Below are 57,098 nucleotides of genomic sequence, written 5' to 3' on the forward strand. Positions count from 1 at the left end.
GACCTCGCTCGCCATCAGCAGCTGGAAGGTTACGTACACCGGCCGTACGGCGCACGCGGCGGCGATGCCGCACCGCGGGGTGAACGCCGCCGACGCGATGATGATCGCGCAGGTCGCGATCAGCGCCTACCGGCAGCAGATGACGCCCGGCGCGGTCGTCTCCGGCATCGTCACCTCCGGCGGCGAGGCACCCAACGTCATCCCCGGCCGTACGACGGCGGACTACGACTGCCGCGCCGAGACGATCGAGGAACTGCGGGAGCTCCAGGCCCGGGTGCGTGCCTGTTTCGAGGCGGGGGCACTGGCGGCGGGCGCCGAGCTGGCGCTCGAAACGGTCGGCAACGACTACGCCGATCTGCGGCAGGACCTGGACATGTGCGCGCTGTACCGCGAGGCGGCGGGCGACCTCGGCCGCACCGTGCCGCCGCGCGATCCCCGGCTGCGCGGCGGGTCGACGGACATGGGCAACGTCTCGCAGACCGTGCCGTCCATCCACCCCATGATCGGTTACGACTGCGGCGACGCGATCATGCACAACCCCGATTTCACGCGATACGGCACGACCGCGAGCGCGGACCTCGCCGTCCTGGACGGCGGGCTCGCCATGGCATGGACGGCGCTGGGCCTCGCGACCGACGAGGGGCAGCGGAGCCGGTTGCTGAAGCGGCTTGCGGAGCGCGGCCGTCGCTAGTTTCCGTGGGTATTTCCCTGGCCCGGCGTCAGCCTTTCAGCCCTTCAGGTTCTCAGCCCCTCGGGTCTTCAGGTCTTCAGGCCTTGAGGCGGGGATCGGGCTGCTTCGTGACGGGTGTCGGTGAGGGGACCTGCCGGTAGAAGATGTCGATGTCCACCTCTTCGCCGCCGACGGTCAGGGTGTCCCAGGCACCGCTCGCGAGCAGGGTGCGGACGGTTTCGGGCTTCAGTTTCCGGAGGTGGTCGCGGAGGGCCGCGTCGTCCGGCATGCCCGGGACCCGCGGTGAGAGACGGTCGCGGATCTCCCGCAGCCGTTCCATGAACGCGTCGATGTCCGCCTCGTTCGTCTTGTCCGCCCCGCCGTCCGGAGCCGTGGGTACGGCCGCCTCGATGCTCTGCGCGATCGTGTCCTTGATCGCACAGGTGTCGCCGTGTTCGTCGGTGGTCACCATCGCGTTCCACGCACGGCTCTTGTGCCGGTACTGGAGCATCGACATCGCCGCCTCGTGACGGACGAAGTCGGCGTCGCGGAAGGCCTTCCCCCGCCAGGCGTTGCTGAGGGAGCGCGCGAGCGAAATGGCCGACGCGAGCCCGCTGTTGAGCCCGCGTCCCGGCCAGAAGTGGATCGCGTTGGCGGCGTCCCCGAGCAGGAAGCCGTACGTCCCCGGGGTGGTGGGCGTCGCGGAGTGGAGCCGGGCGGTGAAGCGTGGCCGCTGCACCATGTCCAGGCGGAACCCGGTGACGGCGCTCAGGTTCCCCTCGGTGACGCCGAAGAGGACGAGGCCCTCCAGCACGCGCTTCCACAGGGCCGAACCCTTGACCAGGGCGGGCAGGAACAGCGTGCCGTGCGTCGAGCAGCGGAAGTCCCCTTCCTCGTTGCGGCCCATGAGACAGGGCCGCGAGGCGACACACTGCTCGAACACGTGCCGGACGGGGTCGACCCCGATCACCTCCTGGGCCTCGGCGTCGGTGAGGCGCATGTTCAGGAAGCCCTCGCCGCGCAGGGAGTTCAGAAGGAAGCGGTTCTGCGCCACCGTCAGCAGGACGGCCATGGGGTCCGGCAGGTCGGACTTCACCCGCAGCCCCAGCACGACGTCCTGGACGTGCTGCCCCTTCAGGGAGTAGATCGACGCGTCGGGAGCGCCGAACTTGTCGCTGAGGTGATCCCGGGTCCGTGAGCGGCCGCCCTCGCAGATGGCGAGCACGTGGTCCTTGACCACCGTCTCACGCTGCTCGGTCGCGTCGAAGCGGGTGGGAACGAGCCGGATCCGGTCGGACTTCTCGTTCGCCATCTCCAGGAGTATGTCCTCGACGTAGGCGATCCGGACGTTCCGCGGGCCGTAGCCCTGGACGGAGTCCGGCCCGGCCGGCCACATCTCGGTGTACGCACCGGCGCCGAACAAGCGCTCCTGGACCTTCTCGGGGAGGTTCAGGTACTGGCGGCTCTGGACGGTCACGACCTGCTGCCGCCGGACGTTGCCCTGTGTCTCGTTCTTCCAGACGACCCGCGAGCCGTCCTGGATCCAGCGGCCGTCGTAGACGGTGATGGCCACGCGCCGCCCCATCAGATGCTCCAGCAGCAGGGCGAAGCTCAGCCCCACGGGACCGCCGCCCGAGACGGTGACGTTCAGGACCGGGCCCGGCGCGGCGGCCGCGAGCGGGTTCGGGACATCCGTGATCGTCTCCATCGCCTCGGGGATCTCGAAGCAGAAGACCTCGTCGCCGATCGTGATCTCGTCCCCTGAGGTGAGGACGTGGGACGTCACCTGCCTCCCGTTGACCAGCGTCCCGTTCCGGCTTCCCCGGTCGTACAGGACGTACCGGTCGGCCTCCCGCAGTACTTCCGCGTGCAGACGCGAGGCCCGCCCACTGGCGATCACGACACTGCTGTCACCGCTGCGGCCGAAAGTGACCGGAGCGACGCCGACAGAGAACCGCCGCCCGGCCAGAGGCCCCACACGCCCGGTGATCGAAGCCGGCATGGCCACTCCCCCTTGGATCTGTCCGTACTGGCCGTAAGCCGGTCGTGGCCAGGACACCGACCGACTCGAATCAACAGCTCGGCACAGACAGGCGTGTTCCCCCCAGGCCCGTTGCCCCAGCCCCCCAACAGGTGGGTTCCAGGTTCGCGCCACGGTCGCCCCCGCGCAAGGCCGTAGGACGGGAAGTTGCAGATCAGGTGTGGTGTGGCGGGAGGGGCGCGGGGGACTCAGGGGGCAGATTGGAAGAGGAAGAGGCCGCGCCGCGTGGGCGAGGCCCTGACGGCCTCGGCTCGGTTCGGCGACTGCCGGCCCCGAGCGGCCGGGCAGCCGACCGAGGGCAGGCGGGGGTGCCCGGTCCGTTGCGCCGTTACGTCTGCCTCACGGCGTCCGGAGCGGGCTCCGCGTCGCAGTCGGCCGGCGGGTTCAGCAGTTGGGCGATGTCGCGGGCGGCGGCGACGACCTGCTCATTGCTCGCCTCCAGGCCCTGGGCCGCGAAGAAGGCGAGGTTGACGCTGAACAGGGCCATGCGGATGCGCAGTGCCTCCTCCACGGAGGCGTTAGGGCCGGTGAGGGCGTCGAAAAGGGCGGTCAGCCGCTCGAAGACGTTCTCCCGGCCGGGATGCAGTTCCTTGACGACGTGCTGGTTGGCGAAGGCGAACCGCACAGCCTGCAGGCCCTGCCGAGAGACCAGGTCGATCATCCGGTCGATGGTCTGCGCGCGCAGTCGCGGGCCGGGAGGCTGCGTACGGGCCCAGTCGACGAGTTCGTCCAGGGCCTCCAGATGCTCGGTGAACAGCGAGCGGACGATGTCTTCCTTGCCCTTGAAGTGGTAGTACAGGGCTGCCTTGGTGATGCCCAGGCGCTCGGCGATCTCTCGCAGGGAGGTGGCTTCGTAGCCTTGTGCGGCGAACAGTTCCAGGGCGACCTTGCGGATCTCGGCCTTGGTGTCGCTGCCTCGCCGGTGTCCTGCGCCCGCCATTTTCATCCGCCTTCTTCCGGTGGTGCCGCGTCCGACCGATCTTCGTCGCCGGGGGTCTCGCTTGCAAGCTTACCGCCCGGCAAGTAAGTTACTTGACGGCCGGTAGGTGACGCGTGACGTCGAAGCAGGCTTCTCCCCGTGCACCGTCCGTCCCGCGCAGGCGCTGCGGGGCGGACGTGCCACGTGCGGTCCGCCACCCGCCAGCACTCCCGTTCCCAAGAAAGGCACCGCCATGGCGTCGACCGCAGCCAATCCCGACCAGGGGTCACCGCCCCGCTTCACCCACCGCGAGATCATGGTGACGATGAGCGGCCTGGTCATCGCGCTGCTGCTGGCCATGCTCGACAACATGATCGTGGCTCCCGCCCTGCCCACGATCGTGGGCGATCTGGGCGGGCTCAATCACCTGGCATGGGTGACCACCGGGTACGTTCTGGCCTCCACCGTCGCCACCCCGATCTGGGGCAAGCTCGGCGACCTGCTCGGCCGGAGGATCACCTTCCTCTCCTCCATCGTGATCTTCCTGCTCGGCTCGGTGCTGTGCGGCATGTCGCAGAACATGGGCGAGCTGGTCGGCTTCCGCGCTCTGCAGGGCCTCGGTGCCGGCGGCCTGATGGTGGGCGTCATGGCGGTGGTGGCCGAGATCGTGCCACCGCGTGAACGCGGCAAGTACCAGGGCGTGATGATGGCCGTGATGCCGGTCGCCATGATCGGCGGGCCGCTGGCCGGCGGCTTCATCACCGACCACCTGAGCTGGCGCTGGGCCTTCTACGTCAACCTGCCGCTGGGCGTCGTCGCCCTGCTGGTGTGCTGGTTCACCCTGGCCAGGCTGCCGCGCGGCACCGGCCGGGTGCGCATCGACTGGACCGGGGCGGCCCTGCTCACCGTCTGGATCACGGCGCTGGTCCTGATCACCAGCTGGGGCGGCAACGAGTACGACTGGTCCTCGGCGATGATCATCGGCCTGGCGGTGGTGACCGTGGCGGCCTTCGTCGCCTTCGTGTTCGTCGAACGCCGCGCCGCCGAGCCGATCATGCCGCTGGCGGTTTTCGGCAACCGCGACTTCTCCCTGGCCGGGGCGCTCAGCTTCATCGTCGGCTTCGCCCTCTTCGGCGGGGTGACCTTCCTGCCGCAGTTCCAGCAGTTCGTCCAGGGCTCCTCCGCCACCAACAGCGGCCTGCTGCTGATGCCGATGATGCTCGCCTCGATGGTGACCTCGCTGGCCGGCGGCCAGATGATCAGCCGCACCGGCCGCTACCGCCTCTGGCCCATCGCCGGCACCGTCCTGATGGCCGCCGGACTGGCCCTGTTCGCCACCATGGACACCGGCACCTCCCGCACCGTCACCTCGCTGTACATGGTCGTCCTCGGCGCCGGCATGGGCTGCCTGATGCAGACCACCATGCTGATCGCCCAGAACAACGCCCCGCTGAAGGACATGGGCGCCGCCACCGGTGCCGCGACCTTCCTCCGCAACATGGGAGGCTCCCTGGGCGTCTCCCTGCTGGGCTCGGTCTACGCCTCCACCCTGACCGACTCCGTCGTCTCCCACGGCGGTATGGCGACCGGCTCCGGCGGCTCGGCCTCGGTGTCGCAGATGACGCCGGAGATCCTCAAGAGCCTGCCCGCGGCGGCCCGCCAGGTGTTCCAGCAGGCCGTCACCGACGGCGTCAGCTCCGTCTTCACCTGGGGCGCGGTGGTGGCCGGCGCGGGCCTGCTGATCGCCCTGCTCATCCGCCAGGTGCCGCTGCGGGGCTTCGAGGCACCGGCCCCCGCCGACGCCTCCGGCACGTCCGGAGCAGCCCAGGACGACCAGGCCACCGAGAAAGCCCCAGCCGGCAGCTGACGACCCACCGCCTCCTCTCTCCGCTCGGGGACGGGCAGGAGAGGGGACTGCCCCTCCCCGTCAGGGGACGGCCGGGGAGGGGGCACCGCCGGGGCCGGTCCGTTACGGACCGGCCCCGGCCCGCCAGCCGTGGCGACGCGATTTCGTCGCATGTCTCCAGCACGAGACTCATCTCCGTGCACGCTCCATCGACTTCCCCGGCATCGAGGAGTGCACGTTCCAGGCTCGCGTGGACAAGGTTGCCGACCTGCGGGTACTGATCGCCGGCCGCCGCGTGTTGGCCGTACGCATCGACTCCGACCTCTTGGACCGGCGCAAGGACTGCAGCGCGCTCACATACAGCGTGGTGGACCTGCCGGGTCGCCTGGAGAAGGCCCTGCTTGACGCGGACGTCTGCGGGGTGAGCGTCGGACCACGCGGGTTGCAGGTCAAAGGCCCACGGACCACCCTCGGCTCACCGCGTGCGTGAAGGCGCGCCACGCCGGGGAGGCGATGGTCGCGACGGAAGTGCCGCCGAGCTTTGTGTCACGTACGAGTACCTGCCCACCGTCGTGAGCGCATTCGACGCATTCGCCACCGGCGCCATTGCTGTAGGACGACTTGACCCACGGGCCCGGAGCCTCTGTGCCGCCGAGGTCGACGTTCACCGTGCGTACTCCTTCACAACGCTTCTGATCAATTGGGTCGTTCGTCGTGGGCTCAAGGCCGCCGCCCTCAACTCGTCGAACGCTCGCGTGTACTCGCGGACATGAGGTTCCCCTTCCAAGTACATCGCATCCGTGATGCCGTCCCGGTACACGATGTCCGGGTCTTCCGGGTCGGGGAAGCCCAACATGGTGAACGGTCCCGTGGTCGGGCAGGTGCCGGCGTCGAAGGGGAGTACCTGCAAGGTCACACTTGGCTGCTCCGCCGCCTCCAGTACGCGTTCCAATTGTGCCCGCATCAACTCCCGCTCGCCGACGACTCTGCGCACGGCACCCTCGTTCACGATGAACCAGCAGTCGGGAGCACCGGGGGGGCTGAGCATGGACTGGCGCTCCAGCCGTACCCGCACCGCCCGATCGATGTCCTTGGGAGGCATGTACGAACCGCACGTGTGCAGTTCCCGGGCGTAGGCCTCGGTCTGCACGAGGCCGGGCAGGACTTCCGACTGGTACTGGCGCAGCGTGGACGCATCCTGTTCGAGGCCGATGTAGATCGAGAACCATTCGGGCACTCCCGACCCGTGGACCTGCCACCAGCCGCGCGTCTTGGCCTGCCGCGCCAAGGACTTGAGAAACTCGCGAAGCTCGTCGCCGGTGTCGTAGAACCGGCACAACGCGTCGATGTCGGAGGGCTGGACCCGCCCGCTGCCGGTCTCCATCCGGTTGACCTTGGAGCCGCTCCAGTCCAGGGCCGCCCCGACCTGGGCGCAGGTCAAAGCGTTCTTCTCCCGGAGCTTCTTCAGCTCGATGGACAGGCGACGGCGGCGCGCCGTCGGTGATCCGGCCATCTGGACCCCTTCATGTCGAAACAGCGTTCAGTCTCTGCGCCAAGGGTGCGGACCGCCAATCACCCGATGGTGGGATTCTCTCCGTGCACATTGCACGACGGGATTCGCGCCGGCCATCCTGGCGATGAGAACGACCTGTGTGGGGCCGGCCCGGAGCTCCGGCGTCCGCACGGACCCGCGAGCGACGAAGGGTTGGCTCGGAAGTGATCCCAGGCGCATGCATGGTGAGAACGCCGTGGACCGTGGAGTTCACGGCTCTGGAGGAAGAGGTGGCGGTCCTGCGTCGCAGAGTGCGCGAGCACCTCGGCAGCTGGGGACTGCGGGACCTCGTGGACGAGGCGCAGCTCTGCGTGAGCGAGCTCGTGGCCAACGTCATCACCCACGTCGGCGTCGGAACGCCGACCACCCTCGCCGTCCTGATGAACGGTGCGTTTCTGCGCATCGAGGTCCACGACCCCGACACCCGTGCACTGCCCGCACTGATGACCGCCGACGTCGAGTCGGAAGGGGGTCGCGGCATGACACTCGTCGAGGCGATCACGGATCGCTGGGGCGTCCAACTCGTCGCCGACCGAAAGGTGACCTGGTGCGAACTGGCGACGGGGCTGCCGTCGCCGGGAGACCAGGACGAAGGCCCCCGGGTGACGCGGGCGGAGGCGGTGCTCGACCTCTACGGCGCGGCAGGACCCAAGCTCGGTTCGCGGCTCGGCAGATTGAGCATCACCGAGGGGGAGGAGGCGGCGATCTTCCTCATCACCGACCTCCTCCACTGGCTCAGGGCACACGGCCGCGACGCGGACGACGTGCTGGACCGTGCCCAGACGCGGTTCGAGACCCAGGTGTCCGAAGTCGGCTCGTGACCCGGGTCGACGAACGTCAGGGAGCGAGGACGGCCCCGAAGAATCCCAGAGTGGGCTCTTCGGGCGTTCCCACCAGCAGCGCGCGGTCCAACAGAATGTTGTTGTGCTCGCAGCTCGTCTCCGGGAGCATCACGCAGGCGTGGCAGGCGGCGAGGTTGGTGCCGCCGGTACCGGACGCCTCGGTCTCCATGCAGAGCGGGTCGGAAGAACACCACTCGGCGCGGTGGACGGCCGAACGGACCGTGCGATCGAGAAGCTCCGGTTCGCCTTGAGCGACGAGACCACCGAGACTGCCTGCCGAGTCGCTCGTAGCCGTGTAGATGAGTACTCCGGCCATGTCGTCGGCGGCATACAGGCGCTCACGCAGGGCAGCGGCCGGGTAGCCCGCCTCCAGACTCCACTCGTTGATGAGGACGTGCGCCAAAGTGTGCAGCAGCACCATGCGCGGAGTGGCCGGGGAGGGTACGACCAGGCTCGGGTCGCCGGCCCGTTCCTCCAGCACCCGCTGGTGAGCGGTGCGCATCCGCTCAGTCCGGGCCGCCACTGCCGCGGCCTTCTCCCAGGTGCCGAGTCGGTCCTCGTCCAGGCGGAGGAAGACCCCCTCGCCGCGCACTTCCATGGCTGGGAGCCAGTGCATGGGAGAGCCGGAGAGAGGCATCTCTTTCGCATCGGTCGTCGACTCGGGGTCGGCGAGCCGGGTGAACGCCTTCAGGGCGCGTACCTCGCGGAGCTTCTTGACCAGCATCGGGCCGGTGACGCCGAGCGGAGCGAGCACGCTTTGGTCGCCCAACGGGGTTTCGCAGACGAACTGTTCGTCGCGAGAGTGCTCGCTCTCGTCGTTGCCCGAGCGGAGACGCTCGTACTCCTTGTTGCGCAGGGCGCGATAGCGGTGGTCGAAGGAGGGCCCCGCCTCGCCGTCGGGATCCTCCTCGCGTTCCGCGTCGAGCAGCGTCATCACCTCATCCAGAGAAATGGGCCACTCATCGTCGAAAATCGCATCGAGATACCCCTCGACGGCCGTGCGATCCTTGTGCTTTCGGAGTTTCTCCCAGTGCTCGGCGAGTGGATCCGCTCGGCCGTCGCTCCACGGCGGGATGGAGAGGGCCGACTTCAGGACCGGCTGCCACACGGCGGAGGAACCACGCTGAAGCGTGCGCAGCGGGAGGCCACACTCCACAGCAGGAGCGGACGTGCCGAGCCACGGACGGGTGCCCTGACACCTGAGTCCGAGATCCTTCAGCGCGTTCTTGCGGAAGGAGCCCTCCATCGATACCTCGGGCGCCTGCTCACAGGTGCAGGAGACGAGGATCGAGCGGAGCGAGGACGTACGCCCGGACGAGCGAAGCCTGAGTTTGCCGTCGCATTGAACGGTGGCCGCGGCTCCACGCTCGGTCGAGCGGTGGACCCAGTGCCAGTAAGGGAACTCTCCGAGGTGCCCGGCCGCGCACGCGACAACGAAGCGGGAGGGTACGAGTTCGACTTCGCACGTTCCGCACACGCTTCGTCCCTGCGGCGGGTTGAAGTCGCGGTGGCGCTGGAGCTCGGTGCACTCCGGGCAGGAGTGCATCAAGGGGAAGCGTCGGCCTCGCATGCCGTCCTTGCTGTCGTCGTCGGACGCGGGCGGCAGTCGAAAGTAACTGACGTCGAGCAGGCGGGCCAGACGCCGTTCATGGATTCGTGGGGCCTCGCCGGCCCGCCAGCTGTCCTCGGCGTGGTCCAGGCCCGAAACGATGAAGGACTCGTGGTCGACGGCGATGAGCGATCCGACGCCGTACGTGGTGATGGCCTGGGCGCGGCGGACAGCACCCCGCCGGGGCAGATTGTGGGCGGGCGTTCCGCCCTCGGCCGCGCGGCGTCGACGGGCGGGAGGCGGGGTCATCGGGTTCCCTCCATGAACAGGGCGGACTCGGCGTCGACGTCGCGCAGGCTCCACAACGTGGGCCACGCCTCGGCGTCCTCGGACTCGTCGTCGTACGCCTTCAAAAGCGAAGGGGTACGACGACCCTTTTTGGGTTCGAAGAGCAGGCCGCTGTGGATGTCGGCCTCATCGCACCACCAGTCGACGAACTCGTCGAAGGCGTGCGACACGGCGTCGCTCTCCTCCGGGGTGACCGCTCGGACGCGACGCAGAAGGATGTCCTTGACCTCGTTCCGGAGGATGTCCTCGTACGACTCGACCTTGCCGGCGCTCTCGTTCGGGCGGGCGGCCGGAATCATGATGCGGGCGAGGGCGACGATCACCGCATGCAGGCCCCTTTCACGGGCGCGGGCGGAGAACGGCGTGACGGACGTGGACTCGACCTCGCGGTAGAGGGCCGAGTGGAAGTGCTGGAAGCCCTCGTAGTGGGAACGATCGCGGGATCGAGCGGAGTTGAGCATGACCGTGACCAGGCCCGGGTGTGCGCGGCCAACCCGGCTGGTGGCCTGGATGTACTCGGCCGTCGTCTGCGGCTGACCCATCACAGCCATGAGTCCGAGGCGATCCACATCAACGCCCACCGCGATCATGTTGGTGGCCAGAAGGACGTCCACGGTGTCCTCGTCGGGCAGCTTCTTCTCGATGCCCTTGAGGCGGGCCGGAATCTCACTGGCGTCGACACGGCTCGTCAGTTCCGAGTAGTTGGTGACCGAGCGGACCGCTACCCCCTCGCGCTCGGCAAGCAGTTCCAGATAGGCCACCACGTCGTCGTGCACCTGGAGCTCGGCCGCGGAGAGCAGTCGGAGGCTGTTGAAGTAGCCGACCAGGCTCCAATACGCGTCACGCACCTCGTCCTTGGTATCCGCGTGCTTGGCTCGGTGCAACAGGGTGGCGTACGTGCGGATCAGCAGGGTGGACTGGCTGGTGCCAGGGGCCAGGAGGCCGACGTACCGGCGGCTCGCCTTCTCCTCGCGCGGTGTTTCCACGGCGAACCACGAGTCGCGGGCGTCCAGGCCGGCGGGCGGGAACTGTCGCACCCCGCGTGCGAAGAGATGGCGGCCCTGGTCGGCGGCACGACGGATGGTCGCCGTGGAGGCGATCACCTTGGGTCGGTCGGCGAGAGCGTCCACAGCGGTCTCGTAGAGACCGGTGAGGGTACCCAAAGGTCCCGAGATCAGGTGTAGTTCGTCTTGGACGATCAGTTCCGGGGGCGGGGTGCGGTCGTGCGGGTCGTCGCGATTGAACAGCGCGGATGTCGCTGGGCGCCATGGCATCGAAGCGAACTTGTCGACGGTGGCGATCACCAGCGTCGGTCGGGCGTCGTACACGGCCTCGTCGATCAGGTGGACGGGCAGGCCGTCGGCGAAGTCGCAGTCCGTGCCGGGACAGCGGACGTACATCCTCTTGGCGTCCTCGTCGGCCTTGTAGTCACGGGCGTCGAGGCGGGTACCGCACCAGGGGCAGGCATGCAGCTGGACCGGGTTCTCCTTGGCGAGGCGCTTGTCGAGGTCTTTGCGTAGCTCGTCGAGCTTCTTGTCTGCCTCGGCCAGTGTGTTGGGAGTTGCGGAACGCCCCACCCACATGCCGACGGAGAACTCCTCGGTGCCCAGTTCAGGTGTGCGGAGCCGTAGCTGCTCCATGGCGCAGAGCAGGATCGCCGCACGCTCGAACTGCTGAAGGGTGAGCAGTCGCAGTGTGTAACGCATGAGGACGGTGACACCACCGCCGTCCGTGCCCTTGCGGATGCGACGCAGGAACGACGTGAGCGCGATCAGCCCGAGGTAGGCCTCCGTCTTGCCACCACCGGTGGGGAACCACAGCAGATCGGAGATCTCCCGGTCGCGGTGTTCGGGATCGTCGATGCCGGCCAGGCAGAGCAGCATGAACGCGATCTGGAAAGGGCGCCAGCGGCCGGCGGTCGGGTTCGGGTCGCCGACGCATCCGTCCTTGACCCACACGCTGCGGGCGCGCTGGTCGGCCATGGCGCGGTTGGCGAGGCGGAACGCCCGCATCAGGTCGGGCTTGGCTCGCAGCAGGTCGATGCCCTCACGGATCCGGCTGAGCGCCTCACGGCAGGCCGTCACCTGCTCGCGTGCGGCCTTCTTGTGTTTGTCGCCCGTCAAGCCCTCCGCCTCGGCCGCCTTGCGGTCGATCCAGCGTTCATAGCCCGTGGCAAGTTCCTCCAGAGCGGTCAGGACCTCGGCGTCGGGCTTCTCCGCCAGTCCAAGCATGGACAGCGCCGAGCTGTCGATCTCCGGGTTGGAGTCGGTGAGCAGTACCTCCACGGACGGCACGAACTGGCTGCGGACCTCGGCGACGGCTGCCTGAACGGTGTCGGTCATACCGATCGGCGGCGGGGTCCAGTCCCACTCGGCGGAACAGCCGTGCCCGACGGCGAAGGTCGGTGCGTGGCGGTGCAGCAACCGGCTCGTGGCGATCTCCGGGTCGTGGGCGGTGGACGGGGCGGGGCGCTCGACGAACACCGTGGAGCCGTTGGCGGCCCGTACCGTCAGACCGCACTGGAACAGGGAGAAGGCGTCCTGGAGGTCCCACTTGCCGACCCTGTGCTCGTTGACCAGCGTCACCGTGATCGTGACTGTGCCGGTAGTCGGGTCGAGGCGCCGAACGTTGACGCGCAGATCGACCCCTTCGTGCAGGTTCTCCCGTTTGTCACTGTCAGGCGTGGAGACGTCGACCGGGTAGTCCGGGAGTGCGAGTTCCACGCGCTGCCAACGTTCCTGCTGGTCGGAAGTAGTGCGGGCCTCGGCGCGGCGAGGCTCGACCGGGTTGCCGTCCGCGTCGGTGGGTTTGTATACGGCGGCGCGAGCCGAGATCACGATCGTGTCGCTTATGGCCGGGTCGACCGCGAAGGTCAGACCCATCGAGGACGGGCGGCGATCGCCCGCCCTGCCGAGATCCTGCTCGGTGCCGGACTCCTCGACGTCATCGCGGGTCAACAGTGGTGCGGCGTCCAGGCCGTCCTGTTCGGCGATCTCCTCCTTCTTCCGTTCCTCCGCGGCCTTGTCCACCGCCCGCGGATACAGCACGCCCGTCAGGTAACGGTCGATCGGCGCGTCCTGGGTGAGCACCTCGGCCCGGTCGTCCGGCGCGGCGTCCTCGGGGGGACCGAGGAGTTCACGGCGAAGACCTACCAGGAGTTCCTCGTCCCGGACCCGGTAGTGCTCGGAGTGCCGGCCTGCCACATGTGTCATGCGCCCTGCTCCTCATGGTTGTCGGCTCGCCGGAACTTCCCGACGCCGGTGATTCTGGGGACGATCCACACACCCCGATCTCCCAGCCCGGCGTTGGTCCCGGCGGCGGTGCTGCCCGTCACGGTCTCCAGGGTGTCGATCCGCAGGCCGTGGATCTCGTCAGGCCACCAGGGGTCCCACGTCCTGTTCACCTTCTGCACCTGGTACAGCTGCTCGCGGAACCGCCGTGATGCCTCACCGACCTCCCGTCCGTCGTGCACCAGGGCGTACGGCGGGCTCTGCGACTCGCCCATCGGCAGGTCGTGGCGCTTGCGCAGAACCACCGGCTGCCCGGCGCCGACTCGTTCCAGGAGGTACGCCTGGGTGGCGACGGCGTCGCCGTCACGGCCGGGCGGGTCGTCCCGGCACACGTCGCCTGCCTCGGCGACGATGCCGAACCGGTCGTACGACCGCCAGCCGCCGATGTAGCGCCGGCCGGCGCCCCGCTTCTCCGCTCGCCTGAACTGCGGAAGTTCGGGAGACGCAACGTGGTACAGGTCGCGACGGGCACGCGTCATTGCCACGTACAAGGCACGCGCCTCAGCTGGGAGGTCCAACTCGTCCTTGTGCCGCTTGTGCAGTTCCGCGACGGTCGGAGGGGCCAATGTGATCACCCGGTCGAACTCCAAGCCCTTGGCGCGGTGCACGGTCGAGACGACGATCCGGGCGGTCTCCGGGTCGGCCGCCTCGTCGGGGAACCTGCTGTCGGCGATCGCGCGACGCAACCGGTCCAGATCGATCACGCCTCGCCCGGGCCCGCGAGCCACCCGACGCAGCGAGGTCCACAAGGCGGTCACGTTCGGCTCGAACGGCAGGGGGATCTCAGAGAGCAGCGAGCGGAACCGGTCCTCGGCGAGGCCGGTCGCTTCCGTGCGGCGCAGCAGCTCGGCGACCCAGTAAGGCACCGGGCGCTCTTCGAGAGGGCGCCGCAGCCGGTGCTCGACACCGTGGGCGTGCAGCAACTCGGAGACCACGAGAGCCTCCCTGTTGTCGCGGGTGAGCACCGCGCAGGTGTCGGTGGAGTCCCGCAGACCGGCCAGGGTGAACTCGTCGCTGAGGTCGCCCATGGCGTTCACCGGGTCCAGGAGCAGCTCACGAAGCTCCTCGTAGAGCATGCCCGCATCGTCCGGATCGTTGAGCTGCTGGAGGCGCGGACCATGCGCCAGCGCCACCCGTGCCTCCGGCGTGACGGCCCGGAAGTTCTCGGTCAGCCGCAGCTCCACCAGGTCGTCGGGGTACGAGCAGCGCAGCCAGTCGAAGAACCGGCCGATCTCGTCGGCGCGTTCGCGCGGGTCCGTGATCTGAAAGCCGTAGACGGACTGGGCGGCGTCTCCGACTACGGTGAAGCCACAGCTGTCCTGGTAACGGTCGAGAAGCGTCTCCACCAGCTCGCGGCGCGCGCCCAGCAGGTCCTGCACCTCGTCGATCACGACATGGGCGGGCGGGACGGCGTCACCGATCTCCAGCGCCCCCTTCTCGACCGCGTTGGCAGCGGCGGTGATCCGCTCGTCGAAGCCGACCCCCCTCCAGTCGCCGTCCGGATGCGCCCGGCTGAGCACGCTGTACGCCCAGGCGTCGAAGGTCTGGGCGCGTACCCGGCGAGCCCGTTCCCCGTGCCGGGCGATGCGCTCGCGCAGCTCCCGGGCGGCGGCCCGGGAGAAGGTGAGCACCAGTATCTCGGCGGCCTCCAGCGCCTCGTCCGGGTCCTCGTGGCCGCAGAGTGCGTCGAGCCGGCGCACGAGGGTGTGTGTCTTCCCCGCCCCTGCCCCGGCGGTGACCAGGACACGGGCGCCCCAGGGCTGCTCGACCACGGCCCGCTGCTCCTCGGTGAGCGAGGGGCTGTCGAGGTAGGCGTCGGTCACTTACGGCTCCAGAGGTGCTCGAACTGGGTGAAGGCCAGCTGGGTGTCGAAGTTGGCGATGTTGTCGCTGACGTTGAGGATCAGGCAGGTGGGCTTGCCGCCGTTCTTCGGGCCGCGCAGGCCTCGACCGATCATCTGCTGGTAGACGTTGGTGCTGTAGACCGGGCGGGCCACCACGACGACGCGTGTGGCGGGGGCGTCGAACCCCTGGGTCAGGACGCCGTAATTGGTGAGGACACGGATGCGTTCCGACCGGAAGTCCTCGATGCGCCGCCGCCGGTCCTGGGCGCTGGTGGTCGAGTCCACGGCGGCGGCGGGAACTCCCCGGTCGTTCAGCAGCGCGGCCAGGGAGTTGGCGTGGTCCACGGAGGTGGCGAAGAGCAGGGTCGGCCAGTCGTCGGGAAGGCCGGCCACCTCTTCGACGATACGGCGGCTGCGCGCGTGGTCCTCCGCGAGGCGCTGCTCGGCGGAGCGCGAGAGCATGGCCATGCGATCGGCCTGGGCCTTCTCATCGCTGGTCAGCACGATGTTGCCGCCTTCCAACGTGCGGTGTTCCACCTGGGCGAGCATCCCCCAGTCCTGGAGGTCCCGGTACGGGTCGCCGGAAGGAAAGACCCCTTCGTCGAGGCGCCGTCGGCCGAAGCGGCCGGCCAGCCGATTGGTCTCCTCCTCATTGCTGTTGCGGTACGGGGTGGCGGTCAGACCGAGCAGATGACGTCGGGTTTCGTACTGGGTAAGGCCCAACTTGCTCAGAATGTCGGTGTACCGGGGGGAGACCGCGGTGTGCGCCTCGTCCACGATCACGAGGGAGGCCTTCCGCAGCCACTCGTACTGGTCGGTACCCAGGCACCGTTCCAGCTTGGCGTCCGTGGCCACCACCAGGTGCGGGTGCCCCTCGACGTTCCCGACCTCGTTCCCGCTCCACAGTCGACTGATGGTGAGAGACCTTTCCGCCCCCACCTTGCTCCACACGAACTTCCAGCTCTGTACGGCCTGTTCGCACAGCTCCTCGGTCTGCGCGATCCACAGCAACGGTCCCTCCAGCTCACCCACCCGCTTCACCCAGCGGATCACGGCCTCGGCGGTGACGCGTGTCTTGCCGGCGCCGGTGGGCAGGGACAGCATGGCCCTCTGCGGGGCCAGCCGGTCGAGCAGCGTGGTGATGTTGCGGACCAAGTCCTCCTGGTAGTCATGGAGCCGTGGGAAGTCCCGCGGTCCGTCGATCGTCTCGAAGACGGGTGGTGACGGAGTCCGGGAGCCGGCGAAGGTCACCGGCAGGCCGAGACTCGACACGAAGGCGATAGCGGCTGAGGAACCTCCGTAGCCCACGGGTGCGTTGAGGAACTTGGCTTGGATGTCCCGGGCGTGGTGATGGAGCACCCTGTCTCCGCGCGCGTTGAAGGCCATTTGCGCGATTCGGTGCCCGGACGGCTCCGCGCCGCCGGTCGCCTCCAGTTCGGCCTCCATCAATCCGTCGGGGAGACCGGACCGCAGAGCTTCCGGGCCGATCAGCAGCTCGACCTTGGTGACAACGTCGTCCGCGTCACGTACGGCCTTCAGAGCCGCCTTGGTCTTGCTGTCCCGTGCCATCCGCTCCTGGTGCTCCAACACCGCCCGGCAGCCGGCCGCGCCCAGTCCGAGCTCCAGCTCACGGTCGATGAGGCGGAGCATCGGCTCGGGTTCCAGGGGGATACGGACCTTGACCGTGGCGCCTTGGCGCACTGCGTCCAAGGGGCGGGGCTTCGCGGCGTTCGCCGTCCGGGTCACCTCTTCGAGCTCCGTGCACCGCTGCACCACGCTGTTCCGGTTGCTGCTGTTCAGACGCTGACGCAGGGCCGGGTACAGCTCCACGAGCGGGATCGGGTCGCCGTCCGGGACCTCACGGGTCTCCCGGGTGATGGCGTCGGCGTACCGCTTCATGCCCCACTTCTCGACCATCAACTCGGCGTCGTCAGCGGTCGCCACGAGCAGGGCGGGAAGCTGCTCCGCGCGCAATGCCCGATACTCGGTCTCGCCGACCGCGACGGTGATCTCCTCGTCGGGGCGGGTGTCCCAGCTGTTGCCGATCCGGCAGCGGGTCAACGAGTCCTCGGGGAAGTCCGCGCCGTATCGGGTGAGCATCACATAGGTGTTGCCGACGAAGGCGTCGTCCTCGCTCCGAGTCACCTCCGAGAGGAGCTTCTTCCAGTGTTCGGCGGGAACGTCGTCGACCGTGGTGGGCAGACGCAGCTTGCGGGCTTTCTCGGGGGAGATGTCGGCAACCGGCAACACGTCGCGATAGGCGGCGAGCTGGGGTCCGACCGCCTCACCCAGCGACGTGATTCCCTGAGAGGTGGAGACGGCTCCGTACTTCCTGAGCATCCAGCGGATCGGGGACATTACGGCCTGTCGGGTGCTCGACTGCACGCCGATCTGACGCGTCCAGTTGTCGACCACTGCGTCGTCCGGCAGCGCTTTCAGGAAGGCCGCGCGGGACTCCTCCGAGAGCGAACGGAAGAGGTGCAGCGGGCCACCGATCGCGGACCCCTCCACCTTCATACGGCTGAGGGACGGACGGGGAGCACGCTGATCCAGGCCTCGCAGATAGGACGCGTGGACGGCTTCCCGATACTCCTCGAACCAGGCCTCGCCCTCAGGACGCACCGAACTCGAAGGACGTTCGCGCAAGCCGATCTCGCGGAAGAAGGCGAGGTCGTCGGAGTGGAACCCGGTGTCGACGGCGATGCCCGGGTCGCGTCCCGCGTCGACCACCGCACCTGGCAGCATGCAGTCGCGCACCGGATGGAACTTCCCGTCAGCCGTCCGCACGCGCAGGGTCTCGCGGGCGTTCGGCACGTGCCGGAGCACAGCGTGGGTCAGCCGGCGGCCACCAGCCTGACGGAACAGGTCCCAGAAGCGCTCCCATTCGGCGCTTCCGTAGCCCTCGAAGCCTTGGTCGAGCACGCTGATGAACCGGCCTTCGACGTCCGCCTCGCGGATGCCGAGGAGGTTGAGCGCGGAAGCGAGCTTCGGGTCCCGGGCGATCTCACCGACCACGTACACCAGGGACTCCCGCAGCCCACCCTCGTCCGCGCGGCGGAACACCTGACCCGGGACAGCGGGCACGAGACCGTGCTCCTCGGTGAGTACGACCTTCGCCTTGCGGGCCTCTTCCGCGTGGGGCGACCCGACCCGGACCATGTCGGCCAGGATGTGGATCGCCGCTGCTGACGCCTCGGCGGTGCCGCACTCGACCAGTGCCTCCAACCATTCGCGCACATCGGCCCGCTTGTGACCAGCCGTACCGAGGATGTGCTCGACCTTGCCCGAACGCAGCGTGTCGGCCTCGGCGTTCGGGTGCAGCCAGTTCGACGGGCGGCCGGGGGCCTCGTGCCACATCCGCAGCCAGCCGGCGTGACGTTCCTTGTCGAGACGCGGAGGAACGCGCAGCACGGTAGGGACACGCAGCACGCCCTCCTGGTCGGGCAGCGACGGACGGGCCGCCGCCCGCTCCCAGATCTCCCTGGTCAGGAACTCGTCGGCCCAGCTGATCGACTCCTTCACACGACCGGGCAGCAGCGGAAGGTACGCGGCGGGGTCCTCGGCGGGAGCCAGGCGGGGCAGGGAATCGACCACCAACGCCGCCGACACCTTGATCATCTCCTCGTTGAACGCCGAGGAATCGAGCAGGTTCTGACGGTCCTCGTTGGTCTTCCACGCGCCGTTGAGGATGCCGCTGAGGGACATCTCGTACTTGGTCGGGAAGAAGGACCAGAAGCGACCCCGCCCCCGGGACTGCGGACTGACGTGGAGCCCGCTCTTGTCGTCCTTCTCCAGTGCCGGCACAGCCCAGGCAAGGTCCAGGGTGAGGCGGTCGTGCAGTTCGCCGGCGTCGGCCCGGGCAGCCGGACCGGGTTCGTGCGTGGTGGAGAAGACCCGCCAGCAGGCGCTGACCGTCGGCCTCCCCGTCCGCTCCTCCACCACGGTGTGCAGGTCCCCGGACTGCTCGGCGGTGAGCACGCGACGGACGGCCGGACGGGGCCGACGGTCCTCAAGGACGACCTTCCCCACGTGAGGGGAGAGGAGCTGGAACCCGAGCGGGAACTCCTCGCGGGCCGCTCCGGCGGCTGTCCGTCCGCCGTGCATGTCCAGCGCCAACCGGCCGGCGGCGCCGGCGAGCAGTGGCAGGCGGACGACAGTCGTGGCCCAGTTCAGCAGCTCGTCCAGGACGGGGTCCTGAGCACGCTCGGTGGCCACGTCGAGAGGACGCGCCATGCGAAGCACCGGTGCCTCGAACCGCTCGCCCAGGCGCTCCCGCACGCCGGGGACCGATCGGATCTCCTCGAATGCCCATTCGCGGTCGAATCCGAAGGCCCCGGTACTGCTGAAGAACTGCGGAGTGTCGGTGACGACAAGAACGGATTTCACCCCCACACCGAAACGGCCGATCTGACCACCTCGCTTGCGCGACATGCTCATTCGAAGAATGGTTTCCGCGCCTTCGGGGGTCATCGGGTCGCCCTCGTTGGCACAGTAGAGGTGCGTATTGGTGAGGACGACCTGGACGCATCCCCCGGGTTCGTCGGCGATCTCGTCGGCCGCGTTCTGTACGAGTTCGAACAGTTGACGGTCGCCGTATCCGCCCTGCGTGATGCGGCGCTCTCCGTTGGCGTGTTCCGGTACGAGGCCGGGATCGACCTCGTAGGTCTGCAGGACGCGAGCGGACTGTTCAAGAACAGTGGGGATGGTCGAAGGTGGCAATGAGGACACTGCTTCTTCACGACTCCTGCGATGGGCGGGATGACGGAAAACGGACGAGTGGGTCGGGTGAAAGGTGACACCAGGCTGTTTGACCTGCGGAGACTCGACTCGGTGGACCTGTTTGCTAATGACCGAACGTTGAGGAGGTGCCAGCTTTCGCGGGATCAGTCGCTGTCGGGATCGGCAAATCCATCACTGTGACCGAAGAGCTCGTCGAACTCCTCGATCGTCATTCCGAACGAGTGGAGGATCTGCTTTCTTTCCACGTGGGAGTTGGCTAACGAAATCATCAGTGACACGGAGTGAAGTTCACGCAGTGAGTGAGGGGAGGGGTGCGGAGGTTCCGTCTCCTCGGGAGGGTCTTCCATGGAAATCTCGCATTCTCCGGTTCTGGTCGAGGGCCCCCGTACCATGAGCACGTGCGGGGCAGTTCAAATGCAAGTGGATACAACTCACCCAGTGTCACGCGGGAGTTCCCGAGTGAGGCGGCAGCTGCCGTTGCCGATGATCCTAGGGGGCGTCACTCGTTCGTGCTACCCCAAAGCCCTTACCAGTTTCCGGAGTTGACGCCTCCGATTGCTGCGAGCGTTTGCGTTCAGGATTTCCTGGTCGGCCCTCGCAGCCTCGCCGTCCGGACGCGTTGTCGGACAAGGGGCCCTGGATTGGTCATATTGGTCGAACTGGACAGGGGGCCTCGGTAGGGTGAACCGTGCTCGCGTCAAACATCAGTTGACGTGTGTCTGGGCGTCAAATTAGCCTGTCCGTCACCGGGGGCACAACGACATACAGCGAAGAGTGGGAGGCCACATGGAGGTCGGTGAGGAGTTCGGGCCCTGGCTGTCCCGTCAGCTCAAACTCGCGGGCAAGACGCAGGCGGAGCTGGCCGACGAGCTGGGGCTGACCAGGGCCGCGGTCTCGGCGTGGATCACCAAGCGCTCGGTCCCGCGTCCGACCGTCATGGGGGAGATCGCCAAGGCGCTCGGCACGGACCTGGGCACGGTGCACACCCGCACCACCGACACGCAAGCCGGTCTCCCCATCACCTGGTACCACCGGCCCGGCTACCAGGACGGCGGGCGTGACGGCGGGAATGCCGCGGCCTTTGCCTTCGACGCGGACGTTCAGGTGCTCGCACGCGAGACCTGCCAGAACAGTCTCGACGAACGGCTTGTGGAGAACGGTCGTCCGGTCCGGGTTCGGTACACGATCCACGAGTTGACCGGCGAGAAGCTGGACGCTTTTCGTGCCGCCGTACTCTGGGACGACCTCCAGCCCCACTACTCGGCAGTCTCCGAGTCCGCCGCCGATCAGAAGGTCGGACGCGTCGTGGACGCCGGTGTGCGCGACATGTTCGAGATGGGTCGGCTGATCCTTCTGCGGATCGACGACTACAACGCCTCCGGTCTCACCGGTGACGACTACGGCGACGGCAAGTTCGCGGCGGTCGTCCGCCGGCAACTGGAGAGTCTCAAGTCCGGCCGGGGGGCGGGTGGTTCCTACGGGCTCGGCAAGGCCACCCTCTGGGCGACCAGCGCGCTCGGCATGGTGCTGATCAACTCCACGCTTTCCGTCCCTCACGAGGGCCGCACCGAGCGCCGTGTCATCGGTCGACTGGAGCTGCCGTGGCGCTCCGTCGACGGCAACTCGTACGCGGGACCCGCCTGGCTGGGCCGCCCCGACCCCGAGACACCTGGGGCGGAAGTGGTCCGTTCCTGGTGGGCGGACGAGGAGACGCTCAAGCGTCTCCACCTCACCCGCGACGGCGATGAGCCGGGCACGTCCTTCCTCATTGTCGGCGCCCATGATGTGGCGAGCCTCGAACAAGGCAAAGCAGACTCGCTCGACGAGGACGAGAACGGGAGCAATGACGGGACCCGCGACATCCGCGCCATGCACCGACGCCTGGTCGAGGCGCTGGGTCGGGACTTCTGGGCGGCCATGACGGGAGGCGGCAACAGGCTCCCACTGTTGGAGACCACGGTCTGCGCAATGCGCAATGACGAAGTTGTCATCGACGAGGTGAAGGTCGACCCTCTGGACAAACAGCCCGCGCGCGCGCGTGCGCTGCGCGCCTTCTACGAAGGGACGACCGTGGACCGGCTCACCGAGGCCGGTCAGGTGGCTCTCCGCACAGTCCCGCTTCGGCTGCCCGTGTCCGGAGGGCGGCGTGGCACGCTCGGCACACACCCGGGAGTGCTCCTGGTCACGGACGCGGAGGGCGACGACGTGCCGAACCAGGTCCATTCGCTGCGCGGCAACCGGATGACCATCAAGAAGTCGGGCGTCGCAGGCCTGCCGCTGGGTGTCAATCCTTTCCAAGCGGTCCTCCTGGTCGGGCACGCGGCCGGGGAGTCGGCGCCCTTCGCCGAGGAGGCCGAGGAGTTCCTGCGCGCCGCAGAACCGCCCGAGCACGATCGCTGGGGGCAGTCCGAGGAGCTGACGCTCCGTTGGTCGCACACTGCGCACCACCGCATTGCCAGGTTGACCACCGAGGTCAACGCGGCTGTGAAGGACCTGGTCGTACGGCCGAGGGGCGCCCGGTCGCAGGAGAGTGCCAAGCTGCGCAAGAAGCTCACCGTCCCGCAAAAGAGTGCCGCGCCCAAGCGTGCCTCCGGGAGGACCGTGCCCGAACTGGACGGGCTGGACGCCGAGATCGGCGCCGGCGGGGAGTGGCGGATCACGGCCGAAGTGAAGCTGCCACGTGCCGAGGAACTACCCGCCATGACACCGGTGGTGCTCCTCGACGTCCGGTCGGGCAGCCGACCCAGGCTCGATTGGGCGGAACTTGTCGCCGTGGAGGGCTGTGAGGTCGAGGGCGGCGTGCTCCGCTTCACGCCGGGTGTGCGCCGAGCCGTCTTCCAGGGTTCCACCGATGCCACGAGCCATCCGGTCCGCACCGAACTCACGCGACTGGTTCTCGAACTCCGTGCCGGTACAGGGAGTGAGGCGTGAAGTTCTACCCGTACAAGCGACTCAACCGTCCGATCACCCTGAGGGTGACCTCGGCCTCCCTCAGGCTGCCCGACGGCAGTCGCGATCACCTGGACATCTCGGCGTTCTCCATCCCTCAGCGGACCGTGGCCCTGGGTGTGGCACAGCACGAGGACTGGGTGTCGGCCAGGATCGGCCTGTCTGCCACCCTGCCTCCAGGCGCCACCGATGTCGACGCCCCGTGGAGCGATCTGCGGGTCCTGGCGGTGCTCATCGAGGGCGCCAGCAATGTGCGCACCTCCGCCGAACTCCGGCAGGACGCCCCGGGCAGCAAGGAGTGGTCCGGTGAGATGGAGTTGTTCCGCGACGATCACGTGAGTCGTGCCTCGTTGTCCGCCCACGCGGTCGCCACGGTCGGCGAGGTGCCGGGGCGGGCGATCACGGAGACGGACGGCGACTGGACCGTCGACGTCACGGCCGAGGAGCCTCTCGGAGGTCTGCGCCTGGACGTGAAACAGGCGAGTTTCTCCAAGAGCGCGCGGGAATGGTTGCGCCCCTACGCGGACGTGCCCTGGGTGATCGACGCCTCGGGCCGGCTGCCCGTGGTGATGGTCAACACCGACATCGAGGGCTTCTCCGACCTCCTGGGCGGCGAGAGCGGAGGGATGGAGAACAAGGTCCACGAGATCCTCGTCTCCCAGATGGCCACCGACGTGTGGACCGCGGTCTTCCACAGCGCCGTGGGCGACCTGGAGGTCGAACCCGATGGTTCGCCCGTCTTCCCCACTGACTGGCGGGGGGAAGTGCTGCGCGAGATGCTCCCCGACGTGGTACCGGGTCTGCATGTCGAGGAGGCACTCCGTCAGGTCCACCGCCGTCGGACCGGCGATGCCGGATGGGTGGAGCTGCAGACCCGCATCCACTACGCCGCCGTACGCCGAGCCGGTGCGAGCAAGGCGCTCGCCAACGTCCTGCACGCACTGCAGAAGATGAACCGAGAGGGCAGCGCATGATCGAGAAGCCTCATCATCTTCCCGAGCGGCTGGGCCTGCTGTCCGCGACGGCCGCCGATCCCTTCCTCACCGAGGACCTTCTCAAGGGAGTGCAGGGGCACGCAGGCGTCGACCTGGCCAAGGTCGTCGAACCCTTGCCGGAGGACGACGCCCGGTGGGCGGTCGAACCGCTGAGGGACCTGGTGGACGACGCGGTGCACCAGTTCAAGGAGAACCGGACGGACGCCGACGGCTGGCTCGCGCCCCGGTTGCACGCGACCCTGCGCCTCACTCGGCGTGAGGCCGCCGATCAGCGGATCTGGAACCACCTCGCGCTGGCCGTCGCTCCGGACTACGTGGCCTTCCGGCATCCTCCGGCGCCTCCGACGCGCGGTGGAGGGCAGCCGCGTATCAACAGCGCCCGCTTCAAGGGCACGGCGGACCGTCAGTGCTTCTCGCGCCTGTGGTGGGCGGCTGAGATGTTCCGCAACGGTGACGACTACGCACCGGTGGTCGCGGCCTGTGCCAACCAGGATCTGATCCACAACGCACTGCGCCTTGACCTGGTCGACCATCGTCCTACCGCGCAGGCCCTGGTACGGGTCCTGGAACGAGATGTCGTCAGTACGGGCCGAGAGATCAACGGCCTCATGACAGCGATCAGCACCGCCGGTGCCACCTTGGTCTACGACGTGCTGGCGCCCGACGAACCACGTGACCCGGAGGCGCTCCGCCAGTGGATCGCGGAGGCCGAGTCCGCGCCGCCGGTGCCGCGGCACGAACTGCCGACCGGCCCCGAAGAGGACCCGGCCCCTGAGGAGTCGGTGGCGGCGCTCACCGCGTACTTCACGGAACTCTTCGAGACGGCTCCGGTCAGGGGGCGGGCACCTCAGACCTGAACGGGAGAGGTCACCTGCCGGTGAGCGGGTGACCCGCCCATTGCCCGTGCTCGCGGATCTTCACCGGCTCACTGGGCCGCCAGGTCTCCAGAGCCGCGGCAGCCTGTTCCAGCCTGGCGCGGGCCTCCTCGTGAGTCGCCTCGGGTTCGAGTACCTGCCGCAGCACGTGCAGGGCGAGCCGGGGCGGTACGGCGTTCCCGATCTGCTGCGACTGGTCACCGCCGCTCCAGGGATACGCGACCGGGAACGTCTGGAGCACCCCCGCCTCGGCGAGGGTGAAGCGGTCGAAGTGAGAAAGAGGTGTGTCGGTGCCTCGGTGGACCAGGCGGTTCCGGGACACCTTCCCGGTGATCGTCGAGGAAGGGGCGTCGTGGTCCCTTCGGCCACGCGCGCTGGGATCGCCACCGGTCCCGTAGTTCGACACGACGGTGAAGGCGGGGCGGTCCGGCAGGTGGGGGGCGAGGCCGCGCGCCTTCTTGAGAGCCGTCTCCATGGACACCCAAGCCGCTTTCGGCGTCCCGTCGAGTGACTCCTCCCGAGCGTTCCACAGCAGAGTGTCGGCCTGGTCGGTCGCCGACGGCCTGGTGGGAACGTTCCTGGGACGGTAGCGCTCGTGGGTCTCGGCCACCTCCGGGACGCCGGTTCCTCCGAGCCGTGCCATGAGCACCGCGCGCTTCCGGGTCTGCGGAACCCCGAACGCCTCGGTGAGCATCAACTGCGTCCTGGTCCGGTAGCCAAGGGTGGTGAGTACCTCGGCGTACTTCTCCCACACCGGCATGACGGCAGGCACCTGCTCCAGCACGACGGCTTCGTAAGGCTTCGACCCCGGGCGTCGGCTCCGCTCGATCACCCACCACAGGGGCTGGAGGACCAGCCCCGTCCGCTCGTCGCCCAACTCTTCGAGCCTGACCTTGAAGCCATCGAGTTCATCCTCAAGGGCACTGAACTCCTCGATCAGACGCTTGAGTTCGTCGTCCTCGAGGTCGAGGTCCTGTGGGGCCCCGAGGGTCTTCAGGAATTCCTTGATCTCTCTCGGGGAGCTGCCGCGTTCTTTCAGGTTGTGTGCGAGGGCCTTGCGCTTCTCGCCCCTGCGCGCCTCGACCTCACGCTTCTCGGTCTTGACCTCTTTCGCCAGCTCGGCTTTCAGCCGGAGTTCCTCGGAGATCTCACGCCACTCCCGGAAGATCTCCTTCCACTCCCCGTTCTCCACGCGCACGGCATCGTGCAGGCGCTGGATGTAGCCCAACACCTGGTCCAGTGCCCTGCGGCCGGCGCCATGTCCGGCTACGGTGAAGGTCTGGCAGGGAGGTCCACCTGTCAACACCTGGGCGTGAGGGAAGAAGGACGCGCGATACTTCCTCACATCGCCGTAAAAGGTGTCCATCCCCGCCGCGCTGCGGGTGGCGCACGCGTTCTTGTCCCACTCGATGCCGGTGACCCGGTGACCCAGGACATCCGCTGCCACATCCAGTCCGCCCGGCCCCGCGAACAAGTCCAAGATGCGGAAAACCGCAGGTGAGGGGGGTGCGTTCTCGATGTGGCTCATGGGCTTGAAGTGTAGCCGGCGATCGGGAGTGGCATTCCCGCCCTTCCTATGCACGGGCGGCCGACCGTAGGGCCGTCGCGATGGCCTTGCCGAGCGCCGTGCCCACCGGCGGAGGGGTGGCGTGACCGATCTGCCGGTACCGGGCCGTCTTCCGGCCGGTGATTTGCCACTCCGGGGGGAACGACTGAAGTACGGCCGCTTGGTCCACCGTGATCTTCAGCATCCGGGCTGCCTCGTCCGAGCGTGGCCACACGTAGTCCGGCCCCGGTACCTCGTCGGCGAACGCGCCGCCGTTCACCCCCATCCGAGCCCAGGCCCGTTTCGTGCCGCTGGGGCCGAGGTCCGCTCCGCCCCGGTTGTCCGAGCCCCCGACGAGGGTCGGCGCCACGGCCCGTGCCTGGTCCGCCCAGGCATCAGCCTCGGACCAGCCCCGGGCGCTCATCGATCGACGCAGCGCCCGACCGACCGAGACGTGCTCGCTCACCGTCGGCTCAGGCGGAACGAAGGCACGGAACCACGGCTCCTTGATCGCCACGAGAACGCCCTGCAGTCGCTCCTGGGGAACGCCGAAGTCCGCCGCGTTCAGCACGAACCAGCGGAGCCGGTAACCAAGATGCGCCAGCTCGCCCTCGATGAACTCCCTGACCTCTGCATACGCGGGCGAGTCGACGAGAGCGGGCAGGTTCTCCAGCAGCAGGGCGCGCGGCTGGATCGCGTGGACCAGGTAGACCGTGGCGGTGAGCAGTCGCAGTTCCGGCTCGCTGTCCGACCGTCTCACCGCCGCCGAGGACTTCACCCGGGGCAGGCCTGCCGAGAGCAGATCGACGTCCAGGGTCTCCGGGTGCTCCTCCGGGAGGAAGCTGATCAGATCGTCGCAGACGACCTTCCAACGAGGCCGGTTGGTCAGGATCGTCTCGCACGCCTGGGGCTTGTTGTCGAGCAGGAGCACCGGTGAAAAGCCCGCGCTCTCCAGCCCCGATGCCAGGCCGCCCGCACCCGCGCAGACATCCACGAAACACAGCCGGTCCGTCATTCGCTCCCCCCTCAGTCCAACACACGGCCCGACGACCGCGTTCTCACCTTGCGGCGCCCCGCACCCGCTTCTTCAGATCCACCGCCGCCCGCACTGCTGCTGCCACCTCGCCGGGCGGTACGTGCTCCCAGAACCGCAGTACCGTCCAGCCCTGGGCGGCGAGGTGTTCGGTGGTCTCTCGATCACGGGCCATGTTCCGATCCAGCTTGGCGCGCCACCAATCCGCGTTGGCCTTCGGATGCGTGGCGTGTTGTGGGCAGCCGTGCCAGAAGCAACCGTCCATGAAGATCGCGATCTTGTACTTGCCGAAGACGATGTCGATCGTGCGGCGCGGCATGCCCGGCACCGGTACGTTCACGCGATAGCGCAGGCCCGAGGCGTGCAACAGTCGCCGAACCGCGATCTCCACAGCGGTATCACGAGAGCCCTGCCGGCTCATACGGGCGGAGACTGCGGCGGAGGAGGGAAGGGCATCGGGCACGACGCCATTCTGCCGGCGGGCTCGGTATCGGTTACAGGCTATGGCGGAGGTCTCCGGGTGGACGAGCACCAAGGCACCTTCGCGGCGTTCCAAACCTGGACGACACGTGGAGCACGCGTGGACCTACCCCCGGTTCTTCCTGCTCCGCAACGTAGCAAAACCAACCGCCCATGCTGCGTCGTCGAAGCCGCAACCACCGCCATCGACAGTCCGAGGCCGACGAGAAGGTAGGACAGCGAGTGGTCGTACAGGACCCGCAGGATGGCCCCGGGGGCAGGCCCAGGATGCTGAGGACGCCCAGGGCGCTGCGACTGGTTGTGGCGGCAGTCGCTGATCGACAAGCATGGTCAACGTTGACGAGAACATGACGGGGTCGTCGGCGACTGCCAAGGCCGTGTCAGGGGCGGGGGTACCGGGTGAGTGACCGGCATGTACGGAAGATGTTGGGGCAGATGGCGAGCGGGGGGCCCGTTCAGGTCGCTCCCGCCATGGGGTCGATGAAGAAGTTCACTCGACTCGCCTTCATCGCCGAGCAGTTCGGGTACGAGTACGCGGACATAGGGCAGGGCGGTGGGCCGGACGGCAACGGGTACGTGATGCTGATCGTGCCCGACCCCAGCCCGCAGGCCCGCGCGCGGGCCGCGCAGAACTGGGCGCGGTACCCGGACGCGAGCGACGGGGGCACGCTGCCGACCCTCGTGCCCGATGAGGTCGAGCTTCTGAAGGCCCGCATCACCTTCAATATCACCGCCAAGTTCACCGACAAGCAACGGGTGCTGCTCGCGGCTGCCGGCGCCGTTCCGCTGGCCCTGCTCGTCGGCTTCGAGATCGGCACGGGCACCACTGCCGTTGTCCTGACCGGCATCGTCTGGGCCGCGGTGATGGCCCTCGTGCCCCTCGGACTCGTCGTCAACCGACGCTACAGAGCCAAGTACGCCGCCCTCCTGCAAGCTGCCGGGTACACAGAGGTGACCGACCCGAACGGGCGGCTGCGGTATGTGCCGCCGGACGGGCAGCTTCCCGGGCACGGCAATCCGTTCGCCAGAGGGACGTAGTGCCCGTGCTGCCGGGTTCGCCCGCCGCCGAGCCGCAGGGTGCAGGCCCGGCTAGGCCGCCCGCCAGACCGTCATGTCCATGGTGATGAAGCCGATCTCCGGCATCGCGGTCGACTTCACCTGGAGTACGAGCAGCGCGATGTCTCCGGAAGGGCGCTTGACGCAGATCTCGCTGCCGCCCGCCGCCGCGGCCAGCAGGACGTGGCGATCGTCGGCGTGGTGGGTGTCGTAGGCGCTGAGTGTAAGACGGCAGTCGTCCAAGGAGGCCCCGGGCTCGCCGGGCAGCAGGGCCAGCGCGCTGGTGTCGCTTTTCAGCTCGCAGCCGACTTCCTTGCAGTCGAAGCGGATGTCCCCCTTGCGACCTTTGCGCTCGACCCCCTCCTTGATGTTCAGGGAGTTCTTCCGGTCCAGGAATATGCCGGGGTACGGGAGGGCCTTCGGCGGCTCGGGTGCGGCGGAGGAGGGGTGCGACGGTCCTGGTGCCCCGTTGTCGGCCTCCGAGGCCGGTGTGGCTGCTGGTGAGGATGATGCGGACGCCGAGGACCGTGCGGACGTTCTCGGAGGGGGCGTCGAGGACGCGGCCGTCTCCCAGTCGCGGAGCCGGTTCACCGTGTTCATGGCCGTCCAGGTCAGGCCGGCCAGCAGGAGCGCGCCCGCCGTCACGGATGCGATCGCGACCAGGGCGGTGCGGCGTCTGCGGGTGCGTTGTTCTTCCGGGTTGAGAGGGATCGGCGGCCGCGGCCATGTGGGCTGTGGGGCCGGGACGGTCGGCTGCGGCCAGCCGGCCGAAGGCAGCGTGTATCCCTGGGTGGGGTTGGGGACCGGGGGCGGGACCGTCACCTCCGGTCCCGCGATCTCCCGCCAGACGGCCGGTCCGCCGCCCGCGTCGGCGTCCTTGCCCAGCCGTTGGCGGCACCATTCGACGACCTCCGCCGGGGTGGGGCGTTCCTCCGGATCGGTGGCCAGGCACCGGGCGAGCAGCGGACGGAGCTCATCGGGCAGGAGGGAGAGGTCGGGTTCCTCGTTGACGATCCGGTACAGCACGATGACCGCCGGTCCGGTCCCGTACAACGGCTCGCCCAGCGCCGCGAACGCCGCCGTCTGGCCGAGCGCGAAGACGTCGGTCGCCGGCGTGAGCTCGCCCGCGGACGCCTGTTCGGGAGCCATGAACGACGGTGTGCCGATGGCGGCGCCCGTGGTGGTGTGCGAAGTGACGTCCGAGGCCAGCGAGATGCCGAAGTCGATCACGCGCGGGCCGTCGGCGGCCAGCAGCACGTTCGACGGTTTCAGGTCCCGGTGCACGATGCCCGCGTCGTGGATGGCCTGCAGTGCCTCGGCCACCCCCGCCATCAGCCACAGCACCGCCGGAACCGGCAGCGGTCCGCGCCGGGCGACGGCCTCGGTGAGGGACGGGCCCGGTACGTACAGCGTGGCCAGCCAGGGCGGTACGCCGTCCGCGGCGGCGTCGATCAGCTCGGCGGTGTACGCGCCTCGGACCCGGCGGGCGGCGGCTATCTCCCGACGGAACCGTCGGCGGAAGGCCGGGTCGTCGGCCAGTTCCGGGCGGACCACCTTGATCGCCACCGGGCGGCCGCCCTGCGTGTGCGACAGGTAGACCCGGCCCATGCCACCGGCGCCGAGCCGGGCGGCGAGGCGGTAACCGGCCACCGCGGGAGGGTCGTCCGGTTGCAGCGGCTGGAACACCTCAGTCGCACCGGCATTGTTCATCGGCCCTCGTCCCCCTGATCCCCAGATCCCCAGATCCGGTGAGTCGACCAACAAGCAGCACCCTAAAGCGTGTTGCCGAGGCTGTGATCAGGGGCGGTCGTCAGGGCCGTTGGGGAGCGGATCGAGGCGGGACCCGGACCGGCGCGTCCGTGGGCGTACTCGGCGAGGATGCTCCGCGCCGGCGGTCACCTCCGGTGGTACGCCTTGTTGGCGATGCGCCACCCGCCCTCGGCCCGGACCAGCAGGAAGACGTCGGTGAAGGTGTCCGGGCCGTGCCGGAGGGTCATGGACGCGGTGGCGATGGTGCCGTGGACGTCGACGGTGTCGATGCGGCGGGTGCGGGTCGGTTCGTCGGCGGCCGGGCGGCCGTTGAAGAGCGCGCAGTACTCGTCCAGACGCCATGACACGAACGCGCCGTCCCGGATGCCCTCGATGTGGGCGGTGGGCAGGAACGCGTCGCGGAAGTGGGTGGGGTCGCCGGTGGCGTGGCCGCGGACGTAGAGGCGCAGTGGTTCGAGCACGGTGTCGTCCACGGCGGGGACCGTGGCGGCCACGGCGATGTCGGCCTCCGGGTCGGCAGGGGTGCCGTCCAGGTCGGCCGCGCTGCGCAGGGGGCTGTTCGACGCCGTGGCCAGCAGCGCCATGTCCTTGGCCAGCGCGCCGATCGTGAACTCGGCCGGGGCCGGGGTCGACTCGTCAGCAAGGAGGAAGGTCCGCTTGCGACCGACGAGCCCGCCGAGTTGGCCGAGTTCGAGGACGTCCAGCGCCTGGGCACGGGGCAGGTTCAGGGCGTCGGCCTGCCGCAGCGAGTCGCGCAGGGCGAGGACGGCGCCGGCGAGACTGCTGTTGGCGACCAGCTTGAGCGCGGCGCCGGTGGCGGCGTTGTCGACGGGGAGCACGGTGCCGAGCGCCCGCAGTACCGCTTGGACCCGGTCGAGCGCCTCCCGGTCGCCCGCGGCGAGGATCCGCAGGGTGCCCGTGGTGACGGCCGGTACGGAGCCGAGTACGGGCGCGTGGACGTAGGACGGGCCGAGCCGGCGGGCCAGTGCCGAGGCCTCGGCGGGGGCGATGGTGCTGGTGTTCAGCACGACCGTGTCCGGTCGCAGTGCGGGGCGGATGCGTTCGACGACCTGCCGGCAGGCCCGGCCGTCGAACAGCGTCAGGAGCGCGATGTCCGCCTTCGCCACGGCGTCGTTCGGGTCGTGGGTCGTCTCGACGGCGCCCGCGACATGACGACCGGATCGTGTCCAGCCGACGACGTCCCAGTCAAGGCCGGCGAGTCGGGTCGCGATCGCGGCGCCCATGCGGCCCAGGCCGAGCACGGCGACGGTGTGCGGTGTGGTCATGCGTCCGAGCGTGGGGCATCGGGAGGGGTGCGACAAGCGCAGATCCGGCAGGGGAGCCCTGCCGGATCCGCATACCGGCGGGCATACTTGCGGGCCATGACGCTCACTTCATGGCGGACCTTCGTGATGGTGTGCCGGCTCGGGTCGTTGTCCGCGGCGGCCGACGAGCTCGGCTACACGCAGTCGGCCGTCTCCCGGCAGATCGCCGGACTGGAGCGCGAGTTCGGGGTGCCGCTGGTGCAACGGCATGCGCGTGGCGTGCGTCCGACGCCCGCCGGAGAGGTGTTCCGCCATCATGCGACGGCCGCGCTCACCGAGGCCGACCGGGCGGTTCGTGCCGTACGGGACCTGCGTGACGGTGCGCCGGGCCGGCCACTGGCCGTCGGCGCGACGCCGTCCCTGGCCGCCGGGATCGTGCCCGTGGCGATACGCCGCCTGCTGGACACGGCCGGACCCGTCCGGTGGAGCCTGTCGCCCGGACTGAGCCTGGAGCTGTACGACCGTGTGGTCGCGGGCGACCTGGACGTCGCCGTGGTCACCGACGCGCCACCGGGGCTGCCCAACGACCCGCGTCTCGAACGGCGGTTCCTGGGCATGGACGAGATGGTCGTCGTGCTGCCCGTCGGCCACCCGCTGGCCGGGTGCGGTCCGGTACCTGTTCGGGCGCTGGCCGACCAGACGTGGGTGGAGGACAACGAGGGCTCGGCGGCGCTGCTGCGCCAGCACGCCGCCCGCGCCGGGGTGACCGCCCGCATCGACCTTGTCGCGGCCGATCTGCCCGGCAAGCTGGCCCTGGTCGCGACCGGCCACGCCATCGCGCTGATACCCGGGGTGCTGGCCGGCGCGCTGCGGACCGACGTCACCGCGGTGGCCCTCGTGGATCCCCCGGCCCGCGGCATCTACACGATCACTCCGCGCCGCGACCCGCACCCTTGCTCAGCGCCCCTGCTCGACCGGCTCGTGACAGCCTTCGCGGCCGGCCGCCCCGCCCAGGCCGAGCACGGGACGGCTGCGACCGACGCCCACGAAGTACCGGACGGCTGAGACGGACGCCCGCGAACGGGACTGGATCCGCTCGCTTCCCGCCCGCTCAGACGGTTCCGGCAGGTTCGGCGGGCTCGGCGGGCTCGGCGGTCTTGGCGGGTTTGGGCACCCCATGGCACTCCCCGTACGCCTGCCCCGACCCGCACCAGCACAGCGCCCCTCGCTGCGGCGGCCAGGTGACCGCGCGGCCCCGGGCCGCCAGGGTCGTCGCGTACTGGGGCAGCAGGGTCGGGTCGGACGGGGAGGCGGCCTCCGAGGCGGCGAAGGCCTCGTAGGAGGGGACCGTGCCCGTGACGATGCCCAGGTTGGGAGTGCCGGAGGAGGACAGTTCGCGAAGGGACGCCTCTATCGTCGCCAAGTGGGTCTCGTGGGAGGGGTATTCGGACGTGAGACCGGCGTAGGCCGTGAGGAGTTCCGACAGTTCCTCCGCCGGCCAGTGCAGGACCGCCACCGGGAAGGGGCGGGAGAGGGCCGCGCGGTAGGCGCCGAGTTCGGCGCGGAGGCGGGTGATCTCCGCTTGCAGTTCGGCCGGGTTCTCCGAGCCGAGGGACCAGACGCGTTTCGGGTCGTGGAGCTCGTCCAGGGGGACCGGGGAGGTGTGAAGGGTGTCGGCCAGCATGTCCCAGTCGTCGTGGGCCGCGCCCAGCATGCGGCGGACGCGGTGGCGGCCGAAGAGGAGGGGGTGGGTGGCGTGCGGGGGCTCCTGGGCCTCCGCGAGCAGCAGTTCCACGCCCTGGGTGAACGTCTCGTGCGCTGCTTCGAGTTCGTCGTGGGCCTCCAGGGACTCCGCGACGATCACCCAGGGGGCCGGGTCGCGGGGCGCCGCGGAACGGACGCCGTCGATGATCGCTCTCGCCTCCGCCTCGTGGCCGTACTCCCAGAGGTTGGCGGCTTTGAGGGCCCGGACCAGGTGGGGGTTCTCCAGGTCGGCGGGGGAGGACAGCAGGCGGTCGTAGAGGGTCGTCGCGGCGGGGCGGTCGCCGGACAGTTCCCGGTGGGCCGCGGCCTGGAGGAGGAGGGCCTCGGCGTCCTCGGGGTACAGATCTGCGGTCCGCTCGAGGCGGGCCGCTTCAGTGGCGTGGTCGGCGTCTTCGGCGGGCGTGGCGGGGCGCATGGGGGACACCGTACTGCCGGACACCGACAAACGTGAGGTATCTGCAGGCCAGGGGACCCAGAGGATCCGGGGAACCCCACCCCCGGGGCCAACCCTCGTCCGTACGCCCCGTCCTGTGCCCGCACCCCCTTCCCGCACCCTGGCCGAGGCGGCTGCTGCAACCGCTCGAGATCGATCCGGTATAACGGTCTGCACGCCGCTATGGTGAGCCGGATGCCGCACGCCGCCCGTCGATAACCGGCAACCGGCAACCGGCAACCGGCACCAGCGCACCGCACCGCACGCTCACGGGGAGGGAGCCGACGTGATCCGCAGTCGCGTCGCCACGCGCCCCGCCGCCGTGCCGCTGCTCCTGTCCCTCCTCCTGCCCCTCCTGCTGCTTCAGGTCGTCCTGTTCGACACCGGCGGTCTGCCCGGAACCCTGGCCGTCGCGCTCGCCGCGACCGCCGCGGCCGGTTCCGCGCTCGTCGTCTGCGCGGTGCTCGCCTCCCGCTGCGCTCCCGCCGTGCCGCCCACCCGGGTGCGTACGGCCATCCGGGACCGGGACCGCCGTACGGCCTTCCTGCCGCAGCGCGATCCCGACGCCGCGGGCCGGCCGCGGCCCCGGGCACCCGGGCGCGCCCTTCCGGCGACCACCGCGTAGGGCACCGCACACCTCACCTCGTGACCCCGCGCGGGTCGTCATGCCGTCATCCCCGTACGCCATTCCCGTACGCCTGGCACGACGAGACCCCCGGAGGGCTCACCCATGTCCGTTTTCGCCGGCCTGGTCGAGCGGCTCGCCGACCTGCTTCAGCCGCTGTTCCACGCCTCCGCGGCCGCCGCCGCGATCGTCCTGTTCACCGCGCTCGTACGACTCCTCCTCCATCCCCTGTCCCGGGCCGCCGCGCGCGGGCAGAAGGCGCGGTCCGCGTTGCAGCCGCGGATCGGCGAGCTGCGGAGGAAGTACCGGAAGGACCCCGAGAAGCTGCAGAAGGCCGTGCTGGAGCTGCACGCCGAGGAGAAGGTGTCGCCGCTGTCGGGCTGCCTGCCCAGCCTGCTGCAGATGCCCGCCTTCTTCCTGCTGTACCACCTGTTCTCGACACCGGCCGCGGACGGCGACGGACTGCTCGGCCACCGGCTGCTGGCCGCGCCGCTCGACGGGCGGTGGGCCGACGCCCTGGCCGGGGACGGCGTGTTCGGGGCGGCCGGGGCGGTGTATCTGGGGCTGTTCGCGGTGGTGGCCGTCATCGCCGCGTTCAACTTCCTCCGGGCGAGGAAGTCCCTGGACACGACCGATGTGGCAGGCCTGAGCGGCGGCGCCGCGGGCGCGGTCGGCAAGGCCGTGCCGTACATGTCCTTCTTCACCCTGGTCACCGTGGCGGTGGTGCCGCTGGCCGCGGCGCTGTACGTGGTGACCAGCACGGCGTGGAGTGCGGCCGAGCGGGTCCTGCTGTACCGGTGAGCGCGCGGGAGCGGCCGTCCTGCCGGGCGGGCCTACGGTCCAGTACGTGAACGCGCTCTTGCGGAGTGGAGGTCGACCTTGGACGATCGACCAGTCCTCCGATGGTTGCGTCTGCCGCACCCAGGTCGCCCTCATCGGCCGGGCGCCCGCGATCGAGGGAGTTGACACATGAAGCTGCTGCGAGTCGGTACGGCGGGTGCGGAGCGGCCCGCGCTGCTGGACGCGACCGGGGTCCTGCGGGACCTGTCGGGCGTCGTCCCGGACATCGACGGCGCTCTGCTCGCCGACGACGCGGCACTCGGCCGGATCCGGGACGCCGCCGCCGCGGGGGAACTGCCCGCGCTGGAAGGGGCCGGGTCGGACGCGGCCGCGTCGCGGATCGGGCCGCCGCTCGCGCGGATCGGCAAGATCGTGTGCATCGGGCTGAACTACCACGACCACGCCCGTGAGACCGGCGCCGAGCCGCCCGCCGAGCCGGTGATCTTCCTCAAGGCGCCGGACACCGTCGTGGGGCCGAACGACACCGTGCTCGTGCCGCGCGGCGCCGCCAAGACCGACTGGGAGGTGGAGCTGGCGGTCGTCATCGGCCGCACGGCCCGCTGCCTGGAGTCCCACGAGGAGGCGCTCGCGCACGTCGCCGGGTACGCGGTGGCGCACGACGTCTCCGAGCGGGAGTTCCAGATCGAGCGCGGCGGGACCTGGGACAAGGGCAAGAACTGCGAGACGTTCAACCCGTTCGGGCCCTGGCTGGTCACCGCCGACGAGGTCCCCGACCCGCAGGCGCTGCCGCTGCGCCTGTGGGTCAACGGCGAGCTGAAGCAGAACGGGACGACCGCCGACCAGATCTTCCCCGTCGCCGAAGTCGTGCGCTACGTCAGCCAGTTCATGACCCTGTACCCCGGTGACGTCATCAACACCGGTACGCCGGCCGGGGTGGCCCTGGGCCAGCCCGAGCCGAAGCCGTACCTGCGGGCCGGGGACGTGGTCGAGCTGGAGATCGAGGGGCTGGGCCGGCAGCGGCAGGAACTCAAGGACGCGTAGGCGCTGCGCCGGCGGGGCCGGGAGACCGCGGGCGGTTCCGGGCCCGCGGCGCCGTCGTGGCTCGCCGTGCCCGCGTGGCGGATCCGCATGTCGGCACCGTCGGCACAGTCCCGCGCCCCGTGGCCCGGTCCGCTCACGCCAGCAGGGAGGCCAGCTTGCGCCACTCCTCGCGCGGCAGGGCGTCGCGCGGGCCGTCGGCGACCACCTGGAGTGCCACGTGGTCGGCGCCCGCCGTGTGGAACGCCTCGATCCGCTCGCGGATCCGGGACTCCTCGCCCCAGGCGAACACCGCGTCGATCAGACGGTCGCTGCCGCCGCCGGTGACGTCGGAGTCGGTGAAGCCGAGGCGCAGGAAGTTGTCGGTGTAGTTCGGCAGTTCCAGATAGGGGGCGAGGTACCCGCGGGCCACGGCGCGGGCGCGGGCCGGGTCGGTCTCCAGGACGACCTTGAACTCCGGTGCCAGCAGCGTCGTCCCGCCCAGGATCTCGCGGGCCTGCGCGGTGTGGTCCGGCGTGACCAGGTACGGGATCGCGCCGGCCGCCCGGTCCCGGGAGAGCCGGAGCATCCTGGGGCCGAGGGCGGCCAGTACCCGGCGCCCGGCGGGCACGCCGCCCTCGCCGGACCGGTCGAGCTCGTCGAGCCGGTCCAGGTAGCCGACCATCGTCGAGTACGGCTTCCGGTACTGCTGCACGCGCGGGCCGTGGCTCACACCGAGGCCGAGCACGAAGCGGCCGGGGTGGGCGGCCTCCAGCGCGGTGAACTCCGCCGCGGTCCCGGCGGCGTCCTGCTGCCAGACGCTCTGGATGCTGGTGGCGACGACGATCCGCCCGGTCGCCTCGATCAGCGGGGTGGCGTTGCGGGCGGTGCTGTTGCCGCCCAGCCAGACGGCTCCGTAGCCGAGTTCCTCCAACTCGGCGGCGGCCTCGGCGAGTTCGGCGCGCCGGGCCGCGTTCTCCGAGCGGAGTCCGATGCTCCAGATGCCGTACCGGCCGATGGTCTCCGGCAAGGGGCGCGCGGGGCCTGTGGTGTCGCTCATCGGTTCCGATCCCTCCGGACGGGGGTTGCTGTGCCTTGATCGTCACGCGTCCGGCAGGCCCCGGCCGGAGGGCGTCCCGGGCCGATTCCCGGCTTCCCCCGAGCGCACTAACCTTGATCGTGCGTGACGGTCTCCGGCAGGGGGATCGCCCGGAGCGGAGGACCGTACGTGACCGCGACCCTGAGAATCCGCCGTGTCGTGGAGGACGCGACCAGCGACCGGACGACCGGCGCATACCTCGGCTTTGTCGCCGTTCTGGGGATCCTGGCGTCGGCCGAGGGCCTGGGCCTGGTGGACACCGACTCGACGGCCCGGTTCCTGACCGTCATCCTCTGCATGCCCTGGACGCTCCTGGTGGCCGCCGTGGTGTGGCTGAACGACGGCTTCTACTGGTTGCTGGGCCACAACTTCTTCGCCGACTCCCCGGCCTGGCTCTTCGAACCGCTCTGGACGGTGTTCTGGACGGTGGCGGCCCTGGTGAACACCAGGACCATCGCCGCACTGTCCCGTTCGGTCTCCCGACGGCCCGGTGTTTCACCCTTCCTGGTCCCGATGGGCCTGTTGGCGTTCGTCAGCCTGGTCGCGCTGCTCTGGCGCCTCTGAACCCGTGACCGGGCGGGTGGGCCGTCGGTGATCCTCGCGGTCCCTCACCCTTCGCCCAGGAACCGCTCCAGCGCCTCCACCACCATGCGGTGGTCATCGACCTGCGGCAGGCCGGAGACCGTCACCGTGCCGATCACGCCCGCGCCCTCGACGTGGAGCGGGAACGATCCGCCGTGGGCCGCGTACAGGTCCGGGTCCAGGCGGGAGGAGGCCTCGAAGGTCGTGCCCTTGGCCCGGAAGCGGGCGCCGACCAGGTAGGAGGCGCAGCCGTAGCGCTCCACCACGCGGCGTTTGCGGGCGATCCAGGCGTCGTTGTCGGGGGTCGAGCCGGGCAGGGCCGCGTGGAAGAGCTGCTGGCCCGCGCGGTGGATGTCGACGGCGACCGGGGCCCGGCGCTCCCGTGCCAGTTCCACCAGCAGCGAGCCCAGCGCCCAGGCGTCGTCGTACGTGAAGCGGGGGAGGACCAGACGGCGTTCCTGCGCCTCCAGTTCCTCGATGCCCGGGGTGGTCTCGGGGGCCGGGCGCACGTCGTTCGTCACAGCCGCACCGCCACGCCGTCGCGGGCCGAGCGGCGGGCCGCCTCCAGGACGTCGAGGGCGTCGGCGGCCTCCCGGGCGGTCACCGGGTTCGGGGCGCCGTCGCGGAGGGCGGCGGCCACGGCCGCGTAGTACGCCGGGTAGTCGCCGGGCAGGGTCGGTACGGGGCGGCCGCCGCCGGTCAGCGGGGACTCTCCGGAACCGACGCGGCCCCACAGAGTGTCGTTCTCGGCGCCCCAGCCCTCGGTGCCCGGGCGGATGCCTTCCCGCAGGGCGGCCTCCTGCGGGTCCAGGCCGTACTTCACGTAGCCCGCCCGGGAGCCCAGCACCCGGAAGCGGGGGCCGAGTTGGGCGGCCGTCGCGGAGACGTAGAGGTGGGAGCGGACGCCGTTGGCGTGGGTGAGCGCGATGAAGGTGTCGTCGTCCGCCTCGGCGCCCGCGCGGCGCACCACCGCCTCGGCGTACACCTGGGTGGCCGGGCCGAACAGCACCAGGGCCTGGTCGACCACGTGGCTGCCGAGGTCGTAGAGCAGACCTCCGATCTCCGCGGGGTCGCCGGACTCGCGCCAGCCGCCCTTCGGCTGCGGACGCCAGCGCTCGAAACGGGACTCGAAGCGCCATACGTCGCCCAGCTCGCCCTCGGCGATCATCCGGCGCAGGGTGAGGAAGTCGTTGTCCCAGCGGCGGTTCTGGAAGACGGACAGGAGCAGTCCGCGTTCGTCGGCCAGGGCGGCGAGGTCACGGGCCTCGGCCGCCGTCCCGGCGATCGGCTTGTCCACGACCACCGGCAGGCCCGCCTTCAGGGCGGCCGTGGCGAGCGGGACGTGCGTCTTGTTCGGGGAGGCGAGGACGACCAGGTCGAGCTCGCCGGCGCGGGCGAACAGCTCGTCGGGGCCGGTGGCGAGACGGACGTCCGGGAACTCCGCGCGGGCCTGTTCCTGCCGCCGCGGGTTCGAGGTGACGACCGTGTCCAGGGTCAGGCCCTCTGTCGTGGCGATCAGCGGGGCGTGGAAGACGGAGCCGGCGAGGCCGTAGCCGACGAGGCCGACGCGGAGGGGGGTGCCAGTCATGCCCCCTACTTTCGCAACGCTGTTGCCGAAGTGCAAGCGCGGGGGAGAATGGCGGGGTGAACAGTGGGAAGGGCGGAGCGGACGCGGTGACGGTCTCGGGAGTGACGGGCAGGGGGACGGCGGGGGCGAACCTGCTGGCCCTGCGCAGCCACAACACCGCGCTGGTGCTCGACCTGCTGCGCGGGGCGGGCGCGGAGGGGATCAGCCGGCTGGAACTCGCCGAACGGACCGGGCTGACCCCGCAGGCGGTCAGCAAGATCACGGCGCGACTGCGGCAGCAGGGTCTCGCGGCGGAGGCGGGACGGCGGGCGTCCACGGGGGGCAAACCCCGCACGGTGCTGCGACTGGTGCCGGAGGCGGGGCACGCGGTGGGAGTCCACGTCGACCGGGACGAACTCCGGGTGGTCGTCGTCGACCTGAACGGCACGGTGACCGGCGAACGCCGCCGCCCGCTGGACCTCGGCGCGGGCGCGGAATCCGTCGTGGCGACGGTGGCCCACGAGGTGGAGGGGCTGGTGGGGGACGTGCTCGGGATCCGTCCCCGGCTTGCCGATGCCGGGTCCCTCGTCGGGGTCGGGGTGGCCTTGCCCGGGCCGCTTGATCACCGGTGTGGGGTGCTGCACCGGGTGACCGGGTTTCCGGAGTGGGACGGGTTTCCGTTGCGGGACGCGCTCGCGCGGCGGCTCGGAGTGCCGGTGGTGGTCGACAAGGACACGAACGCGGCGGCGCTGGGGCTCGCGGTCGCGGGTGAGGGCCGTTCGTTCGCGTACCTGCACCTCGGTACCGGGCTCGGGGCCGGGCTGGTGATCGGGGGGAGCGTGCACCGGGGGGCGCGGACCGGGGCGGGGGAGTTCGGGCACCAGGTGATCCAGCTGGACGGTCCGCTGTGCGGGTGCGGGGACCGCGGGTGTGTCGAGACACTGTGCCTGGCGGCCGTGGAGCGGGGGGAGATCGCGGAGTCGGCACGGGTGCTGGGGGCCGGGGCCGCGAACCTCGTGGGCCTGCTGGACATCGAACTGGTGCTGCTCGGCGGTCGAACGGTCGCGGCGGCGCCCGAGGTGTTCGTGGCGGGCGTGGCCGAGGTGCTCGCGGCGCGGGCCCGGCGGGAGGGGGCGCCGGACGACATGGTGCCGGTCCGGATCGCGCCGGGAGGCGAGCGGGGGGTCGCGGAGGGCGCGGCACAGCTGCTGCTCGCGCCGATGTTCGGGCGGGGGGACGCCTGACAGGTGTCCGGCGTCGCCCTTTCCGGGTCCGCGCGTGCCGCCGGGGCCGATCGAGGGGACGTGCGAAACCGTCCGAGTCCGGTGCCGGGGCGGTCACCCCGCCGCGCTGCCCGTCCTCGGTGGCGTGCCGGGGCCGAGGCGGAGGTGCCGCCGAGGCCGGCGGGTGGATCTGCGACGATCTCCGCGTGGACTACCCCAACGACCAGGCTCCCGGTGCCCCGGTGCGCTCCGGTGTCCCGGAGCACGGCCGGATCCCCAAGTACTACGCGGTGAAGGCGAGGATCGACGACCTCGTCGGCGAACTGGGGGAGGGCCGGCCGATCCCGACCGAGCGCGATCTGTCCGAGGAGTACGGGGTCGCCCGCGAGACCGTGCGGCAGGCGCTGCGCGAGCTCATCCTGGAGGGCAAGCTGCGGCGCCGGGGCCGCGGCACGGTCGTCGCGGGCCCCAAGCTGGAGCAGCCGCTGTCCCTGGTCAGCTACACCGAAGGCGTACGGCGGCAGGGCCGCACCCCCGGACGCTCGCTCGTCACCCTGGACCGCTTCCCCTGCCCGGAGCCCCTCGCCGCCGAGACGGGACTCACCCGCGGCGAACCCGTCTGGCACCTGGAGCGCGTGCTCCTCGCGGACGACGAACGGGTCGGCCTGGAGAGCACCTACGTGGCGGTGGCCCGGGTGCCGCACCTGGACACCGGATTCGACCCCGACTCCTCCTTCTACGCCTACCTCCAAGGGCTGGGCATCGCCTTCGGCGACGCCGACGAGCGCATCGAGACGGTGCTCGCCACCCCGCGTGAGGCCCTGCTCATCGGCACCCCGCCCGCGGTGCCCATGCTGCTGATCCACCGCGTCTCACGGGACACGGAAGGGCGCCCGCTGGAGCGGGTGCGGAGCCTGTACCGAGGGGACCGGTTCTCCTTCACCACGCATCTGCGCGGCTGAGGACACCACCCACCCGCGGATGACGAGAAGGGTGCCCATCAGGCGCCCGCGCATCACGAGAAGATAACGGGTCTAGCCCAGTCTTGACGGCTCGTTCAGGCTCCCGTCGTCAGCAGGACCCCTCCGGTTACCTGTGCGGGAGGAACGTGGCCGTCGTGAGAGTGACAGTCGTAGGAGCCGGCGTGGTGGGCACCATGCACGCCTGGCAAGCAGTGGAACGCGGCCATGAGGTCGTACAGATCGAGCGGGAGGCTGAGGCCCGCGGCGCCTCGCTGCGCAACTTCGGGCAGATATGGGTCAGCGGCCGCGCGGTCGGCGAGGAACTCGACACCGCCCTGCGTGCCCGGGAGCTGTGGGAGGAGATCGGCGGCCGCGTACCCGCGCTGGGCTTCCGCGCCAACGGCTCCCTGACCCCCGTGCGCGGCGACCTCGAACGCGCCGTCGCCGAGGCCGCCGTGGCCCGCCCGGACGCCGCCGTCCGCGGTCGCAAGCTCCTGACCCCGGCCGAGGCCCGCGCCCTCAACCCCGCCCTGCGCGGGGAGTTCGACGCGGCCCTGTACTGCGAGCGCGACGCGGCCGTCGAGCCGCGCACCGCCCAGCTGGCCCTGCGCGCCGAACTGCTCAAGCACCCGAACTACACCTTCCTGCCCGGGCGCGAGGTCCGGGAGGTCGTCGGTGAGGGCGCCGTCCGCGACGACCACGGCGACGTCCACACCGGTGACGTGGTGGTGCTGTGCACGGGAGCCTGGCTCGGCGGACTCGTACGGGCACTCGCCGGCCCCGACCTGCCGGTGCGCCGCGTCCGGCTGCAGATGATGCAGACCGACCCGCTCGGTGAGCCGCTGCCGACCTCGGTCGCGGACGCCGACAGCTTCCGGTACTACCCGGCCTACGCGTCCGAGGCCCTGGACGAGCTCAACGCGAGCCGGCCGCAGGCCGAGATCGCCGCCGCCCACCGGATGCAGCTGCTCATGGTGCAGCGCGCCGACGGCGGACTCACCATCGGCGACACCCACGAGTACGAGCACCCCTTCGCCTTCGACACCGTCGAGGACCCGTACGACCACCTCACCCGTGTCGTCGAGTCCCTCCTCGGCCGACCGCTGCCGAAGGTCCGGCGCCGCTGGGCCGGCGTGTACGCGCAGTGCACCGACCCCGGCCGGGTCGTGCACCGGCAGCAGGTCCGCGACGGGGTGTGGCTGGTCACCGGGCCCGGCGGGCGCGGCATGACCTGCGCACCCGCGATCGCCGAGCACACCGCGAACGAACTGGGCTGGTGAGGAACCGATGAACGAGACGACGACCACCGACATCCGACTCGTCGTACTGGACATGGCCGGCACGACCGTCGCCGACGGCGGCCTGGTCGAGCGCGCCTTCGCCACGGCCGCCGCCGAGCTGGGCGTCGAGCCCGGCTCGGCCGACCACGACGACAAGCTCGCCTACGTCCGCGCCACCATGGGCGAGTCCAAGATCTCCGTCTTCCGGCACCTGTTCGGTGCCGAGGACCTGGCCCAGCGGGCCAACGCCGCCTTCGAGAAGGCTTACGGCGGCCTCGTCGACGGCGGCCTCGTCGCCCCGGTCCCCGGCGCCCGCGAGGCCATCGAGGAACTGCGGGCCGACGGCCGCACGGTCGTGCTGACCACCGGCTTCGCACGCGTCACCCAGGACGCGATCCTCGACGCCCTCGGCTGGCGCGACCTCGTGCCGCTCACCCTCTGCCCGGCCGACGCCGGCGGGCGCGGGCGGCCCTACCCCGACATGGTGCTGGAGGCGTTCCTCCGCACCAAGGCGGCCGACGGCGTACGCCGGGTGGCCGTCGCCGGCGACACCACCTACGACGTGCTCAGCGGCCTGCGCGCCGGGGCGGGCGTCGTCGCCGGTGTGCTCACCGGGGCGCACGGCGCGCAGGACCTCCACGACGCCGGCGCCACCCATGTCCTCGGCTCCGTGGCCGACCTGCCCGCCGTACTCAGGGAAGCCGGCTGATGGGCATCCGATTCGACTCCGTCACCGTCGCCTACGACGGCACGGTCGTCCTGGACGCCCTCGACCTCACCGTCGAGCCCGGCGAGGTCATGGCGCTGCTCGGGCCGTCCGGATCCGGCAAGACCACCGCGCTGCGGGCGGTCGCCGGGTTCGTGCGGCCCGCCTCCGGGCGGGTGTACCTCGGCGGACGCGATGTGACGGACCTGCCGCCGCACCGGCGGGGCATCGGGATGGTCGTCCAGAGCTACGCCCTCTTCCCGCACCTGCGGGTCGAGGACAACGTGGCCTTCGGCCTCCGGGCGCGCAGGCTCGCCCGCGCCGAGGTCCGCGACCGGGTCCGCGAGGCGCTGGAGATGGTCGGCATGGCGGACTACGCGCGCCGCCACCCCCGGGAGCTGTCCGGGGGCCAGCAGCAGCGCGTCGCCATCGCACGGGCGCTCGCCATCCGGCCCGGCGTCCTGCTGCTCGACGAGCCGCTGTCCGCGCTGGACGCCCGGCTGCGCTCCGGAATGCTGGCCGAACTGGCCCGGCTGCACCGGGAGTTGCCGGAGGTGTCGATCCTCTACGTCACCCACGACCAGAACGAGGCCCTGACCCTGGCCGACCGGATCGCGGTCATGGACCGGGCGCGGCTGCAGGCCTGCGGCACACCGCGGGAGCTGTACCGGGCGCCGGCGAACGAGTTCACGGCGTCCTTCGTCGGCAGCGCCAACCTGCTGCCGGTGACGGTGGGGGAGCGCGGAGTGCTCTTCGCCGGGCGCGAGGTGGCCGTGGCGGCGGCGGGTGCGGCGCGCGGCTCCCGGGCCACCCTCTGCGTACGGCCGCACCTGGTGGGGCTCGGCGACGGGCCCAACGCGCTGACCGGAACCGTCTGCGAGGTCCAGTGGCGCGGAGCCACGCACCGGCTCCACGTCGACGTCGCCGGCCACCGCGTCATGGCGGACCTCGCCGAACTGAGGGAACCGCCGGTCCTCGGCGACCGGGTGACCGTGCACTTCGCCCCCGAGGACGCGGTGCTGCTGCCGCCCGGACCCCCGCACGACCAGGCGCGCGCCATGGGCGGTGCCCGTAGGAATCAGGCGTCCGCCGCGAACGCACCGGGCCAGGATCGGGCCCAGCCCCCGGCGCCCGCCGTGAACGGTGCCCGGCATGACTAGGCGCCTGCTGTGGGCGGCGCCCCCCGTCGCCGTGCTCGCCCTCGTCTTCCTCTACCCCCTCACCCTCGTCCTGCGGCAGTCCGTCCAGCCGGACACCGGCGGCACCTCCCTCCAGCCGTACACCGACGTCTTCGCCTCCGCCGCGTTCGGCGAGGCCCTGTGGACCACCGTGTGGCTGGCGCTCGCGGCCACCGCCGGGTGCCTCGTGCTCGGCTTCCTGCTCGCCCTCGTCATCGCCTTCGTGCCGTTCCCCGGCGCGAAGGCGGTCGCCCGGTTCGTCGACGTCTTCCTGTCCTTCCCCTCCTTCCTGATCACCCTCGCCCTGCTCTTCGTCTACGGCACGGTCGGCATGGCCAATGGGCTCTGGCAGGACGTCACCGGGGCGGCGAACGGACCCTTCCAGTTCCTGACCACGCCGTGGGGCGTGCTGCTGGCCGAGATCACGTACTTCACCCCGTTCGTGATGCGGCCGCTGCTCGCCGCCTTCTCCCAGCTGGACACCGCGCAGCTGGAGGCGGCCAGTTCGCTCGGGGCCCGCGCGCCCCGGATCGTCCGCAGCGTGATCCTGCCCGAGGCGCTGCCCGCGCTGGCGGCCGGCGGCAGCCTCGTCCTGGTGCTGTGCCTCAACGAGTTCGGGATCGTGCTGTTCACCGGGGCGAAAGGAGTCACGACCCTGCCCATGCTCGTCTACAGCAAGGCCATCCTGGAGTCCGACTATCCGGGCGCGTGCGTGGTCGCCGTCGTCAACGTCCTGATCTCCGTGGGCCTCTACGGCCTCTACCGGGTGGTGAGCCGCCGTGCTGGTGCATAGTCGCAAGGGCAGGTGGGCCGCCGCCGCCCTGTTCCTCGTCCTCTTCCTGCCCCTGTTCGCGCTGCCGCTGCTGGTGATCCTGGCGGCCTCCTTCGCCACGAACTGGTCGAGCGTGCTGCCCTCCGGCCTCACCACGGCCCACTACGCGGCGGCCGCTCACGGCGAGGCGTCGCAGGCGCTCACCACCAGCCTGCTCACCGCCCTGGCCGCGAGCCTGCTCGCGCTCACCGTCGGCACCTGGGCGGCCCTCGCGGCCGCCGGACTCGGGCGGCGCCACCGCGCCGTGCTGGACGCCCTGTTCGTCCTGCCCGTCGCCGTCCCCTCCGTGGTGGTGGGCCTGGCGGTCCTGGTCGCGTTCTCCCAGCCGCCGGTGCTGCTCAACGGCACCCGGTGGATCGTCGTCATCGCGCACACCGTGCTGGTCACGGCCTTCGCGTACCAGTCGGTCTCCGCCGCCCTGCGCCGCCTCGACCCGGCCTACGAACAGGCCGCCGCCTCCCTCGGCGCCGGGCCCGCCCGGGTCCTGTGGCGGGTGCGGCTGCCGCTGCTGCTGCCCTCGCTCACCGCCGCGGCCGGCCTCTGCTTCGCCCTGTCCATGGGGGAGTTGAGCGCCACGATGATGCTCTACCCGCCGGACTGGACCCCGCTGCCCGTCCTGATCTACGCGGCCACCGACCGAGGCTCCCTGTTCGCCGGCTCCGCCCTCGCCGTCGTCCTCATGGCGGCGACCCTGCTGGTCCTGCTCGCCGTCTCCCGGATCCGCACCAGAGCCGCCCACCGCTAGGCCGGGGGCCCGGCTGCTCCCCGGACCTCCTCCTGCTCCCCGGCCGTCCTCCCGACCGCTCCCCGAACCTCCCCTTCCGCCCCCCGAACTCTCCCTCCCACCCTCCCGGGCTCGTCCCACCCAGCAAGGAGTTCACCTCGCCATGCGCAAGAACACGCTCAAGATCGCCACCGCCGTCTGTCTTCTCGCCGCCCCGCTCACCGCCTGCGGCGGCACCTCCTCCGCCGCCGACGCCAAGGTCGTCACCGTCTACAGCGCCGACGGTCTCAAGGGCGAGAACGGAGACGGCTGGTACGACCGCGTCTTCAAGGACTTCGAGAAGGAGACCGGCATCAAGGTCAAGTACGTCGAGGGCGGCTCCGGCGAGATGGTCCAGCGGGCCGTCCGCGAGAAGGGCAACCCGCAGGCCGACGTGCTGGTCACCCTGCCGCCGTTCATCCAGCAGGCGGACAGCAAGGGCCTGCTCCAGACGTACGCGCCGCAGGGCGCCGACCAGGTCGGCACCGAGGACAAGGCCACCGACGGCACCTGGACCTCCGTGGTCAACAACTACTTCGGCTTCATCTACAACACGAAGGAGCTGAAGCAGGCCCCCACCACCTGGGAGCAGCTCCTCGACGGTCAGTACAAGAACAAGCTCCAGTACTCCACGCCGGGTGTCGCCGGCGACGGCACTGCCGTGCTCGTGAAGGCCATGCACGACTTCGGCGGCAAGGACGCCGCGCTCGCGTACCTGAAGAAGCTCCAGGCCAACAACGTCGGACCGTCCGCCTCCACCGGCAAGCTCGCGCCCAAGGTCGACAAGGGTGAACTGCTCGCCGCCAACGGCGACGTCCAGATGAACTTCGCCCAGTCCAGGACCATGCCCCACCTCGGCATCTGGTTCCCGGCCCGGCAGGGCGGGAAGCCGACCACCTTCGCCCTGCCGTACGCCGCCGGACTGGTCAGCCACGCCCCGCACGACGCCAATGGCAGGAAGCTCCTGGACTTCATGCTCGGCCGGCAGGCGCAGCAGCAGGTCAGCGAGATCGGCGGCGGCTTCAGCGTCCGCCAGGACGTCAAGGCCGACGACGCCAACGCGATGGACCTGAAGAAGCTGATGGAGGGCGTGGAGGTGTTCACGCCGGACTGGAACGACATCGACAAGAACCTCACGACGTACGTCGAGGCCTGGAAGCAGGCCACCGGAAGCTGAACCGGCCTCCGGCAAGATCCGGCCACTGGCTAGGCTGGACTCACGCAAGCGCGCGTACGGCAGGAGGCCGAAGCACATGGCAGACCGCAAGCCCATCGAGTCGTGGCTCACCGACATGGACGGTGTCCTGATCCACGAGGGTGTTCCGATCCCCGGTGCCGACGCCTTCCTGAAGAAGCTGCGTGAGTCCGGCCTGCCGTTCCTCGTGCTGACCAACAACTCCATCTACACCCAGCGCGACCTGCACGCCCGCCTGCAGCGCATGGGCCTGGACGTGCCGATGGAGAACATCTGGACGTCCGCCCTGGCCACCGCCCAGTTCCTCGACGACCAGCGGCCCGGCGGCAGCGCCTACGTCATCGGCGAGGCCGGCCTGACCACCGCGCTGCACGACATCGGCTACGTCCTGACCGACCACGACCCCGACTTCGTGATCCTGGGGGAGACCCGGACGTACTCGTTCGAGGCCATGACGAAGGCCGTGCGGCTGATCAACGACGGCGCCCGGTTCATCGCCACCAACCCGGACAACGTGGGCCCGTCCGCCGAGGGCGCCCTGCCCGCGACCGGCTCGGTCGCCGCCCTGATCACCGCGGCGACCGGCCGGAAGCCGTACTTCATCGGCAAGCCCAACCCGCTGATGATGCGCGCCGGGCTGAACGCGATCGGGGCCCACTCGGAGACCTCCGCCATGATCGGCGACCGCATGGACACCGACGTGCTCGCGGGCCTGGAGGCCGGTATGCGGACGTTCCTGGTCCTCACCGGTGTCACGCAGGCGAAGGACATCGACCGCTACCCGTTCCGGCCGTCCCACGTCGTGGACTCGATCGCGGACCTCGTCGAGCGGATCTGAGAACCCCGTCCCGCCCGCCCACCCTTCTCACCCATTCGGAGCAGCGCGGTTTCGCAGCGGATGCGGCCGTGGCCCGTCGGGAGTCTCCTGATTGCGGAGGTTTCACGATGGGTCCATTGCGCCTCACACTCTGCACGGGACTCCTGGCGGCCGCCGCCCTCGTCCCAGCGGCCGACGGGGTGGACGGCACGGCCGGTACGGGCGGTCCGGTTCTGCCCGGTGCCCCGGCGGCCCCGGGCACCCTCGCCGTCGTACCGCAGTCGAAGCCGCCCGCCGCCTCGGCTTCCCCGAGCCCGCCACGCACGCCACCCACTCCACCCATGGCATTCGTTCCGGCCACCCGGACCCCCCGGGCCACCACCGCCCCGGCGCCGGCCGCGCCTCCCGCGCCCGGCACGGCGCACGCGGTGACCGGGCTGGTGCTCGCGGGTGCCGCCGGGGCGGCCGTCCTGCTCCTTCCCCGGTCGCGCGGTACGACCCGTGCCGGGGACGGCCGGCGCGGCCGCCGCGGCCGCGGATCGCACTGAGGGCGGGATCGGCATGTCCGACCACGAGGGCACCCGCTCCCGCTGCACCGGCCGCCTCCTGGCCGGCCTTGCCTGGGTGGTGCTGCTGCTCGGGCTGTGGCTGTGGGGACGCGATCTGACCGACGTACGGGAGTCCCTGGCGCCGTCGGCCACCGGGGACATGGCCGCGGCCGGCCGGCCCTCCGCGGACCGGCTGCCCGCGTCGGCCGGCGCGCTGACCGACGCCCCGCCGCGGCGCCTGGACATCCCCGGCCTGGGGGTGCGGGCGCCGGTGGTGGCCCGCGCCCTGGACGCGCGGGACGCGGTCGAACGGCCGCCGGCGGACCGGGCCGGCACGGTCGGCTGGTACGGCGCCGGGGTGAAACCGGGGGCGTCCGGGACCGCGCTGCTGGTGGGCGACCTCGGCGCCGGGAGCCGGCCGGGGGCGTTCGACCGGATCGGCTCGCTGCGGCCCGGCGCGGCGGTCCGGGTGGTCCGGGACGACGGCAGCGTCGCCGACTTCACCGTCGACGACGTCAAGGTCCTGACCGGCGACCGGCTCGACGTCCGGCAGGCGTCCGGAGAGCCGAAGCCGGGCCGCGCCGAACTGCGGCTGATCGGCTGCGGCGGCTCCGTCGACGGAGCGAGCCGCGCCTGCGCCGCGCACGTGGTCGTGTCGGCGTACCTCACGGGTACGGGCCATTGAGGCCACCGGCCCGTGAGGCCACGGCCACCACCGCCCCGCCCCCGCCACCCGGCCCCGCCGACGAACCGTTCCTTATGGGACTTTGAGACCTCGGGCGGCCTGCGACCTGTGACAGCATGGAACCCGGCCGAGCGCACCAAGGGGGAAGGCATGTACGGCATGAGGGGGGCCCTCTCGCGTGCCCGTGCGGCGGGGGTCCGGGCGTCCGCGGCGGTGCTGGGGGCGGCACTGCTGGCCGCCGGGTGCACCTCCGGGGGCGGCGACAAGGACGACGGCGCCGGGATCACCCAACAGCCCAAGGAGGCCGACCCCTTCTGGGTCAACCCGGACAGCAGGGCGGCCCATCAGGTCGCCGCCTACCTCAAGGCCGGGAAGAAGGCCGACGCCGAGCAGATCCGGAAGATCGCCGGGCAGCCGACCGGCGAGTGGATCGGCCCGGAGAACCCCGAGCAGGAGGCCCGCGGTTTCACCGAGGCCGCCGACAAGGCGGGTCGCACCGCGCTGCTCGTCCTCTACAACATCCCGCACCGTGACTGCGGCCAGTACTCGCAGGGCGGCGCCGCCGACGGGGACGCCTACCGGGCCTGGGTGGACGGCGTGGCCCGGGGCATCGGCGACCGCCCGGCCACGGTGGTCCTGGAGCCGGACGCCCTGCTGCACCTGGTGGACGGCTGCACCCCGGAGGAGTTCCAGGACGAGCGCTACGACCTGCTCAAGGGCGCGGTCGAACGGCTCAAGTCCCTCAAGAGCACCAAGGTGTACGTGGACGCGGGCAACGCGGGCTGGGGCCACCCCGACCAGATTTTCGAGCCGCTGCGCCGCGCGGGCGTGGACCGGGCCGACGGTTTCGCGGTCAACGTCTCCAACTTCTACTCCACCCCGGAATCCCTCGCCTACGGCAAGCAGTTGTCCGCCAAGCTGGGCGGCAAGCACTTCGTCGTCGACACCAGCCGCAACGGCAACGGCCCCTACGGCGGCGGGGATCCGGACGAGCGCTGGTGCAACCCGCCCGGCCGCGCACTCGGCGAGACACCCACGACGACGACGGCCGACCCGCTGGCCGACGCCTACCTGTGGGTCAAGCGGCCCGGCGAGTCCGACGGCACCTGCAAGGGCGGCCCGAAGGCGGGGGACTGGTGGGCCGACTACGCGCTGAAGCTGGCGAGGGCCAGCAAGTAGGGGTCCGGGACACGACGTGGGGCGCCCCCCTGGAGGGAGGGCGCCCCTGAGCACACGCGGTCACGGGACCTCGGCTGCTCCCGGGTCCCGGCCCGCTAAGGGACCTTCACCCACTGCGCCTCGCTCGGCGTCCCCTGGTCGTCGTCGACGAACAGCATGTACCACCCCGACTGCACCAGGTTCCGGCTTCCCGGCACCGTCACCGTGATCTTGTCGCCGGACGTGGTGAAGTCCAGTGCGATCGAGCGCTGGTCGACGTCCGTGACATGCGTGGAGGCACTCGGGCGGATCAGCCGGACCTTCTTGATCGTGCCGGCGTGCTGCGAGGTGAACGTGCCGGAGGCGCCCCGGGCGATGGTCCGCGGGCCGCCCGACAGCGAGGGCCGCGCGTCCCGGTACAGATACGGCGGCGTGTAGATCTCGACGCGCTGCTCGAACGTGCCGGGCTTGGTGTTGGCCTTGTCGCCGTAGAGCGAGTCGGAGCCGAAGAACATCACCCGGCCGTCCGGCAGCAGGATCGAGCCGGCGTGGTAGTTGCGGCCCACCAGCGGGTCGGCGACCCGCCTGAAGGTGTTGGTCCCCGGGTTGTAGAGCCGGGCCTGGAGGATGTTGGAGTCGCCGCGGCCCCGGTAGTCCTCGGAGCCGCCCGAGACCAGGATGGAGTCGTCGGGCAGGACCGAGGACTGCGGGTAGCGGGTGCCCTTCTCCAGCGTCGGACCGTCCGTGAAGCGCGGGTTCTTCGCCTTCAGGTCGATGATGCGGGTCTTCCTGCTGGCCAGCTGGGACTCGCCGACCCCGCCGCCGCCGATCACCATGAACCGCTCGTCCTGCGCGGGCGGCAGCAGGACCGTGCCGGAGGTCTCCATCATCTGCGGGTCGCTCAGGCCGGGCAGCTCGGTGAACTTGTTGGTGTCCACGTCCCAGACGCCCGGGTCGCGGCCCACGTCGGCCGGTCCGTAGCCCGCGTTGGAGCCGGAGTAGAACAGCTTGCCGTTCCGCAGCAGGAACAGCGCCGGGTAGGTCGGGAACTGACGGTCCTTCGGTGTGTACGTCCACTTCTTGGTCTTGGGGTCGAAGACCTCGTTCTTGCCCGGGACCAGCTGGCCGATGTCGTCGAGGCCGGAGACGCTGAGGATCTTCCCGTCGCTCAGGGTGGCGAGCGTCGGGTACCAGCGGGCCTCGTTCATCGGGTCGACCTTGATGTACTTCTCGGCGACCGGGTCGAACTCGTAGGCGTCCCGGATCCCCTGGAAGTCCTTCTTGTCCAGGGCGAGCTTCTCCGCGATGCCGTACGTGTTGCGGGCGTCGTCGCCGGACAGGCCCTGGATCCGGTAGTTGTCCTGGGTGCCCGTCTCGTACCGGGCGCCGCTCTTCTGCGCCTCGACGTAGATGCGGCCCAGGCCTGGGCTGTTGCCCAGGAACCGGCCGGCCTGGTCGAAGTTCTTCTTGGCGCGCGGTACCAGCACCGGGTCCTTGGAGACGAACGTCTTGCCGTTCTCCCCGCCGGTGAACCTCGTGCCCGCGGGCAGCGTGATCGGCTTGTCCGGGTTCTCGTTGTGGACGATCATCAGGCCGCCGGCCTTGGTGACGTCGCCCTGGAGCTTCTCGTACCGCTTGGTGCCGCCGGCGATCAGGATGTTGCCGTTGGCGAGCTGGGTGTGGCCCGTGCAGAACAGGTCCTCCGGCGTGGGCACCTTCTTGATGGTGCCCTTGACCGGGTCCCAGATACGGGTGTCGAACTGCCGTGCGTCGAAGTTCTTCTTGTTGTTGCCGGAGCCCGCGACCATCAGCACCTTGCCCGTGTGCAGCAGCACGGCGTGGATGGTGTTCTGCCGGTACTCCTCGGGGAACTCGACGATCTCCCAGCGGCCGTTCTCGGCCTTGTACTCGGGCTTGTTGATCTTGTACTGGTGGTAGCGCTCCGTGCCGAAGCGGTAGAGCCACGGCCCGTTCATTCCGGCCAGAGCGACTACCACCACCGCGCCGATCCCGAGCCGTCGGGCGCGCCGGAGGCCGGCCTGGTCCTTCATTCCTTATGTCCCCCCAGTCCACCGAGGGCGATCTGCATGGTGTGCTCGCCCGTCGTTCCATCCGTTCCGGCCCAACTCGGCCCCTGCCGCTCCGCGCTGCCCGGCGCGTGTCCCGGCGGTACCTCCGCCACCGGGACCGGCATCCCCGGGGCCGGTGTGTGCGCCCGGTGCGGGTGTGCCGGGACCGCGTCCCGCGGCTCCGGAGCGACGGCCGCGGACGCCTGCTTGCGCCGCTCCTGCCGCAGCGTCCACCGCCAGGCGAAGATCGGTGCGGCGGTGATGAGCATGGCGAAGGTGGCCCAGGTGATCATCGCCGGGTGGGAGTGCCCGAGGGCGAACCCCGCGACGAGCGAGCCGCCGAAGACCAGGATGAAGAACCAGTGGATGCGGAACGTCCCGAACAGCGTGTCGGGGCTCGCCGACTCGCCCTTCGGGGTCACCACGAACTTGCTCTTGCGCCGCAGCACGGCGTCCATCAGCGAGCGCGCGTAGACCGGCGCGGACAGCGCCGACATCACCATGCCGGCCACCCCGCCGGAGCCCTCCGGCTCGTGCGGCGAGACGTTGTGCCGGCGGTTCCAGACGTACAGGCCGATCTGGAGCGCCGAGGCGTTGCCGTACAGCATCAGCCACACGGTCGGGTCGATGTTCACGCCCGAGGCGCCGAGGCCCAGGAACAGCGCGCAGCTCAGCGCCGCCAGGATCCAGTTGAGGGCGGACATCGGGTAGAAGATGATCATCATCGTGTAGTTGAAGAGCTTGGCCGGCGGCAGGGTGCCGAAGCCCTTCCAGTACTGCTTGAGGATCGTCTCGTAGGTGCCCCGCGACCAGCGCAGCTGCTGGGTGAAGAAGTCCGTCCAGGCGTTCGGGCCCTCGCCGACCGCGAGCACGTCCGGGGTGTAGACCGACCTCCACTTGCGGCCGGTCGCCGGGTTCTTGGCGCGGTGCATCTCGAAGCCGGTGGCCATGTCCTCGGTGATCGAGTCGTACAGGCCGCCGATCTGCTTGAGCGCCCTGATCCGCACGGCGTTCGAGGTGCCGACGAACATCGGTGCGCCGTAGCGGTTGCCGGCCCGCTGGATCAGCGCGTGGAAGAGGAACTGCTGCGACTCGGCCGCCTTGGTGACGAACGTGTCGTAGTTGCCGTAGACCTGCGGGCCGATCACGAAGCCGACGTCGGGGTCGCGGAAGTACCCCAGCATCCGCTCCAGGTAGTTGGGCAGCGGCACATGGTCGGTGTCGACGGAGGCGAAGAAGTCGTAGTCGTCGCCGTGCGCCTGGAGCCAGGCGTTGTAGTTGCCGTGCTTGGTCTTGGCGCGGTGCGGACCCTTGGGCTGGTTCCAGCGCTCGACGCCCTTGCGGCTGAAGTGGTGCACGCCCAGGCGCGCGCAGACTTCCTTCACCTCGGGGTCGTCGCCCTCGTCGAGCAGCCAGACGTGCAACAGGCCCCGGTGGCGCAGCCGTACGGCGGCCTCCAGGGTTCTGGTCACCATCTCCAGCGGTTCCTTGCCGGGCACGAAGGAGGTCAGGAACGCGACCCGCGTGCCGGTCTCGGGCACCACCGGGACCGGGTCCCGGGCGACCAGGGTGGCGTGCGCGTTGGACAGCACGTTCATGCAGCGGAAGAACTCGATCAGGCCGATCGAGACCAGCATCACCGCGTCGAGGGCCGGCAGGAAGTCGTAGGCCGGGTAGTCGCGTTCGGTCCAGTGCTTGGGCTGGAGCAGCCAGGCCAGTAGGACCAGCGACAGCAGCGGCGCGGCGGCGAGCATCAGCGCGACCCGGATGCGGTGCGGCTCCTGCGAGATCAGCGAGCGGTACTGCACCGTGTACGGCTTGTCCGGGTCGGGCTCGGTGAGGGGGCCGGCCAGCCGGCTGTAGTGCTCGTAGTCGTATTTCGGCAGAGACTTCTTGATTCTGCGGAATGCCCCCGTGGTGCCGGTGCGGTGTCCCGGCATTCGTCGCCGGGTCGTCTCAGAAGGATCGGATTCGTGCCGGGCGCCCGTCGGCGTCGACGTCATGACTCATCCCCCCACACGCATGCGAGCGCGTGTTCGTCGGTTCCTTCGTCCGTTCGAGGCCCCCCTTGGCCCGTCACGGACGTTTGCGTGCCGGCCGCGGGTCACCAGGTCGGTCCCACCTCGGAGACAGGCACCGCGGCCTGCCGGTTGCATGGCCGCCCCCCGCGGCGGCCGTCGACGCGCGGGAGTCACGGCTCACCGCGCGGCCGGGCAACCGGCTCCTACAACCCCCCAACACCCCCCAACATCCCCAACGCCCCCCAAGTGCCGCCAAAGGGCGGCAGCTTGACATCCAGGGTTCTACGGTGTTCAGCATGATCGCAAGACGCGAAACTCGGAGTTTACCGGCCATACGCGCGCATTGCGGAGAGGGGGTGCGACGAGGGGTGCGACACCCTGCGCCGCCCGCTCTTCCGTACGGCTGAGACGGGAGAGGTGTTCAGCCGGGGCGGGAGGAACCGGCAAAAGGTGAAGGCGAGCCCGGTCCTGTGGACCGGGCTCGCCTTCGTCGTGGTGCGCCGCCAGGGACTCGAACCCCGGACCCGCTGATTAAGAGTCAGCTGCTCTAACCAACTGAGCTAGCGGCGCCTGCTGACATCGTTCACTTTACATGACCTCCGGAGGTCCCCCGGCCATCCGCGCCCGGTGGGCGGGGCCGCTGGAGCCGTCCTGTACATCATTCGGACCGTCAATGTTCGCGTCCGGTGGACAGTTGTGGCAATGATCAACGTGCACAGATCCGGATATGTACTGATGAAGTGTGAGGAAGATCGCATGAAGTCTCCGGTGTTCGAGGACATCGACCCCGCGAGCGACTGCGACTGCCCCGGGTGCGTGCGCGGGCGTGGCCTCTCCCGCTCCCCGGCCGCCCGCACCCCGGTCCGTCCGGCCGCCGCGCATCGCGCGCTGGTCGTGGCGGCCGTCACCGCGGCCGCCCTCGGCGCGGGCCAGGCGCCATCGGCGGCGGCAGCCACCCTCACCGCCGGCCGGCTGCCCGGGCCGCCGGCCCAGCAGCCCCGGGCCGAGGAGGTCAAGACCCCGCAGGGCGCCGCGGGCGCGCTGTTCGGGCGGGAGGGGCCGGCCAAGGCGGGGGAGCAGTTCGCGATCGGCGCGACCACCCGGTCGCAGATCGTCAGCCGGGCCAAGAAGTGGCTGGACGCCCGGGTGCCGTACAGCATGAACCGCTTCTGGCGTGACGGATACCGCCAGGACTGCTCCGGCTTCGTCTCGATGGCCTGGAACCTGCCGCGCAACGAGTGGACCGGCAGCCTCGGCCAGTACGCGGCGCGGATCACCAAGGGGCAGCTCCAACCCGGCGACATCCTGCTCTTCCACAATCCCGACAACCCTCAGAAGGGCTCACACGTGGTGCTCTTCGGCGGCTGGACCAACCAGCGGCACACCTCCTACATCGCGTACGAGCAGGCGCCGCCGCACACCCGCAGCAGGACCACCCCGTACGCGTACTGGACCAACTCCAAGCGCTACATCCCCTACCGCTACAAGGGCGTCACCCGGGGCGTGGCCGGCCTCGCCGCGGCGCCGCCCGCGCCGTACCCGGGAGCGGCGTACTTCGGCCCCGGCGCCAACAACCCCCATGTCACCCGGCTCGGCCGGATGCTCGCCGCCCGCGGCGGCGCCTCCTACTACACCAAGGGGCCCGGCCCTCGCTGGTCGGAGGCGGACCGGCGGGCCACCCAGGCCTTCCAGCGAGCCCAGGGCTGGACCGGGGCGGCCGCGGACGGGCTGCCGGGGCCGGGGACATGGCAGCTGCTGGTGACCGGGAAGGGCAAGGACATCCGGGCCGCGGCCCCCGCCTCGCACGGGGTGCCCGGCTATCCGGGGCAGGGGATGTTCCGGCCCGGTGCCGAGAACCGGTATGTCACCGAGCTGGGCCGGCAGCTGGTGAGGAAGGGGTACGGCCGGTTCTACACCAACGGGCCGGGGCCGCGCTGGTCGGACGCGGACCGGCGGGCCGTCGAGGCCTTCCAGCGCGCCCAGGGGTGGCGGGGCGGCGCGGCGGACGGCCGGCCGGGGCCCGAGACCTGGCGCCGGCTCTTCGCATGACCGCGGCCCCGGAGGGGCCGCCGATCCACCGTACGAACGTCTGAACCATCTGGCGCGGAGGCTGGAGGCAGGTATGACTACGACCACGTCCCCCACACCCGAATACGACGGGCGC

At 70.4% G+C, this 57,098-nt stretch carries 47 protein-coding genes and 1 tRNA gene (2 of these 48 running past the window's edge); 27 read left to right on the forward strand and 21 right to left on the reverse strand.

The window, feature by feature from the left end:
• Positions 1-691: the 3' portion of an amidohydrolase gene (locus ACIQMV_RS12030; RefSeq protein WP_402592555.1), read on the forward strand. Its footprint begins 488 nt before the window's first position; the window shows 691 of its 1,179 coding nt (coding positions 489-1,179); its start codon lies off the left edge, out of view; the stop codon is at positions 689-691.
• A 76-nt stretch (positions 692-767) separates the two neighbouring features.
• On the opposite strand, the gene ACIQMV_RS12035 is transcribed toward ACIQMV_RS12030, so the two are convergent.
• Both ACIQMV_RS12035 and ACIQMV_RS12040 read right to left on the reverse strand, forming a co-directional pair.
• On the reverse strand, positions 768-2,672 hold the full coding sequence (locus tag ACIQMV_RS12035) for an FHA domain-containing protein (RefSeq protein WP_402592556.1): 1,905 nt from the start codon (positions 2,670-2,672) through the stop codon (positions 768-770).
• A gap of 367 nt (positions 2,673-3,039) precedes the next feature.
• A complete protein-coding gene (locus tag ACIQMV_RS12040) occupies positions 3,040-3,651 on the reverse strand; it encodes a TetR/AcrR family transcriptional regulator (protein ID WP_402592557.1) in 612 nt (203 codons plus the stop codon).
• A 232-nt stretch (positions 3,652-3,883) separates the two neighbouring features.
• On the opposite strand from ACIQMV_RS12040, the gene ACIQMV_RS12045 reads away from it, so the two are divergent.
• Together ACIQMV_RS12045 and ACIQMV_RS12050 are read left to right on the forward strand one after the other, a co-directional pair.
• Positions 3,884-5,497 carry an MDR family MFS transporter gene (locus ACIQMV_RS12045; RefSeq protein ID WP_402592558.1) on the forward strand — a complete coding sequence of 538 codons (1,614 nt, stop codon included), beginning with the start codon at positions 3,884-3,886 and terminating at the stop codon, positions 5,495-5,497.
• Between the two features lie 229 nt (positions 5,498-5,726).
• Positions 5,727-5,966, forward strand: coding sequence for a hypothetical protein (locus ACIQMV_RS12050; RefSeq protein ID WP_402592559.1), 240 nt, complete (start codon positions 5,727-5,729; stop codon positions 5,964-5,966).
• On the opposite strand, the gene ACIQMV_RS12055 is transcribed toward ACIQMV_RS12050, so the two are convergent.
• The gene (locus ACIQMV_RS12055; protein ID WP_141360583.1) at positions 5,926-6,144 is read right to left on the reverse strand and encodes a DUF397 domain-containing protein; all 219 of its coding nucleotides are present in this window, start codon (positions 6,142-6,144) and stop codon (positions 5,926-5,928) included. The genes ACIQMV_RS12050 and ACIQMV_RS12055 overlap by 41 nt on opposite strands.
• The gene (locus ACIQMV_RS12060; protein WP_402592560.1) at positions 6,141-6,989 is read right to left on the reverse strand and encodes a helix-turn-helix domain-containing protein; all 849 of its coding nucleotides are present in this window, start codon (positions 6,987-6,989) and stop codon (positions 6,141-6,143) included. Before ACIQMV_RS12060 ends, ACIQMV_RS12055 begins: the two co-directional genes overlap by 4 nt.
• 221 nt (positions 6,990-7,210) lie before the next feature.
• On the opposite strand from ACIQMV_RS12060, the gene ACIQMV_RS12065 reads away from it, so the two are divergent.
• On the forward strand, positions 7,211-7,849 hold the full coding sequence (locus ACIQMV_RS12065) for an ATP-binding protein (RefSeq protein ID WP_402592561.1): 639 nt from the start codon (positions 7,211-7,213) through the stop codon (positions 7,847-7,849).
• Positions 7,850-7,865: 16 nt separating this feature from the next.
• Here ACIQMV_RS12065 and drmB read toward each other — a convergent pair whose 3' ends face one another.
• From drmB to ACIQMV_RS12090, 5 genes are all read right to left on the reverse strand, one after another.
• Positions 7,866-9,728, reverse strand: coding sequence for a DrmB family protein (drmB, locus tag ACIQMV_RS12070; RefSeq protein ID WP_402592562.1), 1,863 nt, complete (start codon positions 9,726-9,728; stop codon positions 7,866-7,868).
• The gene (locus tag ACIQMV_RS12075; protein WP_402592563.1) at positions 9,725-12,979 is read right to left on the reverse strand and encodes a helicase-related protein; all 3,255 of its coding nucleotides are present in this window, start codon (positions 12,977-12,979) and stop codon (positions 9,725-9,727) included. Before ACIQMV_RS12075 ends, drmB begins: the two co-directional genes overlap by 4 nt.
• Positions 12,976-14,880, reverse strand: a complete 1,905-nt coding sequence (locus ACIQMV_RS12080) for a UvrD-helicase domain-containing protein (protein WP_402592564.1) — start codon at positions 14,878-14,880, stop codon at positions 12,976-12,978. Before ACIQMV_RS12080 ends, ACIQMV_RS12075 begins: the two co-directional genes overlap by 4 nt.
• On the reverse strand, positions 14,877-19,628 hold the full coding sequence (locus tag ACIQMV_RS12085) for a DEAD/DEAH box helicase (protein WP_402592565.1): 4,752 nt from the start codon (positions 19,626-19,628) through the stop codon (positions 14,877-14,879). Before ACIQMV_RS12085 ends, ACIQMV_RS12080 begins: the two co-directional genes overlap by 4 nt.
• A gap of 155 nt (positions 19,629-19,783) precedes the next feature.
• Positions 19,784-19,918 (reverse strand): hypothetical protein, encoded by a 135-nt coding sequence (locus tag ACIQMV_RS12090; protein WP_402592566.1) that lies wholly within the window; start codon positions 19,916-19,918, stop codon positions 19,784-19,786.
• 508 nt (positions 19,919-20,426) lie between these two features.
• On the opposite strand from ACIQMV_RS12090, the gene ACIQMV_RS12095 reads away from it, so the two are divergent.
• The 3 genes from ACIQMV_RS12095 to ACIQMV_RS12105 are packed head-to-tail and all read left to right on the forward strand — an operon-like array spanning position 20,427 to position 24,441.
• A complete protein-coding gene (locus ACIQMV_RS12095; protein ID WP_402592567.1) occupies positions 20,427-22,571 on the forward strand; it encodes a helix-turn-helix domain-containing protein in 2,145 nt (714 codons plus the stop codon).
• Positions 22,568-23,563 carry a hypothetical protein gene (locus tag ACIQMV_RS12100; RefSeq protein WP_402592568.1) on the forward strand — a complete coding sequence of 332 codons (996 nt, stop codon included), beginning with the start codon at positions 22,568-22,570 and terminating at the stop codon, positions 23,561-23,563. The genes ACIQMV_RS12095 and ACIQMV_RS12100 overlap by 4 nt, the downstream gene beginning before the upstream one ends.
• Complete coding sequence (locus ACIQMV_RS12105; RefSeq protein WP_141360592.1) at positions 23,560-24,441, forward strand: DUF6339 family protein; 882 nt, start codon at positions 23,560-23,562, stop codon at positions 24,439-24,441. The genes ACIQMV_RS12100 and ACIQMV_RS12105 overlap by 4 nt, the downstream gene beginning before the upstream one ends.
• Positions 24,442-24,451: 10 nt before the next feature.
• On the opposite strand, the gene ACIQMV_RS12110 is transcribed toward ACIQMV_RS12105, so the two are convergent.
• Genes ACIQMV_RS12110 through ACIQMV_RS12120 form a run of 3 tightly spaced genes read right to left on the reverse strand, consistent with a single transcriptional unit; the run spans position 24,452 to position 27,501 of the window.
• Complete coding sequence (locus ACIQMV_RS12110; protein ID WP_402592569.1) at positions 24,452-25,987, reverse strand: DNA cytosine methyltransferase; 1,536 nt, start codon at positions 25,985-25,987, stop codon at positions 24,452-24,454.
• A gap of 46 nt (positions 25,988-26,033) precedes the next feature.
• Entirely contained in the window at positions 26,034-27,020 is a 987-nt protein-coding gene (locus tag ACIQMV_RS12115; RefSeq protein WP_141360594.1) for a DNA cytosine methyltransferase, read from the reverse strand.
• A 43-nt stretch (positions 27,021-27,063) separates the two neighbouring features.
• Positions 27,064-27,501, reverse strand: coding sequence for a very short patch repair endonuclease (locus ACIQMV_RS12120; RefSeq protein WP_253266163.1), 438 nt, complete (start codon positions 27,499-27,501; stop codon positions 27,064-27,066).
• A 497-nt stretch (positions 27,502-27,998) separates the two neighbouring features.
• On the opposite strand from ACIQMV_RS12120, the gene ACIQMV_RS12125 reads away from it, so the two are divergent.
• Positions 27,999-28,556: a hypothetical protein gene (locus ACIQMV_RS12125; RefSeq protein WP_402592570.1), complete on the forward strand. Its 558-nt coding sequence runs from the start codon at positions 27,999-28,001 to the stop codon at positions 28,554-28,556.
• Between the two features lie 51 nt (positions 28,557-28,607).
• Here ACIQMV_RS12125 and ACIQMV_RS12130 read toward each other — a convergent pair whose 3' ends face one another.
• A complete protein-coding gene (locus ACIQMV_RS12130) occupies positions 28,608-30,284 on the reverse strand; it encodes a serine/threonine-protein kinase (protein WP_402592571.1) in 1,677 nt (558 codons plus the stop codon).
• A 185-nt stretch (positions 30,285-30,469) separates the two neighbouring features.
• Entirely contained in the window at positions 30,470-31,630 is a 1,161-nt protein-coding gene (locus ACIQMV_RS12135) for a nuclear transport factor 2 family protein (RefSeq protein ID WP_402592572.1), read from the reverse strand.
• Between the two features lie 96 nt (positions 31,631-31,726).
• On the opposite strand from ACIQMV_RS12135, the gene ACIQMV_RS12140 reads away from it, so the two are divergent.
• Positions 31,727-32,674 carry a LysR family transcriptional regulator gene (locus tag ACIQMV_RS12140; protein WP_402592573.1) on the forward strand — a complete coding sequence of 316 codons (948 nt, stop codon included), beginning with the start codon at positions 31,727-31,729 and terminating at the stop codon, positions 32,672-32,674.
• Between the two features lie 46 nt (positions 32,675-32,720).
• Here the strand turns inward: ACIQMV_RS12140 and ACIQMV_RS12145 are convergent, their stop codons facing one another.
• Positions 32,721-33,788 (reverse strand): SEC-C domain-containing protein, encoded by a 1,068-nt coding sequence (locus tag ACIQMV_RS12145; protein ID WP_402592574.1) that lies wholly within the window; start codon positions 33,786-33,788, stop codon positions 32,721-32,723.
• Between the two features lie 304 nt (positions 33,789-34,092).
• Between ACIQMV_RS12145 and ACIQMV_RS12150 the strand changes: the two genes are divergently transcribed.
• The 3 genes from ACIQMV_RS12150 (at position 34,093) to ACIQMV_RS12160 (ending at position 36,273) form a co-directional block, all read left to right on the forward strand.
• Positions 34,093-34,431, forward strand: coding sequence for a DUF6412 domain-containing protein (locus tag ACIQMV_RS12150; RefSeq protein WP_402592575.1), 339 nt, complete (start codon positions 34,093-34,095; stop codon positions 34,429-34,431).
• A gap of 105 nt (positions 34,432-34,536) precedes the next feature.
• On the forward strand, positions 34,537-35,232 hold the full coding sequence (locus ACIQMV_RS12155) for a YidC/Oxa1 family membrane protein insertase (RefSeq protein ID WP_402592576.1): 696 nt from the start codon (positions 34,537-34,539) through the stop codon (positions 35,230-35,232).
• A 168-nt stretch (positions 35,233-35,400) separates the two neighbouring features.
• Positions 35,401-36,273, forward strand: coding sequence for a fumarylacetoacetate hydrolase family protein (locus tag ACIQMV_RS12160; RefSeq protein ID WP_141360602.1), 873 nt, complete (start codon positions 35,401-35,403; stop codon positions 36,271-36,273).
• A 133-nt stretch (positions 36,274-36,406) separates the two neighbouring features.
• Here the strand turns inward: ACIQMV_RS12160 and ACIQMV_RS12165 are convergent, their stop codons facing one another.
• A complete protein-coding gene (locus ACIQMV_RS12165) occupies positions 36,407-37,309 on the reverse strand; it encodes an LLM class F420-dependent oxidoreductase (protein ID WP_402592577.1) in 903 nt (300 codons plus the stop codon).
• A 168-nt stretch (positions 37,310-37,477) separates the two neighbouring features.
• On the opposite strand from ACIQMV_RS12165, the gene ACIQMV_RS12170 reads away from it, so the two are divergent.
• Positions 37,478-37,912 carry a hypothetical protein gene (locus ACIQMV_RS12170; RefSeq protein WP_402592578.1) on the forward strand — a complete coding sequence of 145 codons (435 nt, stop codon included), beginning with the start codon at positions 37,478-37,480 and terminating at the stop codon, positions 37,910-37,912.
• Between the two features lie 44 nt (positions 37,913-37,956).
• Here the strand turns inward: ACIQMV_RS12170 and ACIQMV_RS12175 are convergent, their stop codons facing one another.
• A complete protein-coding gene (locus ACIQMV_RS12175; RefSeq protein WP_402592579.1) occupies positions 37,957-38,451 on the reverse strand; it encodes a heme-degrading domain-containing protein in 495 nt (164 codons plus the stop codon).
• Positions 38,448-39,518, reverse strand: coding sequence for a Gfo/Idh/MocA family oxidoreductase (locus ACIQMV_RS12180; protein ID WP_402592580.1), 1,071 nt, complete (start codon positions 39,516-39,518; stop codon positions 38,448-38,450). Before ACIQMV_RS12180 ends, ACIQMV_RS12175 begins: the two co-directional genes overlap by 4 nt.
• A 56-nt stretch (positions 39,519-39,574) precedes the next feature.
• Here ACIQMV_RS12180 and ACIQMV_RS12185 point away from each other — a divergent pair, with 56 nt between their 5' ends.
• The 12 genes from ACIQMV_RS12185 to ACIQMV_RS12240 all read left to right on the forward strand — a co-directional run bounded on the left by ACIQMV_RS12185 (position 39,575) and on the right by ACIQMV_RS12240 (position 50,865).
• Positions 39,575-40,741 (forward strand): ROK family protein, encoded by a 1,167-nt coding sequence (locus tag ACIQMV_RS12185; protein WP_402592581.1) that lies wholly within the window; start codon positions 39,575-39,577, stop codon positions 40,739-40,741.
• 185 nt (positions 40,742-40,926) lie between these two features.
• Positions 40,927-41,682 carry a GntR family transcriptional regulator gene (locus ACIQMV_RS12190; RefSeq protein ID WP_402592582.1) on the forward strand — a complete coding sequence of 252 codons (756 nt, stop codon included), beginning with the start codon at positions 40,927-40,929 and terminating at the stop codon, positions 41,680-41,682.
• A gap of 194 nt (positions 41,683-41,876) precedes the next feature.
• Entirely contained in the window at positions 41,877-42,962 is a 1,086-nt protein-coding gene (locus ACIQMV_RS12195; RefSeq protein ID WP_402592903.1) for a TIGR03364 family FAD-dependent oxidoreductase, read from the forward strand.
• Positions 42,963-42,969: 7 nt separating this feature from the next.
• A complete protein-coding gene (locus ACIQMV_RS12200; protein ID WP_402592583.1) occupies positions 42,970-43,671 on the forward strand; it encodes a phosphonatase-like hydrolase in 702 nt (233 codons plus the stop codon).
• Complete coding sequence (locus ACIQMV_RS12205; protein ID WP_402592584.1) at positions 43,671-44,828, forward strand: ABC transporter ATP-binding protein; 1,158 nt, start codon at positions 43,671-43,673, stop codon at positions 44,826-44,828. Before ACIQMV_RS12200 ends, ACIQMV_RS12205 begins: the two co-directional genes overlap by 1 nt.
• Complete coding sequence (locus ACIQMV_RS12210) at positions 44,821-45,639, forward strand: 2-aminoethylphosphonate ABC transporter permease subunit (protein WP_402592585.1); 819 nt, start codon at positions 44,821-44,823, stop codon at positions 45,637-45,639. Before ACIQMV_RS12205 ends, ACIQMV_RS12210 begins: the two co-directional genes overlap by 8 nt.
• The gene (locus tag ACIQMV_RS12215; protein WP_401774795.1) at positions 45,626-46,423 is read left to right on the forward strand and encodes an ABC transporter permease; all 798 of its coding nucleotides are present in this window, start codon (positions 45,626-45,628) and stop codon (positions 46,421-46,423) included. The genes ACIQMV_RS12210 and ACIQMV_RS12215 overlap by 14 nt, the downstream gene beginning before the upstream one ends.
• Before the next feature lie 142 nt (positions 46,424-46,565).
• Positions 46,566-47,618, forward strand: coding sequence for a 2-aminoethylphosphonate ABC transporter substrate-binding protein (locus ACIQMV_RS12220; RefSeq protein ID WP_402592586.1), 1,053 nt, complete (start codon positions 46,566-46,568; stop codon positions 47,616-47,618).
• Between the two features lie 76 nt (positions 47,619-47,694).
• A complete protein-coding gene (locus tag ACIQMV_RS12225) occupies positions 47,695-48,474 on the forward strand; it encodes an HAD-IIA family hydrolase (RefSeq protein ID WP_141360614.1) in 780 nt (259 codons plus the stop codon).
• Between the two features lie 320 nt (positions 48,475-48,794).
• Positions 48,795-49,001 carry a hypothetical protein gene (locus ACIQMV_RS12230; protein ID WP_402592587.1) on the forward strand — a complete coding sequence of 69 codons (207 nt, stop codon included), beginning with the start codon at positions 48,795-48,797 and terminating at the stop codon, positions 48,999-49,001.
• Positions 49,002-49,014: 13 nt separating this feature from the next.
• Complete coding sequence (locus ACIQMV_RS12235) at positions 49,015-49,686, forward strand: sortase domain-bontaining protein (RefSeq protein ID WP_402592588.1); 672 nt, start codon at positions 49,015-49,017, stop codon at positions 49,684-49,686.
• A 150-nt stretch (positions 49,687-49,836) separates the two neighbouring features.
• Positions 49,837-50,865, forward strand: a complete 1,029-nt coding sequence (locus tag ACIQMV_RS12240; protein WP_402592589.1) for a glycoside hydrolase family 6 protein — start codon at positions 49,837-49,839, stop codon at positions 50,863-50,865.
• A gap of 95 nt (positions 50,866-50,960) precedes the next feature.
• Here the strand turns inward: ACIQMV_RS12240 and ACIQMV_RS12245 are convergent, their stop codons facing one another.
• The 3 genes from ACIQMV_RS12245 to ACIQMV_RS12255 all read right to left on the reverse strand — a co-directional run bounded on the left by ACIQMV_RS12245 (position 50,961) and on the right by ACIQMV_RS12255 (position 55,504).
• Positions 50,961-52,895, reverse strand: coding sequence for a galactose oxidase-like domain-containing protein (locus tag ACIQMV_RS12245; RefSeq protein WP_402592590.1), 1,935 nt, complete (start codon positions 52,893-52,895; stop codon positions 50,961-50,963).
• Positions 52,892-54,916, reverse strand: a complete 2,025-nt coding sequence (locus tag ACIQMV_RS12250; RefSeq protein WP_402592591.1) for a glycosyltransferase family 2 protein — start codon at positions 54,914-54,916, stop codon at positions 52,892-52,894. The genes ACIQMV_RS12245 and ACIQMV_RS12250 overlap by 4 nt, the downstream gene beginning before the upstream one ends.
• A gap of 511 nt (positions 54,917-55,427) precedes the next feature.
• Positions 55,428-55,504: transfer RNA gene (locus ACIQMV_RS12255), tRNA-Lys, on the reverse strand.
• Positions 55,505-55,690: 186 nt separating this feature from the next.
• Here ACIQMV_RS12255 and ACIQMV_RS12260 point away from each other — a divergent pair.
• Positions 55,691-56,983 carry a peptidoglycan-binding protein gene (locus tag ACIQMV_RS12260; protein ID WP_402592592.1) on the forward strand — a complete coding sequence of 431 codons (1,293 nt, stop codon included), beginning with the start codon at positions 55,691-55,693 and terminating at the stop codon, positions 56,981-56,983.
• Between the two features lie 73 nt (positions 56,984-57,056).
• On the forward strand, positions 57,057-57,098 hold the 5' portion of the coding sequence (locus ACIQMV_RS12265; RefSeq protein ID WP_402592593.1) for an SPFH domain-containing protein. The gene runs 1,104 nt beyond the window's last position; 42 of the gene's 1,146 nt are visible here — the first part of the coding sequence; it begins with the start codon at positions 57,057-57,059; the stop codon falls past the right edge of the window.

The sequence above is a fragment of the Streptomyces sp. NPDC091412 genome (genome assembly GCF_044756885.1).
Lineage (GTDB): Bacteria > Actinomycetota > Actinomycetes > Streptomycetales > Streptomycetaceae > Streptomyces.

What these genes read in the sequence shown, in the direction of transcription:
- ACIQMV_RS12210 (WP_402592585.1), top strand. Translation starts at nt 44,821, where the DNA reads ATGACTAGGCGCCTGCTGTGGGCGGCGCCCCCCGTCGCCGTGCTCGCC.
- ACIQMV_RS12200 (WP_402592583.1), top strand. Translation starts at nt 42,970, where the DNA reads ATGAACGAGACGACGACCACCGACATCCGACTCGTCGTACTGGACATG.
- ACIQMV_RS12040 (WP_402592557.1), bottom strand. Translation starts at nt 3,651, where the DNA reads ATGGCGGGCGCAGGACACCGGCGAGGCAGCGACACCAAGGCCGAGATC.
- ACIQMV_RS12260 (WP_402592592.1), top strand. Translation starts at nt 55,691, where the DNA reads ATGAAGTCTCCGGTGTTCGAGGACATCGACCCCGCGAGCGACTGCGAC.
- ACIQMV_RS12225 (WP_141360614.1), top strand. Translation starts at nt 47,695, where the DNA reads ATGGCAGACCGCAAGCCCATCGAGTCGTGGCTCACCGACATGGACGGT.
- ACIQMV_RS12180 (WP_402592580.1), bottom strand. Translation starts at nt 39,518, where the DNA reads ATGACTGGCACCCCCCTCCGCGTCGGCCTCGTCGGCTACGGCCTCGCC.
- ACIQMV_RS12115 (WP_141360594.1), bottom strand. Translation starts at nt 27,020, where the DNA reads ATGACGGACCGGCTGTGTTTCGTGGATGTCTGCGCGGGTGCGGGCGGC.
- ACIQMV_RS12135 (WP_402592572.1), bottom strand. Translation starts at nt 31,630, where the DNA reads ATGACCACACCGCACACCGTCGCCGTGCTCGGCCTGGGCCGCATGGGC.
- ACIQMV_RS12140 (WP_402592573.1), top strand. Translation starts at nt 31,727, where the DNA reads ATGACGCTCACTTCATGGCGGACCTTCGTGATGGTGTGCCGGCTCGGG.
- ACIQMV_RS12110 (WP_402592569.1), bottom strand. Translation starts at nt 25,987, where the DNA reads ATGAGCCACATCGAGAACGCACCCCCCTCACCTGCGGTTTTCCGCATC.
- ACIQMV_RS12235 (WP_402592588.1), top strand. Translation starts at nt 49,015, where the DNA reads ATGTCCGACCACGAGGGCACCCGCTCCCGCTGCACCGGCCGCCTCCTG.
- ACIQMV_RS12060 (WP_402592560.1), bottom strand. Translation starts at nt 6,989, where the DNA reads ATGGCCGGATCACCGACGGCGCGCCGCCGTCGCCTGTCCATCGAGCTG.
- ACIQMV_RS12160 (WP_141360602.1), top strand. Translation starts at nt 35,401, where the DNA reads ATGAAGCTGCTGCGAGTCGGTACGGCGGGTGCGGAGCGGCCCGCGCTG.
- ACIQMV_RS12155 (WP_402592576.1), top strand. Translation starts at nt 34,537, where the DNA reads ATGTCCGTTTTCGCCGGCCTGGTCGAGCGGCTCGCCGACCTGCTTCAG.
- ACIQMV_RS12130 (WP_402592571.1), bottom strand. Translation starts at nt 30,284, where the DNA reads ATGAACAATGCCGGTGCGACTGAGGTGTTCCAGCCGCTGCAACCGGAC.
- ACIQMV_RS12195 (WP_402592903.1), top strand. Translation starts at nt 41,877, where the DNA reads ATGCACGCCTGGCAAGCAGTGGAACGCGGCCATGAGGTCGTACAGATC.
- ACIQMV_RS12220 (WP_402592586.1), top strand. Translation starts at nt 46,566, where the DNA reads ATGCGCAAGAACACGCTCAAGATCGCCACCGCCGTCTGTCTTCTCGCC.
- ACIQMV_RS12045 (WP_402592558.1), top strand. Translation starts at nt 3,884, where the DNA reads ATGGCGTCGACCGCAGCCAATCCCGACCAGGGGTCACCGCCCCGCTTC.
- ACIQMV_RS12250 (WP_402592591.1), bottom strand. Translation starts at nt 54,916, where the DNA reads ATGACGTCGACGCCGACGGGCGCCCGGCACGAATCCGATCCTTCTGAG.
- ACIQMV_RS12245 (WP_402592590.1), bottom strand. Translation starts at nt 52,895, where the DNA reads ATGAAGGACCAGGCCGGCCTCCGGCGCGCCCGACGGCTCGGGATCGGC.
- ACIQMV_RS12125 (WP_402592570.1), top strand. Translation starts at nt 27,999, where the DNA reads ATGAAGAAGTTCACTCGACTCGCCTTCATCGCCGAGCAGTTCGGGTAC.
- ACIQMV_RS12165 (WP_402592577.1), bottom strand. Translation starts at nt 37,309, where the DNA reads ATGAGCGACACCACAGGCCCCGCGCGCCCCTTGCCGGAGACCATCGGC.
- ACIQMV_RS12035 (WP_402592556.1), bottom strand. Translation starts at nt 2,672, where the DNA reads ATGCCGGCTTCGATCACCGGGCGTGTGGGGCCTCTGGCCGGGCGGCGG.
- ACIQMV_RS12105 (WP_141360592.1), top strand. Translation starts at nt 23,560, where the DNA reads ATGATCGAGAAGCCTCATCATCTTCCCGAGCGGCTGGGCCTGCTGTCC.
- ACIQMV_RS12205 (WP_402592584.1), top strand. Translation starts at nt 43,671, where the DNA reads ATGGGCATCCGATTCGACTCCGTCACCGTCGCCTACGACGGCACGGTC.
- ACIQMV_RS12075 (WP_402592563.1), bottom strand. Translation starts at nt 12,979, where the DNA reads ATGACACATGTGGCAGGCCGGCACTCCGAGCACTACCGGGTCCGGGAC.
- ACIQMV_RS12095 (WP_402592567.1), top strand. Translation starts at nt 20,427, where the DNA reads ATGGAGGTCGGTGAGGAGTTCGGGCCCTGGCTGTCCCGTCAGCTCAAA.
- ACIQMV_RS12230 (WP_402592587.1), top strand. Translation starts at nt 48,795, where the DNA reads ATGGCATTCGTTCCGGCCACCCGGACCCCCCGGGCCACCACCGCCCCG.
- ACIQMV_RS12065 (WP_402592561.1), top strand. Translation starts at nt 7,211, where the DNA reads ATGGTGAGAACGCCGTGGACCGTGGAGTTCACGGCTCTGGAGGAAGAG.
- ACIQMV_RS12240 (WP_402592589.1), top strand. Translation starts at nt 49,837, where the DNA reads ATGTACGGCATGAGGGGGGCCCTCTCGCGTGCCCGTGCGGCGGGGGTC.
- drmB (WP_402592562.1), bottom strand. Translation starts at nt 9,728, where the DNA reads ATGACCCCGCCTCCCGCCCGTCGACGCCGCGCGGCCGAGGGCGGAACG.
- ACIQMV_RS12145 (WP_402592574.1), bottom strand. Translation starts at nt 33,788, where the DNA reads ATGCGCCCCGCCACGCCCGCCGAAGACGCCGACCACGCCACTGAAGCG.